50 protein-coding genes, 2 tRNA genes and 1 other RNA gene (2 of these 53 only partly in view) are annotated in these 57,671 nt (G+C 54.8%); 36 read left to right on the top strand and 17 right to left on the bottom strand.

Going from position 1 to position 57,671, the window contains the following annotated elements; all coding sequences use genetic code 11:
- Together MLE19_RS16480 and MLE19_RS16485 are read left to right on the top strand one after the other, a co-directional pair.
- Nucleotides 1-285, top strand: the final stretch of a protein-coding gene (locus tag MLE19_RS16480) for a TAXI family TRAP transporter solute-binding subunit (protein WP_240719225.1). The gene continues 693 nt to the left of window position 1, outside the view; only the last 285 of its 978 coding nucleotides appear in the window; its start codon lies beyond the left edge, outside the window; its stop codon occupies nucleotides 283-285.
- A 91-nt stretch (nucleotides 286-376) separates the two neighbouring features.
- Entirely contained in the window at nucleotides 377-2,176 is a 1,800-nt protein-coding gene (locus MLE19_RS16485) for a TRAP transporter permease (protein ID WP_240719226.1), read from the top strand.
- A 24-nt stretch (nucleotides 2,177-2,200) separates the two neighbouring features.
- Here MLE19_RS16485 and MLE19_RS16490 read toward each other — a convergent pair whose 3' ends face one another.
- Nucleotides 2,201-2,758 (bottom strand): hypothetical protein, encoded by a 558-nt coding sequence (locus tag MLE19_RS16490; RefSeq protein ID WP_240719227.1) that lies wholly within the window; start codon nucleotides 2,756-2,758, stop codon nucleotides 2,201-2,203.
- A 158-nt stretch (nucleotides 2,759-2,916) separates the two neighbouring features.
- Between MLE19_RS16490 and MLE19_RS16495 the strand changes: the two genes are divergently transcribed.
- On the top strand, nucleotides 2,917-4,731 hold the full coding sequence (locus MLE19_RS16495) for a sensor domain-containing diguanylate cyclase (protein ID WP_240719228.1): 1,815 nt from the start codon (nucleotides 2,917-2,919) through the stop codon (nucleotides 4,729-4,731).
- 5 nt (nucleotides 4,732-4,736) lie between these two features.
- On the opposite strand, the gene MLE19_RS16500 is transcribed toward MLE19_RS16495, so the two are convergent.
- Entirely contained in the window at nucleotides 4,737-5,693 is a 957-nt protein-coding gene (locus MLE19_RS16500; RefSeq protein ID WP_240719229.1) for a calcium/sodium antiporter, read from the bottom strand.
- A 368-nt stretch (nucleotides 5,694-6,061) separates the two neighbouring features.
- On the opposite strand from MLE19_RS16500, the gene MLE19_RS16505 reads away from it, so the two are divergent.
- From MLE19_RS16505 to MLE19_RS16515, 3 genes are all read left to right on the top strand, one after another.
- The gene (locus tag MLE19_RS16505; RefSeq protein WP_007111857.1) at nucleotides 6,062-6,268 is read left to right on the top strand and encodes a cold-shock protein; all 207 of its coding nucleotides are present in this window, start codon (nucleotides 6,062-6,064) and stop codon (nucleotides 6,266-6,268) included.
- A gap of 255 nt (nucleotides 6,269-6,523) precedes the next feature.
- Nucleotides 6,524-7,219: a metal-binding protein ZinT gene (locus MLE19_RS16510; protein WP_240719230.1), complete on the top strand. Its 696-nt coding sequence runs from the start codon at nucleotides 6,524-6,526 to the stop codon at nucleotides 7,217-7,219.
- Nucleotides 7,220-7,364: 145 nt separating this feature from the next.
- Nucleotides 7,365-7,763, top strand: coding sequence for a lysozyme inhibitor LprI family protein (locus MLE19_RS16515; protein ID WP_240719231.1), 399 nt, complete (start codon nucleotides 7,365-7,367; stop codon nucleotides 7,761-7,763).
- Between the two features lie 76 nt (nucleotides 7,764-7,839).
- On the opposite strand, the gene MLE19_RS16520 is transcribed toward MLE19_RS16515, so the two are convergent.
- Nucleotides 7,840-8,646 (bottom strand): helix-turn-helix domain-containing protein, encoded by an 807-nt coding sequence (locus tag MLE19_RS16520; RefSeq protein ID WP_240719232.1) that lies wholly within the window; start codon nucleotides 8,644-8,646, stop codon nucleotides 7,840-7,842.
- Between the two features lie 260 nt (nucleotides 8,647-8,906).
- Between MLE19_RS16520 and MLE19_RS16525 the strand changes: the two genes are divergently transcribed.
- Together MLE19_RS16525 and MLE19_RS16530 are read left to right on the top strand one after the other, a co-directional pair.
- A complete protein-coding gene (locus tag MLE19_RS16525; protein WP_240719233.1) occupies nucleotides 8,907-10,283 on the top strand; it encodes an APC family permease in 1,377 nt (458 codons plus the stop codon).
- A gap of 106 nt (nucleotides 10,284-10,389) precedes the next feature.
- Nucleotides 10,390-11,184 carry a carbon-nitrogen hydrolase family protein gene (locus MLE19_RS16530; RefSeq protein WP_240719234.1) on the top strand — a complete coding sequence of 265 codons (795 nt, stop codon included), beginning with the start codon at nucleotides 10,390-10,392 and terminating at the stop codon, nucleotides 11,182-11,184.
- Between the two features lie 203 nt (nucleotides 11,185-11,387).
- On the opposite strand, the gene MLE19_RS16535 is transcribed toward MLE19_RS16530, so the two are convergent.
- The 3 genes from MLE19_RS16535 to smpB form a co-directional block, all read right to left on the bottom strand.
- Entirely contained in the window at nucleotides 11,388-12,095 is a 708-nt protein-coding gene (locus MLE19_RS16535) for a hypothetical protein (protein WP_240719235.1), read from the bottom strand.
- Nucleotides 12,096-12,505: 410 nt separating this feature from the next.
- Nucleotides 12,506-12,886: a transfer-messenger RNA gene (gene ssrA / locus MLE19_RS16540) on the bottom strand.
- A 45-nt stretch (nucleotides 12,887-12,931) separates the two neighbouring features.
- Entirely contained in the window at nucleotides 12,932-13,423 is a 492-nt protein-coding gene (gene smpB, locus MLE19_RS16545) for an SsrA-binding protein SmpB (protein ID WP_240719236.1), read from the bottom strand.
- Between the two features lie 125 nt (nucleotides 13,424-13,548).
- Between smpB and MLE19_RS16550 the strand changes: the two genes are divergently transcribed.
- The gene (locus MLE19_RS16550; protein WP_240719237.1) at nucleotides 13,549-13,983 is read left to right on the top strand and encodes a type II toxin-antitoxin system RatA family toxin; all 435 of its coding nucleotides are present in this window, start codon (nucleotides 13,549-13,551) and stop codon (nucleotides 13,981-13,983) included.
- Nucleotides 13,973-14,290: an RnfH family protein gene (locus MLE19_RS16555; RefSeq protein ID WP_240719238.1), complete on the top strand. Its 318-nt coding sequence runs from the start codon at nucleotides 13,973-13,975 to the stop codon at nucleotides 14,288-14,290. Before MLE19_RS16550 ends, MLE19_RS16555 begins: the two co-directional genes overlap by 11 nt.
- 5 nt (nucleotides 14,291-14,295) lie before the next feature.
- Here the strand turns inward: MLE19_RS16555 and MLE19_RS16560 are convergent, their stop codons facing one another.
- A complete protein-coding gene (locus MLE19_RS16560; protein WP_240719239.1) occupies nucleotides 14,296-14,754 on the bottom strand; it encodes an outer membrane protein assembly factor BamE in 459 nt (152 codons plus the stop codon).
- A gap of 72 nt (nucleotides 14,755-14,826) precedes the next feature.
- Here MLE19_RS16560 and fur point away from each other — a divergent pair, with 72 nt between their 5' ends.
- Entirely contained in the window at nucleotides 14,827-15,279 is a 453-nt protein-coding gene (fur, locus tag MLE19_RS16565; RefSeq protein WP_007111850.1) for a ferric iron uptake transcriptional regulator, read from the top strand.
- A 141-nt stretch (nucleotides 15,280-15,420) separates the two neighbouring features.
- Here the strand turns inward: fur and recN are convergent, their stop codons facing one another.
- A complete protein-coding gene (gene recN / locus MLE19_RS16570) occupies nucleotides 15,421-17,094 on the bottom strand; it encodes a DNA repair protein RecN (protein ID WP_240719240.1) in 1,674 nt (557 codons plus the stop codon).
- 212 nt (nucleotides 17,095-17,306) lie between these two features.
- On the opposite strand from recN, the gene grpE reads away from it, so the two are divergent.
- The 9 genes from grpE to greA all read left to right on the top strand — a co-directional run bounded on the left by grpE (nucleotide 17,307) and on the right by greA (nucleotide 28,981).
- Nucleotides 17,307-17,948, top strand: a complete 642-nt coding sequence (gene grpE, locus MLE19_RS16575; protein ID WP_240719241.1) for a nucleotide exchange factor GrpE — start codon at nucleotides 17,307-17,309, stop codon at nucleotides 17,946-17,948.
- Between the two features lie 158 nt (nucleotides 17,949-18,106).
- Nucleotides 18,107-20,041, top strand: a complete 1,935-nt coding sequence (dnaK, locus tag MLE19_RS16580; RefSeq protein WP_035562671.1) for a molecular chaperone DnaK — start codon at nucleotides 18,107-18,109, stop codon at nucleotides 20,039-20,041.
- Between the two features lie 120 nt (nucleotides 20,042-20,161).
- Nucleotides 20,162-21,307: a molecular chaperone DnaJ gene (gene dnaJ / locus MLE19_RS16585; protein ID WP_240719242.1), complete on the top strand. Its 1,146-nt coding sequence runs from the start codon at nucleotides 20,162-20,164 to the stop codon at nucleotides 21,305-21,307.
- An 88-nt stretch (nucleotides 21,308-21,395) separates the two neighbouring features.
- A complete protein-coding gene (locus MLE19_RS16590) occupies nucleotides 21,396-22,295 on the top strand; it encodes a DMT family transporter (RefSeq protein WP_240719243.1) in 900 nt (299 codons plus the stop codon).
- A gap of 157 nt (nucleotides 22,296-22,452) precedes the next feature.
- Nucleotides 22,453-22,734: a DUF2218 domain-containing protein gene (locus tag MLE19_RS16595; RefSeq protein WP_240719244.1), complete on the top strand. Its 282-nt coding sequence runs from the start codon at nucleotides 22,453-22,455 to the stop codon at nucleotides 22,732-22,734.
- Nucleotides 22,735-22,854: 120 nt separating this feature from the next.
- Nucleotides 22,855-23,661, top strand: a complete 807-nt coding sequence (gene dapB / locus MLE19_RS16600) for a 4-hydroxy-tetrahydrodipicolinate reductase (protein WP_240719245.1) — start codon at nucleotides 22,855-22,857, stop codon at nucleotides 23,659-23,661.
- 401 nt (nucleotides 23,662-24,062) lie between these two features.
- The gene (gene carA, locus MLE19_RS16605) at nucleotides 24,063-25,208 is read left to right on the top strand and encodes a glutamine-hydrolyzing carbamoyl-phosphate synthase small subunit (RefSeq protein ID WP_240719281.1); all 1,146 of its coding nucleotides are present in this window, start codon (nucleotides 24,063-24,065) and stop codon (nucleotides 25,206-25,208) included.
- 69 nt (nucleotides 25,209-25,277) lie between these two features.
- Entirely contained in the window at nucleotides 25,278-28,508 is a 3,231-nt protein-coding gene (gene carB, locus MLE19_RS16610; protein WP_240719246.1) for a carbamoyl-phosphate synthase large subunit, read from the top strand.
- The gene (gene greA / locus MLE19_RS16615; RefSeq protein ID WP_240719247.1) at nucleotides 28,505-28,981 is read left to right on the top strand and encodes a transcription elongation factor GreA; all 477 of its coding nucleotides are present in this window, start codon (nucleotides 28,505-28,507) and stop codon (nucleotides 28,979-28,981) included. The genes carB and greA overlap by 4 nt, the downstream gene beginning before the upstream one ends.
- A 93-nt stretch (nucleotides 28,982-29,074) precedes the next feature.
- Here greA and yhbY read toward each other — a convergent pair whose 3' ends face one another.
- A complete protein-coding gene (gene yhbY, locus MLE19_RS16620) occupies nucleotides 29,075-29,401 on the bottom strand; it encodes a ribosome assembly RNA-binding protein YhbY (protein ID WP_240719248.1) in 327 nt (108 codons plus the stop codon).
- 114 nt (nucleotides 29,402-29,515) lie between these two features.
- Here yhbY and rlmE point away from each other — a divergent pair, with 114 nt between their 5' ends.
- The 16 genes from rlmE (at nucleotide 29,516) to MLE19_RS16700 (ending at nucleotide 46,865) form a co-directional block, all read left to right on the top strand.
- Nucleotides 29,516-30,163, top strand: a complete 648-nt coding sequence (gene rlmE, locus MLE19_RS16625; protein WP_240719249.1) for a 23S rRNA (uridine(2552)-2'-O)-methyltransferase RlmE — start codon at nucleotides 29,516-29,518, stop codon at nucleotides 30,161-30,163.
- A 241-nt stretch (nucleotides 30,164-30,404) separates the two neighbouring features.
- Nucleotides 30,405-32,417, top strand: coding sequence for an ATP-dependent zinc metalloprotease FtsH (ftsH, locus tag MLE19_RS16630; protein WP_240719250.1), 2,013 nt, complete (start codon nucleotides 30,405-30,407; stop codon nucleotides 32,415-32,417).
- Nucleotides 32,418-32,539: 122 nt separating this feature from the next.
- Nucleotides 32,540-33,454 carry a dihydropteroate synthase gene (gene folP / locus MLE19_RS16635; RefSeq protein ID WP_240719251.1) on the top strand — a complete coding sequence of 305 codons (915 nt, stop codon included), beginning with the start codon at nucleotides 32,540-32,542 and terminating at the stop codon, nucleotides 33,452-33,454.
- Entirely contained in the window at nucleotides 33,451-34,800 is a 1,350-nt protein-coding gene (gene glmM / locus MLE19_RS16640; RefSeq protein WP_240719252.1) for a phosphoglucosamine mutase, read from the top strand. Before folP ends, glmM begins: the two co-directional genes overlap by 4 nt.
- 121 nt (nucleotides 34,801-34,921) lie before the next feature.
- On the top strand, nucleotides 34,922-35,671 hold the full coding sequence (gene tpiA / locus MLE19_RS16645) for a triose-phosphate isomerase (RefSeq protein ID WP_240719253.1): 750 nt from the start codon (nucleotides 34,922-34,924) through the stop codon (nucleotides 35,669-35,671).
- A 4-nt stretch (nucleotides 35,672-35,675) separates the two neighbouring features.
- Nucleotides 35,676-36,035: a preprotein translocase subunit SecG gene (gene secG / locus MLE19_RS16650; RefSeq protein ID WP_240719254.1), complete on the top strand. Its 360-nt coding sequence runs from the start codon at nucleotides 35,676-35,678 to the stop codon at nucleotides 36,033-36,035.
- Between the two features lie 29 nt (nucleotides 36,036-36,064).
- A tRNA-Leu gene (locus tag MLE19_RS16655) sits at nucleotides 36,065-36,151 on the top strand.
- A gap of 177 nt (nucleotides 36,152-36,328) precedes the next feature.
- Nucleotides 36,329-36,405 (top strand) — tRNA-Met (locus MLE19_RS16660).
- Nucleotides 36,406-36,726: 321 nt separating this feature from the next.
- The gene (rimP, locus tag MLE19_RS16665) at nucleotides 36,727-37,188 is read left to right on the top strand and encodes a ribosome maturation factor RimP (RefSeq protein WP_008958796.1); all 462 of its coding nucleotides are present in this window, start codon (nucleotides 36,727-36,729) and stop codon (nucleotides 37,186-37,188) included.
- A 72-nt stretch (nucleotides 37,189-37,260) separates the two neighbouring features.
- Complete coding sequence (nusA, locus tag MLE19_RS16670; RefSeq protein WP_240719255.1) at nucleotides 37,261-38,775, top strand: transcription termination factor NusA; 1,515 nt, start codon at nucleotides 37,261-37,263, stop codon at nucleotides 38,773-38,775.
- 27 nt (nucleotides 38,776-38,802) lie between these two features.
- Nucleotides 38,803-41,364, top strand: coding sequence for a translation initiation factor IF-2 (gene infB / locus MLE19_RS16675; RefSeq protein ID WP_240719256.1), 2,562 nt, complete (start codon nucleotides 38,803-38,805; stop codon nucleotides 41,362-41,364).
- Nucleotides 41,365-41,382: 18 nt separating this feature from the next.
- Complete coding sequence (gene rbfA / locus MLE19_RS16680) at nucleotides 41,383-41,829, top strand: 30S ribosome-binding factor RbfA (RefSeq protein ID WP_240719257.1); 447 nt, start codon at nucleotides 41,383-41,385, stop codon at nucleotides 41,827-41,829.
- Nucleotides 41,829-42,749, top strand: a complete 921-nt coding sequence (truB, locus tag MLE19_RS16685) for a tRNA pseudouridine(55) synthase TruB (protein ID WP_240719258.1) — start codon at nucleotides 41,829-41,831, stop codon at nucleotides 42,747-42,749. Before rbfA ends, truB begins: the two co-directional genes overlap by 1 nt.
- A 175-nt stretch (nucleotides 42,750-42,924) precedes the next feature.
- Complete coding sequence (gene rpsO / locus MLE19_RS16690) at nucleotides 42,925-43,194, top strand: 30S ribosomal protein S15 (RefSeq protein WP_007111823.1); 270 nt, start codon at nucleotides 42,925-42,927, stop codon at nucleotides 43,192-43,194.
- 162 nt (nucleotides 43,195-43,356) lie between these two features.
- The gene (gene pnp, locus MLE19_RS16695; RefSeq protein ID WP_240719259.1) at nucleotides 43,357-45,525 is read left to right on the top strand and encodes a polyribonucleotide nucleotidyltransferase; all 2,169 of its coding nucleotides are present in this window, start codon (nucleotides 43,357-43,359) and stop codon (nucleotides 45,523-45,525) included.
- Nucleotides 45,526-45,695: 170 nt separating this feature from the next.
- Entirely contained in the window at nucleotides 45,696-46,865 is a 1,170-nt protein-coding gene (locus MLE19_RS16700) for an MFS transporter (RefSeq protein ID WP_240719260.1), read from the top strand.
- A 69-nt stretch (nucleotides 46,866-46,934) separates the two neighbouring features.
- On the opposite strand, the gene MLE19_RS16705 is transcribed toward MLE19_RS16700, so the two are convergent.
- The 8 genes from MLE19_RS16705 to MLE19_RS16740 form a co-directional block, all read right to left on the bottom strand.
- On the bottom strand, nucleotides 46,935-48,113 hold the full coding sequence (locus MLE19_RS16705; protein ID WP_240719261.1) for an acetyl-CoA C-acetyltransferase: 1,179 nt from the start codon (nucleotides 48,111-48,113) through the stop codon (nucleotides 46,935-46,937).
- Nucleotides 48,114-48,334: 221 nt separating this feature from the next.
- Nucleotides 48,335-48,715 (bottom strand): aspartate 1-decarboxylase, encoded by a 381-nt coding sequence (panD, locus tag MLE19_RS16710; RefSeq protein ID WP_240719262.1) that lies wholly within the window; start codon nucleotides 48,713-48,715, stop codon nucleotides 48,335-48,337.
- 28 nt (nucleotides 48,716-48,743) lie between these two features.
- A complete protein-coding gene (panC, locus tag MLE19_RS16715) occupies nucleotides 48,744-49,598 on the bottom strand; it encodes a pantoate--beta-alanine ligase (protein ID WP_240719263.1) in 855 nt (284 codons plus the stop codon).
- A 77-nt stretch (nucleotides 49,599-49,675) separates the two neighbouring features.
- On the bottom strand, nucleotides 49,676-50,467 hold the full coding sequence (panB, locus tag MLE19_RS16720) for a 3-methyl-2-oxobutanoate hydroxymethyltransferase (protein ID WP_240719264.1): 792 nt from the start codon (nucleotides 50,465-50,467) through the stop codon (nucleotides 49,676-49,678).
- A gap of 158 nt (nucleotides 50,468-50,625) precedes the next feature.
- Nucleotides 50,626-51,120, bottom strand: coding sequence for a 2-amino-4-hydroxy-6-hydroxymethyldihydropteridine diphosphokinase (gene folK / locus MLE19_RS16725; RefSeq protein ID WP_240719265.1), 495 nt, complete (start codon nucleotides 51,118-51,120; stop codon nucleotides 50,626-50,628).
- 11 nt (nucleotides 51,121-51,131) lie between these two features.
- Nucleotides 51,132-52,514, bottom strand: a complete 1,383-nt coding sequence (pcnB, locus tag MLE19_RS16730) for a polynucleotide adenylyltransferase PcnB (protein ID WP_240719266.1) — start codon at nucleotides 52,512-52,514, stop codon at nucleotides 51,132-51,134.
- 889 nt (nucleotides 52,515-53,403) lie between these two features.
- Nucleotides 53,404-54,792 (bottom strand): sigma-54-dependent transcriptional regulator, encoded by a 1,389-nt coding sequence (locus MLE19_RS16735; protein WP_240719267.1) that lies wholly within the window; start codon nucleotides 54,790-54,792, stop codon nucleotides 53,404-53,406.
- Nucleotides 54,770-57,671 carry the 3' portion of an ATP-binding protein gene (locus MLE19_RS16740; RefSeq protein WP_240719282.1) on the bottom strand. Its footprint extends 47 nt past the window's final position, so 2,902 of the gene's 2,949 nt are visible here — the last part of the coding sequence; the start codon falls outside the window, past its right edge — the gene reads right to left on this strand; the stop codon is at nucleotides 54,770-54,772. The genes MLE19_RS16735 and MLE19_RS16740 overlap by 23 nt, the downstream gene beginning before the upstream one ends.

Raw genomic sequence — 57,671 nt, forward strand, 5'->3', positions numbered from 1 at the left:
GCGCCACGGCAAACCATACCTGGCGGCACCTACCCCGGCGTTGATAAAGATGTCGAAACCACCTCGCTGCCGGTAATTGCCTACACCACCACGTATATGGACGATGACACCGCCTACATGCTGACCAAAACGTTCTGGGAGCGTCGCGATGCCATGGCAGCAGAGGCTGCTTGGTGGAGCAGCATTACTCCCGAGATGTTGGAAAACATGACGGGAACGCTCCATCCTGGGGCGCTGCGCTACTACGAAGAAGCGGGTATCGAGGTGCCTGACACACTGCGCTAATTCATCTTTTTCGCTTCACTCTTGCCACTGCCCCGGCGCTTGCGCTGTGGCAGTGCTGTATTGATGCAGTATCGAAAATAGGCAATTTGGCATGCGTGTTTTTTCCTCGTCGCAAGCGACGGCCTCTTCGGATGAAGGCTCAATAGCGCCGGGCTGGGTGGCGCTAGGCGCGGTCAGTGTGGTGTTTCACCTTGGCTTGATTTTTTACGGCTTAACACCGGCGCTTGTTAGCCGACCGCTGCACATGGCGCTATTGCTGCCATGGGTGCTGATCTACATGGCCAACACGCCAGCGCAGCGTATCAGCGGATGGGTGCTGACGGCGTTGGGTGTTGCAGCATGTGGCTATATTGCGGTGAACGAGGCAGCGCTAGCCAACCAGTACGGCTTTATCGATACCCACCTACAGATGGCGATTGGGCTGTTCCTCATTGCCCTGGCACTTGAAGCGGCACGCCGGGCGATTGGCTGGCCACTGCCGCTGGTGGCCCTGCTAGCGTTGATATATGGCGCCTTTGGCCAATACATTCCTGGCGCTTTTGGCCACCCCGGGCTGCCGTTGCCCAGTATGGTGGGAACGTTGACGATTGCCGAAGGCGGCCTGTGGGGCTCGCTAACGGGGGTAAGCGTTAGCGTGGTGGCCATTTTTGTGATTTTTGGCGCAGTGCTGAATGCCGGTGAGGCGGGCCAGGGGTTTATGAACTTGGCTAGTGCCGTGGCCGGTCGACTGACGGGCGGGGCGGCCAAGGTGGCCGTCATCTCTTCAGCGTTAATGGGCTCTATTTCTGGCTCAGCCTCGGCCAACGTGGCATCGACGGGGGCCATTACCATTCCGTCGATGGTGCGTCTGCGTTACCCCCGCTCGCTAGCGGGAGCGGTTGAGGCGGTGGCTTCTTCCGGTGGGCAAATCATGCCGCCGTTAATGGGCGCGGGTGCGTTTGTCATGGTGGAACTGACAGGAACGCCCTACACGCAAATTATGGCCGCCGCGATGCTGCCGGCCGTGCTCTATTTTTTAACCGTATGGGTAGGCATTAACGCCTATGCAACTCGGCATGATTTACAGCCCGTGGCTGAAAGCGAACGGCCCAGCGCAAAAGAGGTGTTGATTACCTCGCTATTTTTCGCCATTCCTTTCGTGCTGCTGTTAGAGCGTATTTTCAACGGTGGCTTTACGCCCCAGTACGCCGCTAGCATCGCCATTTTTGCAGGCATGGCGCTGCTGTTTTTTGATGTCACACTGCGCTTTTCGCTACCGGGTTTTGCTCAGCGTTTAGCCGCTGCTGCGATGACAGCAGGGCGTCAGATTGCGGTCATTGGTGCCATTATTCTGTGTGCCTCGTTGGTGGTTGGCGTACTGTCGTTGACGGGGTTGGGGGTTAAGATTACCTCCGCTATTCTTTCGCTCTCCAATGACATGCTGTGGCCAGCGCTGCTGCTAACGGCGCTCGCCTGTTTGATTCTAGGCATGGAAGTGCCGACCACGGCGGCCTATGTGATCTGTGTTTCTGTTGCCGGACCTGCGCTAACCTCGTTGGGCTTAGAGCCGCTCTTGGCGCATCTATTCGTCTTTTGGTACGCGCTGCTGTCGACTATCACACCGCCGGTGTGTGGCGGTGTGTTTATTGCCGCTGGAATGGTGGGGGAGAATTGGCTAAAAGTCGCGCTCAAGGCCATGGCGTTAGGTATCGGTCTTTATATTATTCCCTTAGCCATGGTGGCCAACCCAGAGATGATCCGATTGGCTTTCAATCCTTCAGGCGCCTTGCTGGATGCGCTAAAGGTGGCGATTGGATTGTCGGCGATCTCGTACGGGGTTATTGCGCGTAAAGCCGTATGGCAGCGCGGTGGGCTAATCGCCGCGGGAATAATACTGATTTTCATGGTTTAGCCTCGCGGGTTTAAACGGCATCGTTTAATGCTCGGCGTCTAGCCTTAATGGTGACGAAGCGGGCAGCGGGGTAGTGGCAAACATCACCCAGGTGTCCAGCGCAGGGCCCAGTGACTGCACCAAACGCAGCTGCTCGGGCGCCTGTTTCAGTATCTCTTCAGCGCATATGCCTGCCTCAAAGCGTCCCTCAAGTAGACCCTCAGCCACCGCGACGGTGGTGGGGGCATCAATAATCTCCGTATAGCTAGATAAATCAGTGTAATACCGTGTTGCTGGCTGCAGTGCCACCTGCTTGGGCTGGGTAATTTTACGCTGTGCGATTAACGCCAGCGGCTTGCTGCCGGCAATAAACGTATCCACAGGGTAGGCGCGGTGCATATAGCGGCCAACGCAAGCGCTATGCGCAAAGTGAGCCGTACACTGCAGCACATGGCTCACGTGGCCATCGAGCAGTGCATGGAAGGCGTTTTCAAACCGGGTGAAGAGCGTCACGCTGCCTTCGCCTGAGCCGCGCACTTTGAGATAGCGTTCAGCAATCAATTCATGGTTATTACCACTGGGTCCTAAGGTAGCGATCAGCACTGGTGGCTCCCGATGGATGGATGAGGGGGCGGAACGTTAAAAACGTTACTGACGTTGATAATGCGTCAAACTTTTCCAAGCCGCAAAATGTTGCTGGTGATACGCTCAGCTTAGTTAATTCGATCGCTATGGAATGCCAACACTAGAGGAGTGCGCTAATGGGCCGCAGTTTTGTGGTCAACATGCTGCTAGGTGCAGCTATCCCTCTATGTATGACGCTGGGGAGCGGAGTGGCACTTTATGTAGCGCTGCAAAGTAGTCTGAACGCCTCGACACAAATTTTGCGGGAGCAGGCAATGATTGCCGCCGCAAACAATCTTAAATTGCGCTTTGTGGACGCTGAAACCGGTCAGCGCGGGTATGTTATTACCGGCAGTGAAGAGTTTTTATTGCCATACGAACAGTCTCGCTCTTCCTTTGTGCTGTTGCACGACCGTGTATTGAGCATGATTGAGGATCAGCCCGCTCAACGTGAGCGTTTGTCGGAAGCGCGTCAACTGTTTGAGCGCTGGCAAGCAGAAGCTGCAACGGTATCTATTGAGCGCCGTAGAGCGGGGCTAGCCACGCCCGATATGGATAACTTTGAGCGCGGTAAACAGCTGGTGGATAGTTTTCGCCTGCTGATGGATGAATTTACCGAAGCGGCCAACCTGCGCTTGCAAGAAGAGCAGCAAGCGAGCATTGCTCTCGGTCACCGTGCCAATTTAATTGCCATTGCGGGGTTTGGTAGTGCCTTACTTGCCGCGTTGGTGCTGTGGCTGCTATTAGCGAACCGTACATCGCTAACGGTAAATGGCATTACTCAAGCCGCAAAGCGGATGACAGAAGGCGATTGGCGCACGCGTGCTCCCGAACTGGGGAGCGACGAGTTGGCAGCAATGGCCCGGGCCTTCAATCTAATGGCAGAACGTTTAGAGACAATGGTGGGCGCCGAAAAAGAGGCACGTCAATCGCTTGCCAAGCACGTTGATGACATGGTCGCGAGTCGTACCAAAGAGATGCTGGCGATGAACCATCTGGTCGAAATGCTGCAGTCTTGCCATCTTCGTGATGAAGCTATTCAGGTTCTGCGCTCAGTGCTTCCCAGCGTATTTACTAATGCCTCGGGGGCGCTGCTTTTACGTGATGAAGAGGGCGAGCGCTACACTATTAGAGTCGCGTGGGGCGAGCAGGCGGGCCAGGTCGAGATAGCGGTAGCCGAGGTTGACTGTTGGTCGTTGCGCCGTGGTAAACCTTATGAAGTCAGCTCCCAGGTTGGCTCGGGCGTAGTGTGTGGTCATATTAAACCCCAAGCAGGCAATCACTACTGCACGCCGCTGACGGCACATGGGAATACGCTTGGCGTATTGCATACATCGCTTCCCGATAATCGTCATACAGAGTGGGAAAGCTGTAAACAGCTGACACAAGCGGTTGCAGAGCAGGTATCGCTAAGCTTGGCCAATATCCAACTACGCGAACGCTTGCAGCAGCAGTCAGTGCGCGATCCGTTAACAGGGCTTTATAACCGCCGCTATCTTGAAGAGAGTATTCAGCGCGAATTGACGCGTGCCAAACGGGAAAGCAGCACGCTATCTGTCATCATGCTCGACCTGGATCATTTCAAACGCATAAACGATGACTACGGGCACTCTGCGGGGGATAAAGTATTGGTGGTCGTTAGCGAGCTATTGAGGAATGCACTGCGCGGAGAAGACTTAGTCTGTCGCTTTGGGGGTGAAGAGTTTACTTTGATCATGCCCGGCGCCACATTAGAGGTCGCTGCTCAGCGAGCTGAACAGCTACGTTGCGCTATTGAAAGGTTAACGGTTGATCTTGGCGATGACACCGCGCTCACGGTCACAAGCTCCCTGGGCATCGCCGCCTATCCTGATCATGGCGACGATGCACAGGCACTGCTGGATCTAGCCGATGACGCACTCTACAAGGCAAAGCACGCAGGGCGTAATCAAGTGGCCATTGCTATGTTGTAGGTCGTTTAGAAAACGCTGAAGCTCAACACTATATACGCGGCATAACCTGCCAGTAATGCGGCACCTTCCCAGCGGGACAAACGCATGCCGGTATACAAAAACAGCACCAGTACGCCAGCGGCTCCCAGCATCACCCACTGGTCAAACATGGCCACTCGGGGCGCAAGAGGCAGCGGCTGTAGAAAGGCGGAGATACCCAGGATGCCTAGCAGGTTAAAGATGTTGCTACCCAGTATATTGCCTACCGCGACATCGGCATGACGCCGCAGCGCCGCAATCACTGAGACGGCCATTTCAGGCAGTGATGTGCCCACCGCGACAATGGTCAGGCCAATGACCGCTTCGGAAATGCCCATCGCCTGGGCTAGCCCAATGGCGCCATACAAGAGTAGCTGTGACCCGCCAATCAGCATGCCCAAGCCAATCACCAGCGCGATGGCGATCATCCAGCCGGTGGTGGGGAGTTTGGTCATCTCCTCAGCTTCTGAAGCGTGCATTTCTGCCGCAGGAATAGGCTGACGGCTTTCGCTTAAGTAGGCCCAAATAAGATAGCCCACGAGAGCCGCTATAAAGATGCCTGCATCAACACGACCAAGCGCCCCGCCGAAGGAGAGGCCAATAAACAGCAGGCTGGCAAGCACCACTACCAATCCATCCCGCCGTAGCGCTAAGGGCTGAACCACCATAGGGCAAATAACGGCACACATGCCCAGAATCAATAAGATATTACCGATATTACTGCCCACTATATTGCCAATAGCAATGTCTGGCTGTTGATTAATGGCGGCATCTATTGAAACGACCAACTCGGGTGCCGATGTACCGAAGCCAACGACCACCAGCCCGGTTAGCAGCGGCGAAACACCCACTCTTCGTGCACCAGCGACAGCGCCACGAATAAGCGACTCCCCTCCAAGGGTGAGTAGTACGATACCCGCCAACAAACTCAGTCCATATAGCATGTTATAACCTCTTCCAGAGTACCCGCCAGGCCGCGATTGATGCGGGGTAATCCTGGTGGGTGAAGCGCGCTAGGCGGTCGAATTATTAGTGCCCAGCTCACTGGCAAGATTACTGCGATTCTTTGCAAGTTGCGCGGTTTTACAGCAGTAATAAGAGGCCAGCCGATAAATTAAAATACACAAAGACTTTGACCTGCTGCTGCCTACGTGGCAGGATGTCCGCAGTTAGTAAGTTAGCAAGCAAGCATGGTTCCAGAAACATTCGAATTCTTTCGGTAGTCTGTAATTGTATTCCTTGTTCTACTCACTATTTATCTGGGTAATACCAGGAATTTTACAATTCGCGATTAGCGAAAAGGATTTATATCATGGCAACTGGCACAGTTAAGTGGTTCAACGATTCTAAAGGTTTTGGCTTCATCGCACCGTCTGACGGCAGCGACGACGTTTTTGCTCATTTTTCTGAAATTCAGTCTGATGGCTTCAAAACTCTGCCTGAAGGCGCTAACGTCTCTTTTGACGTTACCCAAGGTCAGAAAGGCCTTCAAGCATCAAACATTAAGCTTCTTTCTTAATCCTAGTGATTAATTAAGTTCTCGAATCGCTTTAGATTCGATGATCGGGCTCCGCTTAGGCGGGGTCCGATGCGTTTGTGCTTTTAAAAAACACCTATGTCATCATTGATGCGCCTGCTGTAAGGCGCCGCTACCCCATCGGTTACCTCTCTTCCTAGCAATCCCCCTATATTCCCTTATTAATCAGCTTGATTAATTGATATGTTATATTGTATCTTTTTATGGTGCTGTTAATTCAAGAAGGGAGAAAGAAACATGGGAGAGATTAAAATGATGGTATCGCCGCTTAAAGGGGTCAGTGCGTTCGCGTTCAGTGCTTTACTACTGACAGGTGCTCAATACGCCAGTGCTGATGACCATGACCACAGCCATAATCACGATCATGCTCATCACGATCACGATCACGATCACGACAGCGATATCTATTCGGGTTATTTTGAGGATGAGCAGATCGAGGATCGCTCACTTTCAGACTGGGAAGGTGATTGGCAATCCGTCTATCCGTACCTACAAGATGGAACGCTAGATGAAGTGTTTGCTGATAAGGCAGAGAATGGCGATAAAACCGCCGAAGAGTACAAAGCGTATTACGAGATAGGATATGAAACGGATGTAGATCGTATCGTTATCGACGGCAGCAACGTCACTTTCTTTGCGAACGGCGAAGAGATATCAGGTGACTATCAGTACGATGGCTACGAGATTTTAAATTACGAGGCGGGCAACCGGGGTGTTCGCTTTATTTATGAGCTCGAAGGCGAGGGGGCTGACGATCTTCCTCAGTATCTTCAGTTCAGCGATCACAGTATTTACCCAACTGACGCAGACCACTACCACCTTTATTGGGGCAATGATCGTGAAGCGCTGTTAGAAGAAGTGACTAACTGGCCGACCTATTACGCGTCAGAACTAAGTGGCGAAGACATTGCTGAAGAGATGCTGGCCCACTAAACAGTAATAAGCATACTTTAATGATTGAAAAAGCGCTGGCTATCATGCCAGCGTTTTGCTGTTATTGGCACTGTTAAGATGGGGTTTAGAGTAGAGCGGCTGTACTCTTTCCATATTTTTACCAAATCAAATAGGGTCATGCGTTATGCGTTTGTCTTCGATTTTTATGGGTATGGGGTTGTTGGCTTTATGCAGCTTTGCCCAGGCGGGCGATACCTGTGATAGTGCTACGACACAGGCTGAGCTAACCGAATGCTCGGCTCAGGCTTACCAATCGGCTGACGATAAGCTCAATGAGGCTTATCAGGTACTGGTGGATCAATTAAGCAGCAACTCTGCTTCACTGGAAAAGCTTAGAACCGCTCAGCGGGCGTGGATCGGTTTTCGCGATGCCGAGTGTGCGTTCGAAAGTAGCGCTGTTGAAGGCGGCAGTGCGCAGCCAATGATCCGTAACAGCTGCCTTGAAGTACTGACAGAAGCACGAACGGAAACGCTACGTGAGCATGCTGAATGTGAAGAGGACGATCTTAGTTGCCCGCTCTGAAAGTGTTCTTTGACTCGGCGATTAGCGGCTTTAAATCATTAATTTTTAGCTCTTACAAGCCTGCTAAGACGATTCGTCATCTATTCTCGGCCAGCCGAGCAAACAGCGGCATCAGTAGCGCAAAGAGTTCCGCCTGAGACGAAATGCAGCACTTGGCATAGAGCTGGCGACGGAAGACCTTAACCGTCTGGAGGCTGACATCCAGGTGAAGGCTGATGGATAGAGATGAGTGGCCTCTTAAAATAAACAGGGCCACTTCTGCTTGGCGTGGGCTCAGCCGAATACTGTGTTGCTGATTCAATGCTTCTCTAAGGCGTTCCTCTAGAGGCGCTGGCGCCGCTTTACTCACACCTTCAAAGCGGTAATCTTGCCAATGCTTTTTCAGTAGCGAGCTGAGGATGTTTTCGTAGTGATGCAGGTTCTCAAGTTCACGCTTATTGAAAGGCTTGCCACTTGAGCGATCCCTACCAAAACAGGCGGTTATAGTGTCACTCTCGGTGACGTTGGCAAAAACCGCTACCTCGTCGAGTAGTGTGGTCTGCTGGTAGTAATTCTTATAATAATGCGTGCGTCGAAAGTGATCGGGCGCTATGTCCTTCAATCGACGTATACCCTGCACCTCGCCTCTGAGGTGCTCCCGGTAAAACGGATCCAGCAGGTAATCTCCCCCTAGATATTGGCTATCCATCGGTAGGTAGACGACAGGGTCGGTATATTCTCGATAGAGGACCGCTGGTCGGTGTTCGCCGTGATAAGCGATGATTATAAGGTTATCGAAGGCCGCGAGTCGTTTCACCCATCTAGAGAAGTGTTGAGGCAATTCAGGCGTTCCCAAGGCCATGATGGTATCGGCCATCGCCTCGTCATTTTCGCTTTGAGTCACTGCTTACACATCCGCAAGTCCATACCACGCTAGGGTTATATACGATCCGATGAGCTGCCAATACCGTTCTAAAGAGGTCGGCTACTAAACATCTCAGTCTAGCTGGATAGTTGTAACGCCAGCAACGAAGGGTTATTAGCCGATCATTAATGGTAGCAAGCTGGTCTAGCTTCGGTGGCTGGCTTGATCAACCACCTCTTCGTTTTGTGCCGACTAAGCGATTGGTCGCTGTCGGTTCCAACGTTTCCTGGAGATGGATCATGACGGATAACAATATCAAACTGGAAAGAACACTATCCCTAAAAGCCGTGGTGCTGTTTGGCCTAGCCTACATGACGCCATTGATCGTGCTGGGCACCTTCGGGGTAATTGCCAGCACGAGCAATGGCGCCGTGCCCACTGCTTACCTCATCACGACCGTTGCCATGCTATTCACGGCCTACAGCTACGGCATTATGGCGCGCACTTATCCGGTAGCCGGGTCTGCCTATACATACGCACGCAGAGCCATCGATTCGCGCGTTGGCTTTATGGTGGGATGGAGCGTGCTGCTGGATTATTTCTTCCTGCCCATGGTGATTTGGTTAATCGGCGCGGCTTATTTGAACGCGCGCTTTCCTGAAGTACCGAGCTGGATATTCCTGCTCGGCTTCATCGGTATCACCACTTTCTTGAATATCTACGGCATCAAGCTTGCGTCCAAAGTGAACTCGTTGCTGATGGTCTTCCAAATACTGGTGATCGCGTTCTTCGTACTGCTTTCAATTCGTCACGTATTTGCGACCGGTGGCACCGATTCGCTTTTTAGCCTGGGACCGTTCTTGGGTGAAGAGGCTGGTTTCACCGCGATTGCTGCGGGGGCAGCGGTGGCCGCTTACTCTTTCCTTGGCTTTGATGCCGTCACCACACTAACCGAAGAAACCATCGACCCAAAGCGTAATATTCCCAAGGCCATTATGTTCACTGCGCTGATCGGCGGCGGTATTTACGTACTAGTGGGCTACACGACCCAGCTGGTTCACCCGGGCAGCAGTTTCGTAAACTCTGACTCCGCTGCCTTTGAGATTGCCACCACCATCGGTGCGAATCTCTTCGGCGCTATCTTTCTGGCCGGTATGGTGCTCGCCCAGTTCACCTCTGGCCTGGCCGCCCAAGCAAGTGCCTCTCGGTTGCTGTTTGCAATGGGGCGGGACGCGGTGCTGCCACCTAAGCTGTTCGGTGCGCTGCACTCGCGCTTCCATACGCCGGTGTTCAACATCGTATTAACGGGCGCTATAGGCATTATCGCTTTGTTTCTTGATGTGTTATCAGCCGCCTCGTTCATCAACTTCGGTGCCTTCATCGCCTTCACGATGGTTAACCTGTCAGTGATCTTTCTGGTGAGCAAAGACGCCGACGCAAAGCGCCAGTATGGTGTGATTAGAGGGATGGTGGTGCCGCTTATCGGTGCTCTGGTTAACCTTTGGCTGATGAGTAAGCTGGATATCAACGCCTTTATTCTTGGGCTGATCTGGCTGTCCATCGGTCTCGCGCAGCTGGCCTACCTGACCCGATTCTTCCGTCGCGAGCCGCCGGAAGTGGCCTTTGATGAATCAGACCCCGAGTCAGCGCCCGCCTCGGTAAAAGCGACCCTTTAAACGGAGATTCACTATGTCCAGAAATTTGCCTCTCCTTGTGGTGCAGGAAGCCTCGCGGCCGCACGGCATTGACTCCGAACTGCTGGACTTCGAGGCCGCGCTGGCGGTGCACCTGAGCGACTTCGGTGCCGATTTTGAACAGCCAAGGATGGTGGTTTATCCGGAGCTCCATCTATGTGGTGCCACGGGTACGCCGGAGCAGCGAAAAGAGCAACTGGAAGCCGCGGCTGAGCCGATCGATGGCACCCGTCACCAGCACTTGTCACGTGTCGCCCGCAACCTGGGAGTATGGCTGCTGCCCGGCACGGTATGCGAACGGGGTGAGGACGGGCATCTGTACAACACCGCGCCGGTGTATTCGCCCGAAGGTGAGCGCGTAGCCGCCTACCGGAAGTGTTTCCCCTGGCGGCCTTACGAGCCGTATCAGCCGGGAGATCGCTTTGAAGTGTTCGAGGTGCCAGGCATAGGCCGGGTCGGCCTGGCAATCTGCTACGACATCTGGTTTCCTGAGATGGTGCGTCAGCTAGCGTGGCTGGGGGCAGAGGTGATCATCAACCAAGTGGCCACCACCACCTGCGATCGCGCCCAGGAGCAGATCCTTGTGCAGGCCAATGCGATTTTCAACCAGGTGTATATGGTCAGCGCCAACGCGGCCACGCCTTCTGGGGAAGGACAGAGCCTGATCGTTGACCCCGAAGGCCGCATCCGCGCGCGAATGCCTGGCGCCACCTCGGGCATCCTGACTGATGTGCTCAACCTGGATGAGGTCGAGCGGGTGCGTACCTTCGGCACTGCGGGTTTGAACCGGATGTGGTCTCAGTTTCGGGCTGACGACCCTGTGCTGGAACTACCGATGTATGAAGGCCACATTGACCCGCGAAAGTGGAGGGAAAGGCGTTAAGCTGCCTCCACTCTCTCCAACCCCGCGTCATTCCCATACTGTGCAAATATGCCATCAACCAGGTGGATGGCTATTGCCTGCGATAAGTTAATTGTTCCGATAGCTGATCAGTTAATCCAACCAGCGGTAAAAGTTGATTCTTCCCAAGCTTGCATCGGGGTCGGCTGTTGAGCATAAGGGTGCTAGTCGCGTGGGTAGGGAGGCTATTCTTTGCTTTCTGCTTGAGCCCCTTCTTGTTGCTGTCGAAAGAGTTCTGGTTGTTCGATGTACGTAAGTGGCACGCCAAACCATGCTGCCGTCGTTGCCCGCCAAAAGAATAGAATTAGTAGAAGACCTATTGCTATATAGACTTCGAGACCCATAAACGCCATTACTTCTTGTAGCAAAGTAGACGTCGTTTCAATACCGATAATGTTCGGAAAAGAGTTGAACAGAATGATTAAGGCAGTACCGAACAGGATATTGCCCGACCGTCTTTGCTCTGCCTCTGAATCGCGCGCCCGTTTTTGGCGCATTAGATAGTAGTCAATCATGTGTGGATCATTCCGCTTATAGGCAATTTTTCCATAATAAGCAATATGCACATAACCCTTTGGCTGCTCTTGGCTTGCAGAGGGGGTCAAGCGAAAGAGGCCCGGTACCTCAAGAATGAAAGCCCTAAAAACTATGCTTGCCATAGGCGTTAAGAACGCTGCCCAGACCGTGAATGAAGCGAGCACGATGACCACAAAGTTTAAATTACTGAGGATGGGTGTGTTTCTACTATCCCATTCTGCTAGCCCCATGAGACCAGCAAAAATCATTGCCAGATCCAGATAGAGAACGAACTGAACCATTTGAGCAGCTCGCTTACCTTCCCAGGCTTTGTCCAGGATGCTGACAAATTCTTTTAACGTCGTTTTTACACTCATGGTGCTCAACTGCCCATTGCTATGTTCATTGGCTTTAAGCGTAAGACGCTTTTAGCCTAATTTGAAGAAAGCAGTGGCTTCAGCGCGTTTCCTGGGCTATTCCCAGTAGTTCAGCTCCCAAATTGTCATAAGGATAACGATACCCAGCTGGTGCCTTGATGCGTCCGAGTGGCTGGTATTAAGAGGCTGCTGATGTGTTGGAATGGCGGGCTGATGGGGTGCTTTTGGTGTGCTGGTTTACTCCTTAGCCATGGCTTTGGACTCAAGATGCTGAAAAAGTATTGATTATTGAAAAAAAACTAGTCATTCATCTCCCATCATAACAATATCAAGCGATTTTTAGCTTGAGTAGGTATTTAGGATCAGAAAACAAAAAAAGCACCTGTAGGTGCTTGATTTGTATAGTAAGGTGGTGGAGGCGGCGGGAATTGAACCCGCGTCCGCCAGCACGCGCCTATTGGCTCTACATGCTTAGATTCCGTCATTTAGTTTAGCGCGACTGACTCCGACGGTCAGGATTCAGCTACGCGAGCCTTCTAAAGTTTAACGGTTGGCGAGAAGACACCACCAACCGCGGTCCTATCAGCTTTAGCTCATATCCCCGCAGTGATGAATAGGCACATCACCTTGGGGCCAGACAAGAAGCTAACAGTGTTTAAGCTGCTAGCGCGCCTTGAGCGTAGTTTTCGTCATTTGCGACTATTTTTTCGTGATGTGGGATTTACGAGATACATCACGCTCTCGGCATGCACCGCAAGGATTGTCACCGGCGTCGAAACCATGTCGCCCCCTTATTACAGGTGAGTATTCTAACGTGCTCACCGCCAATTGACCAGTTAAGCCTTGGTATGTTCCCGCATGATTCGACCTTTTTGACGGTTCCAATCGCGATCTTTTTCCGTGGCGCGTTTGTCATGCAGCTGTTTACCGGTCACTAGCGCTAGCTCACACTTCACTTTATTGCGTTTCCAATAAAGTTTCAGGGGCACACAGGTGTGGCCTTTGTCCTGAGTGATCGAAAAGATTTTGGCGATCTCTTTACGATGAAGCAGCAGTTTACGAGTGCGCGTAGGGTCGGCAATCTCATGGGTGCTCGCTGTATTAAGCGGCATGACATGGCTGCCCAGCAGAAACGCTTCGCCGTTGCGCACTAAAATATAGGTGTCGGTGAGCTGGGCTTTACCGGCGCGCATGCTCTTCACTTCCCAGCCAGCAAGCGATAGCCCCGCCTCGAAGGTTTCGTCGATATGGTACTCAAAACGTGCCTTCTTATTCTGGGCAATGACGCTGCTACCTGGGCCCTTGCTGTTACCTTTCTTAGTGGCCATGAAACCTCATAATTAATCTGTCAGTGGCATCCCCTTCGTTATTTGGGGAGGCGTGATACCATTTAGAGTATGAAAAATATTCCCCATGATACGCTTTGGGCACTGTGAAGTCAGCGGAGAGGTCAATGCCAACCGTCAATCGTTCCGCCTTGGTGCGGCACACCCCCCAGAAAATGTTCGATTTGGTTAACGACTTCGAACGCTACCCGGAGTTTTTGCCAGGTTGCCGTCATGCGCGCTTGATTGAGCATGATGAGGTGCATCTCATTGGTGAAATGACCCTTGGCCGCGCCGGCGTCGAGCAAACCATTACCACACGCAACGACCTGTTTGCGCCTGAGCGTATAGAGCTATCGCTCGTAAAAGGCCCCTTCAAACGCCTTAAAGGTCGCTGGCTGTTTACCCCCATGGGGGAGGGGGCCTGTAAGGTCAGTTTAGAAATGGAGTTCGAGTTCGCTAATCGGCTGCTTGGAATGGCTTTCGGCAAGATTTTTCAGCAAATAGCCGGGCAGCTGGTTGATGCCTTCACAAAACGCGCAAATGAGCTGTATGGCCGCTGAGCCGCTAGCAGTTGAAGTGGCCTATGCGTTGCCCTCTAAACAGCGCATAGTAGCTCTAAGCGTGCCTGAGGGCACCACTGCGCGCCAGGCCGTTGCCTTGGCAGATTTGCCGTCACTATTCCCTGAACTACCTGAGGAGACATTTACTCAGGCAACGCTGGGGATTTTTGGTAAAGCATTACGCGACCCCGACACGCAGCCGTTGCGCGAAGGGGATCGGGTAGAAGTTTACCGGCCGTTGGCAATTGACCCGAAAGTCGCTCGCTTAGAGCGCGCTAAGCGCCAAGCGAGCGAACCAGGAAGGTAAGTTGCTTAAGGCTGTGAAACGGGCTGTGTGCGTGACGGTGCCTGTAGCTGCATGTTTTCGTCTGTTAACGAATCCATTGGGTTTGTGCCCTCTGTCGCAGGCCCCATGCCGTCATCGCTTTCGAACGGCAGGTCAGAAGATAGATCTCCCTGCTGTTCAATATTTGCCAAGCGACCCTGGGGGTCGAAAGTGAGCGTAACGCGGCGCTGTTCAACATCGCCGTACGCCTTGTCTAAACGAAACACATAGTCCCACTGGCTTGCATCAAAGGGCGCCTCTAACAGCGGCCTACCCATCACATAAGTGACTTGCTCCTTAGACATGCCGGGTTGAAGTTGGCTAACCATCTCCTGATTGACCAGGTTGCCTTGGGGGATATCGCGCTTGTACACGCCAACGTAGCTGCAGCCACTAACAACGGTAAGGGCAACGGAAAGCGTGATGATTCGAGTCAATTTTTGCATTTGGGCCTATTCTTCACTATCGTGGTTTCGGTTGATCATACCCGACCTAACCTGTTACTGCGAAGAGCGACCATGGCCGATCAGAACCATGAATTGCGCAAAGCCGGTCTAAAAGTGACCCTGCCGCGCGTCAAGATACTTCAAATTCTCGAAAATGTTTCGGGTCAGCACCACCTTAGCGCGGAAGAAGTGTACAAAACACTGATTGATGCGGGCGAAGATGTTGGCCTAGCGACTGTGTACCGCGTGCTAACTCAATTTGAGTCGGCGGGCTTGGTTATTCGTCATAACTTTGACGGTGGCCACGCAGTATTTGAGATGACCCAAGAGGATCACCATGATCATATGGTGTGCCTGGAAAGCGGTGAGATCATTGAGTTCGTTGATGAAATCATTGAGCGACGTCAGCAAGAAATTGCTGAAGAGCATGGCTATGAGTTAGTGGATCATGCGCTAGTGCTTTATGTCCGTCCGCGTGGTTCCGATGTCACGCGTCAAGACAGCGGGCCAACGAATAAGAAATAACCTACGTGAATAGACAATATTCGCGGCTTGGGAAGATGAACGCCCTTGATGTACTTGGCATAATTCGAGATAAAGCGAATTTGCCAAGTCATCAAGGGCGTTTTGTTTTACTGCGCAAAGCGTCTTAAAGCTTCCCCCGGCTCAGTGCGGCGGGCGCTGGCTTGCATGCAGCATTTCCCGGGCATGGGCGAGGGTTTGGTCGGAAAGCGTCACGCCGCCCAGCATACGTGCCAGTTCGCTGATGCGGCCCTGCTCGTCGAGCAGCGCCATCTGAGTCAGCGTGGTGTCGCGCTTCGCCTGTTTCTCGATATGCAGGTGCTGGTGCGCCTGGGCCGCCACTTGCGGTAGGTGAGTCACCGTCATTACCTGGCCATTTTCACCTAGCTTGCGCAGCAGTTGGCCAACGATCTCTGCGGTGGCGCCCGAGATACCTACGTCCACTTCATCAAACACTAGGCTAGGCACCGTTGAGTGCGTCGCCGCGACCACTTGAATCGCCAAGCTAATCCGCGATAGTTCGCCGCCGGAGGCTACTTTGGTCAATGGCCGCGCGGGCTGGCCGGGGTTGGCGCTGATCAAAAATTGCACGCGATCCAAGCCTTCCGGAGAGGGAGTTTCTTTCGCAGTGACTTCCACTTCAAAGCGGGCTTTGCCCATGGCCAAAAAGCCCAGCTGTTGCTGCACTTCTTTGCCCAAACGAAGCGCGGCTTTTTGACGGCTTTCGCTGAGTTTTTTCGCTTCTTGGCGGTAGCTTTCGCGTAGTTCAACGACCCGCGCACTGAGCGCCTCCAGGTCATTGCCACCCTCTTCTAATTGCGCGACTTCCCGCTGAAGATCGGCATGCAAGGCGCATAGTTCTTCAGGGGCAACATGATGCTTACGCGCAATCCGATGAACATCGGTCATGCGCTCTTCCACCCAGGCAAGACGCTCAGGGTCTAATTCAGTGGTGCTGGCGAGTCGGTTGAGCTCGCTGGAGGCCTCTTCCACTTGAATGCGCGCATCGCTCAACATGGACAGCGTGTTCGCCAGCATGCCTTTATCGCTACCTGGCAAGGCGCTTAGATGGGCGAAGGCCTGGTTGAGTAATGAGAGCGCGCCGCCTTCATCGCTGGCGCAGCAGTCTGCGGCAAACTGCGTTTCGCGCAGTGTCTCTTCCGCATGGGCGAGGGTATGCTGCTCCTCTTCTAGCGTGGCTAATTCGCCCTCCGCTAACGCAAGTTGATCCAGCTCTTCAACCTGATAACGCAGTAACTGCCGTTTAGCCTCTACTTCACTGCCTTCTTCACTTAGCCTCTTCAATTGGCGGCGCGCAGTGCGCCACTCACGGAAGGTTTCGGCTAATTGAGTGGTGGCGTTACTTAATCCTGCGTAATCATCTAGCAGCGCTAGATGTGTCTCTTCACGCATTAAGGCGTGATGCGCATGCTGACCATGAATTTGAATCAACTGCTCGCCGAGGGATTTGAGGTCTGAAATAGTCGCGGGGTGGCCGTTGATCCACGCTTTGGAGCGGCCATTAGCGGTGACCACTCGGCGCAGCAAGCACTCCTCGGTCGGCAGCTCCCGGGCCGTTAGCCACTTAATGGCGGCAGGCAGATGCTGAATATCGAATCGTGCGGAGAGATCCGTGCGCTCGCGGCCGTGGCGCACGCTACCGGCGTCGGCACGCTCACCAAGGCAGAGCCCAAGAGCGCCTAACAGAATCGATTTGCCCGCGCCGGTCTCCCCGGTAATCGCAGTCATACCGCCGGTTAGGTCGAGTTCCAAGTGGTCGACAATGGCGAAATCTTGAATAGCTAGCTGAGTAAGCATGGCGCCTCCTGAGGCGGTACAGCACTGAAGCTGGATACTTATCCAATAGTTGTTGATTTATACAGTAGTTAATAACTCACTTCAATGCACCTCTTGAGATGGCATTTATGGCCCCCATATAGCCAACATCGTTAGTTAAAGCGAAGGATTTAAAGGCTTACTTCTTTGCGCGTCGCCCCAGGTGGCAGCGCCCTACTTTTTAGGAGCACAACATGGCGAAAGAACCGCAAACACCAATGGATGATGAGCTGGCCCGCCACGAGCAAGAAGCGGATGGCGCCGAGCAGGCGGCGGAGCAAGCCGCTGAAGAGCGCTTGATGGAAGGCGAGCTGGAAGGGTTGATCAATGACGAAGAGCCGTTAGAAGGCAGCGTCGATAACCCCGAAGCGGAAATGCTCGCAGCCCAAGTGGGCGAGTTAGAGCAGAGCTTGGCCGACGCTAAAGATCAAGCCCTGCGCGCCGCCGCAGAAGCACAAAATGTGCGCCGTCGTGCAGAGCAGGAAGCCGAAAAAGCGCGCAAGTTTGCGCTTGAAAAGTTTGTTAAGGAGCTGCTGCCGGTCGTTGATAGCCTGGAAAAAGCGCTAGAGACCATGGAAGAGGGTGCCTCGGACGTTCATCGTGAAGGCGTTTCCATGACCTTGAAGATGCAGCTGGATGTGCTCAATAAATTCGGGGTAGAAAGCATTGAGCCACATGGCGAGCCCTTCGACCCTCAAGTTCACGAAGCCATGACCATGGTGCCTAACCCGGATCTTGATCCCAACACCGTGATGGACGTTATGCAGAAAGGCTATTTGCTCAACGGACGTTTAGTGCGCCCGGCCATGGTCGTCGTCAGTAAAAAAGCCGATTAAGCCACTGGCAGCACAGAGTTTGAAAAAAGTGTGTGAAAAAAAGCCCTTGAAATGTCAGCTGCGGCCCCCAAATAAAGGGCAACCCCGCGGGGAAACCCGCAGACAAGCTTAAAAAGCTAAATTTTCAGTTTTGTAACAACCGAATTCGAGGTATCGCTATGGGACGTATAATTGGTATCGACCTGGGCACCACTAACTCTTGTGTGGCCGTGCTTGATGGTGACAGCGCTAAAGTCATTGAAAACGCCGAAGGCGGCCGTACGACGCCTTCTATCATCGCTTATACCGATGATGGCGAAACGCTGGTCGGCCAGGCGGCTAAACGCCAAGCGGTTACGAACCCAGAAAACACCCTGTACGCCATCAAGCGTCTGATTGGCCGTCGTTTTAAAGATGACGTTGTTCAGAAAGACATCAAGATGGTGCCGTACAAAATCACCGAAGCCGACAATGGCGACGCTTGGGTTGAAGTAAAAGGCAAAAAAATGGCACCGCCGCAGGTAAGCGCGGAAGTGCTGAAGAAAATGAAGAAAACCGCCGAAGACTATTTGGGCGAGACGGTCACTGAAGCCGTTATCACCGTGCCGGCCTACTTCAACGACAGCCAGCGTCAGGCCACGAAAGATGCCGGTCGCATCGCAGGTCTAGACGTTAAGCGCATCATCAACGAGCCAACCGCTGCCGCACTGGCCTACGGTATGGACAAATCGCGCGGCGACAAGACCATCGCGGTATATGACCTGGGTGGCGGTACCTTCGATATCTCAATTATCGAAATTGCTGACGTTGACGGCGAAACTCAGTTTGAAGTGTTGGCCACTAACGGCGACACCTTCCTGGGCGGCGAAGATTTCGATTTGGCGCTGATCAACTACCTGGTAGACCAGTTCAAGTCTGATAGTGGTATTGATCTGTCTGGCGACAACCTCGCTATGCAGCGTCTGAAAGAAGCCGCTGAAAAAGCCAAAATTGAGCTCTCTAGCGCCCAGCAGACCGATGTGAACCTGCCTTACATCACTGCCGACAACACTGGCCCGAAGCACCTTAACGTTAAGGTGACACGCGCCAAGCTGGAATCGCTGGTAGAAGAGCTGGTTCAGCGCTCGCTCGAGCCGTGCAAAATGGCCCTGAAAGATGCAGGCCTATCTGCTTCTGAAATCGACGAAGTGATCCTGGTCGGTGGCCAGACACGTATGCCGATGGTTCAGAAGAAAGCGGCTGACTTCTTCGGTAAAGAAGCACGTAAAGACGTTAACCCGGACGAAGCGGTTGCCGTTGGTGCAGCGATTCAGGGCGGCGTACTGGGCGGCGACGTTAAGGACGTTCTGCTGCTCGACGTTACTCCGCTAACCCTGGGTATCGAAACCTTGGGTGGCGTGATGACGCCGCTGATCGACAAGAACACCACCATCCCGACCAAGAAGACACAAACCTTCTCAACGGCGGATGACAACCAGACGGCCGTGACCATTCACGCCGTTCAGGGCGAGCGTAAGCAAGTGTCGCAGAATAAGTCGCTGGGTCGTTTTGATCTTGCTGACATTCCGCCTGCACCGCGCGGCGTGCCGCAGATCGAAGTCGCCTTCGACCTGGATGCCAACGGTATTCTGAACGTATCGGCGAAAGACAAGGCCACTGGCAAAGAGCAGTCGATTGTCATCAAGGCGTCTAGCGGCCTGTCCGAGGAAGAAGTCGAGCAGATGGTGCGCGATGCCGAAGCTCACGCCGAAGAAGATAAGAAGTTCGAAGAGCTGGTGCAGCTGCGCAACCAAGCTGACGGCATGATTCACGCCACGCGCAAAACGGTGGAAGAGGCTGGTGACAAAGCCACTGACGACGAGAAGCAGGCGATTGAGACGGCTATCAGCGAGCTGGAAGAAGCAGTTAAGGGTGATGACGTCGATAACATTCAGAAGAAACTGGATGCATTGACCGAAGCCTCTGGCCAGCTAGCCCAGAAGATGTACGCCGAGCAGGCAGAAGCGGCTCAGCAAGAGGGCGGCGAAGGTGCCGAAAGCACAGGTTCCAAGCCGGAAGATGACGTGGTTGACGCCGAGTACGAAGAAGTCAACGACGATCAGAAAAAGCAGTAATAACCTCTTTCTGCCAAGGAAAGCGGTGACGCGGGAGCTTACTCCCGCGTTGCTGTTTCCGCAGCCAAGACGCACGAGAGTTTCTGTTAAGTGCGTAGCTAACCAGGAGGCGTAGGGCCTATGTCCAAACGCGATTATTACGAAGTCCTGGGTGTCGAAAAAGGGGCCGATCAGAAAGAGATCAAGAAGGCCTATCGCCGTCTGGCGCAAAAATTCCACCCTGATCGAAACCCGGACGATAACACCTCAGCGGAAAAATTCCGCGAAGTGTCCGAAGCCTATGAAGTGCTTAGCGACGGCGAAAAGCGCGCAGCTTATGACCAGTTCGGCCATGCAGGCGTTGATGGCCAAGGCGGCGGTGGTTTCGGCGGCGGCGCAGGCGCTGGCGATTTCAGCGATATTTTCGGTGATGTGTTTGGCGATATTTTTGGCGGAGGCGGTGGTCGGCGTCGTGGGCCTAACGCCCCGGCACGTGGCTCCGACCTGCGCTATAACCTAGAGCTGGATCTGGAAAACGCCGTTTCAGGCACCACAGTCGATATCCGCGTACCTCGGCATATCGAGTGTGACCGCTGCGATGGCGGTGGGGCCGAGCCAGGTTCTTCTAAAGAGACCTGCCCGACCTGTCACGGTCACGGTCAAGTGCGCATGCAGCAAGGCTTTTTCGCCGTGCAGCAAACGTGCCCCACCTGTCATGGCTCTGGTCAGCACATCAAAGTGCCGTGCCATAAATGTAATGGTGAAGGTCGCGTACGCGAGACACGCACGCTTTCCGTCAAGATCCCGCCCGGCGTGGATACCGGCGACCGCATTCGCTTGAATGGCGAAGGCGAAAGCGGCGTGAACGGTGGCCCGCCTGGGGATCTGTACGTACAGGTAGCCATCAAGCCGCACCATATCTTCCAGCGTGATGGTAAGCACCTGCAGTGTGAAGTGCCGATCAACTTTGTTGACGCAGCCCTAGGTGGTGAGCTTGAAGTGCCCACGTTAGATGGCCGCGTGAAGCTGAAGATTCCGCCGGAAACCCAAACCGGCAGGCTGTTCCGCCTACGCGGTAAAGGCGTGAAACCCGTACGTGGCGGCATGCCAGGCGACTTGCTATGCAAGGTAGTGGTCGAGACACCCGTCAAGCTTAACGACGAGCAGCGCGACCTACTGCGCAAGCTGCAAGAGAGCTTCGACGGCAGCAACAGCCACAGCCACTCGCCGAAGAAAACCGGTTTCTTCGACAGCGTGAAAAGCTTCTTTGAAGATATGAAGCCGTAAAACTGCAATAATGGTAAGCAATTAGTTGTTTGGTTCAAAAACCCTCGGTTCGCCGGGGGTTTTTGCTGTTTAGGAAATGCTGCGCTTAATGGATAACCTTCAGGAAAGGCCTGCAAAGGGCATCTTGCTCCGGATACTATCAGGCGCCCTGTTTACTGGCATGCTGGTGTGCATTAAAGCAGTCAGTGACGACGTGCCGGTGGGACAGTCGGTGTTTTATCGCTCGCTATTTGCGCTGCTGCCTATCGTCGTTTTTTTGCTGCTGCGGCGGGAGTTTCCACAGGGGCTGGCTACGCGACGCCCGTTGGGTCATGCGCTGCGTTCTGGTTTGGGGGCGGCGGCCATGTTTGCCTCTTTTGCGGCGGTGGCGCTGCTGCCAGTGGCAGAAGCGACCCTATTAGCCCAGCTAACGCCGGTCTTTATGGCAATAGGCGGCATACTGTTGTTGGGGGAGCGCTTCTCGTTTTATCGCGCGGGCGGCATAGTGTTGGCGATAGCCGGGGTAGCAGTGCTGATCTTGCCTGGGCTCAATGCCAGCTCCAGTAATGGCCAAGTGACCGGGTACGCATTAGGGGCGCTGGGGGCGCTATTAACGGCGGGCGCACTGCTGACCGTGAGGCGTATTTCGCGCACCGAGAGTGCCGCCTCAATTGCTTTCTACTTTATCGTAGTGGCGTCGCTGGCAGGGCTGGCGACGCTTCCGCTGGGGTGGGCGGCGCTTACCAGGGTCGAGTTTGTGCTTTTAGTGCTCTCGGGTCTGTTTGGCGGCGCTGCACATATTGCGATGACATTAGCCCTGCGCTATGCGGAAGCATCGCGATTGGCCCCTTTCGAGTATATTGCCTTGGTGTGGCCCGTGCTCGCCGACTGGATGCTGTTTGGCATACCAGTCTCCAGCGGCTTCTTGCTAGCGCTACCGCTAATGTTAACCGGAGTAGCGCTAGCGGCCATGGAGGGTAGGCGGCTTAAGTGGCTGCTTCGACGATAGGTAGTGAGAGCGCCGGCATGGAACGGGTGGCGCCAACAAGCGTTTTCAATGAGCAGGAACATGCCGTTCCAAAGGGTTTCCATTCGCTGCTTGGCGCTAAACGCCGTGCGCATTACGCTGGTAGTTAAAAAGTTGCTTCCTTAATGGAGAAATCACCATGCCTTTATCTCGTGTAGAAATCGCCACGCCTTCTGCTGAGCGTTTGATCAATCGTCTGTGTAAACACTGGGCGCACAAGCTTGAGGTGGAGCAAACCGATCAGCAGGGAAAAATCACCTTTGCCACCGGCACCTGCTTGATGTTGGCTGAGCCCGATAAATTAGTGGTGGCTATTGAGACGCTCGAAGAAGAGCATTTGGATGAGCTTGAGGGTGTGGTTGAGCGTCATCTGATCCGGATGGCAGGAGATGAGGAGTTGGCGATTGTGTGGGAAAACTGAGTAGTCCTTTGCTAAGCGAAAAGCAGGGCGTCGAATGCGCGGGGGCGTCTGCTATAATCGCGGCAAATTTTAACCTCTCTTTTTCTACACAGAATTGACACCTAGAGCGCAGGAGTTCGCATGACCCGAATTGCCATTGTAGGCGTGGCTGGCCGTATGGGCCGTACCTTGGTAAATGCTATCGAGCAGGAGACTCAAGCAACACTGGCTGGCGGAATCCTGGAGCCGGGTAGTTCTTTGGTGGGGGCTGATATTGGTGAGTTGGCCGGTGTAGGCAAGCGCGGCATCGTCGCTGTAGATTCACTGGAAGCGATTGTCGATGATTTTGATGTGCTGATCGACTTCACGGCCCCGCAGGTCACGCTTGGTAATCTGGCGTTTTGTGCCGAGCACGGCAAACGGATCGTGATTGGCACCACCGGCATGAGCGATGATGAATTGGCTCAGCTCGATAGCTACCGGGACAAAGTAGCCATGGTGTTCGCGCCCAATATGAGTGTCGGCGTTAATTTGACCCTCAAACTGCTCGAAACCGCCGCCAAAGCGCTGGGCGATGAAGGCTACGATATTGAAGTCATTGAGTCCCATCACCGCCATAAAGTTGATGCACCTTCCGGTACCGCGATCAAAATGGGCGAAGTGATTGCCGACAGCCTAGGGCGCAACCTAAAAGAGCATGGCGTGTTCGAGCGGGTAGGGCAGTGCGGCCCCCGCACGGATAAAGAGATCGGCTTTGCCACCGTTCGCGCAGGCGATATCGTCGGCGAGCACACGGTGATGTTTGCCACCGAAGGCGAGCGCATCGAAATCACCCATAAAGCCTCCAGCCGGATGACCTTTGCTAAAGGCGCGGTGCGTGCGGCACGCTGGGTCGCGGATAAAGAGAGCGGCCGTTACGATATGCAGGATGTGTTGGGTTTGGATTAAGGCTTACTAACACTTAAGCTGAGAGCTAGTGCTAGTTTCGCTCTATCATCAAGGGGTAGTCTTCGGTCAAAAATTCCTGTAACATTTCAAAAATTTTGGCCGGGTGGCTTAGAAAACTCAAACGGCGCGCTTGTTGCGTTGGCCAGCCCAAAGCCTGCCCCAAGTCCGCAGCATATTTGATGTTTAGCGAGCGGCTCTGAAGGGCATCGAACAACAAGCGGGATGAAACCGATTCTTTTTATCGGCTTCGTCCCGCTTTTTTACGGCCCTCGTTTTAATGACAAACGCTTTAATGGCGAACGTTTTGATAACGAGGGGCGTGGATTAATCAAGAAATTGCTGAGCCTGCGCCCCACAGGCTCCCACCAGCATGGGAGGATCTTGTTTTGAATAACCCCGCATTGAGCAAACCCGCGATATTGGCCCTGGAAGATGGCAGCGTGTTCCACGGCATTGCCATTGGCGCGGACGGATTAACAAGCGGTGAGGTGGTGTTCAATACGGCCATGACCGGTTATCAAGAAATCCTCACTGACCCCTCTTACACCCGCCAGATCGTTACCCTCACCTATCCCCATATCGGCAATACCGGCATTAACGCTGAAGACATTGAGTCTACCTCTATCGCTGCGGCGGGCTTGGTCATTCGCGATTTGCCATTGATGGCCAGCAGCTTCCGCTCTGAGCAGTCGCTCTCGGACTACCTGAAAAGCCAGAACGTACTGGGCATTGCCGATATTGATACCCGCCGCCTGACGCGTATTTTGCGCGACAAGGGCGCACAGAACGGCGCGATTCTGGCGGGTGTTGATGCTGAGGGCGACGATGCGGTAGCACGAGCGCTGGAAGCCGCCAAAGCATTCCCAGGATTGAAGGGGATGGATCTGGCTAAAGAGGTGTCGTGTAAAGAAGCCTACGAATGGTCGGAAGGTGAGTGGACACTGGGTGAAGGCTACGCTGATGCCTCGCAAAGCGAGCGTCCCTACCATGTGGTGGCGTTTGATTACGGCGTGAAGTTTAACATTCTGCGCATGTTGGCCGCCCGCGGCTGCCGCCTGACGGTGGTGCCTGCGCAAACGCCTGCCGCAGACGTGCTGGCGATGAACCCGGATGGCGTGTTTTTAGCCAACGGCCCCGGTGACCCAGAGCCCTGCGATTACGCGATTAAAGCCATTCAGGAAGTGCTGGAAACCGACCTTCCGGTGTTTGGTATCTGCCTGGGGCACCAGTTGCTGGCGCTCGCGGCCGGGGCGAAAACGGTCAAAATGAGCCACGGCCACCACGGTGCCAACCACCCGGTACAGGATCTGGATACTGGCACGGTGATGATCACCAGCCAGAACCACGGCTTTGCGGCGGATGAAGCAACGCTGCCTGCCAACGTTCGCGCAACGCATCGGTCGCTGTTCGATGGCACCTTGCAAGGGATTGAGCTCACCGACCGACCGGCGTTCAGCTTTCAAGGCCACCCGGAAGCGAGCCCCGGCCCGCGGGATGTGGCGCCGCTGTTCGATCGCTTCGTTGCAATGATGCAGGCGCGTCGCTAGCGCGGCCTATCGCCTCACTGTATCGCCGCCTTTTGTCGCTCATCGTCACCTTTTTTTGCGGGAACCGTTATGCCTAAGCGTACCGACATCAACACTATTTTGATCATTGGCGCTGGCCCGATCGTCATCGGCCAGGCCTGCGAATTCGACTACTCTGGCGCCCAGGCGTGTAAAGCGCTGCGCGAAGAGGGTTATCGGGTTGTGTTAGTCAACTCCAACCCCGCCACCATCATGACCGATCCGGCCATGGCCGATGCCACTTACATCGAGCCGATTACCTGGCAGACGGTCGAGAAAATCATTGAGGCGGAGCGCCCCGACGCAATTCTACCGACCATGGGTGGCCAGACAGCGCTGAACTGCGCGCTCGAGCTTGAAAAGCACGGCGTGCTGGAGAAGTACGGCGTCGAAATGATCGGTGCCAATGCCGATGCGATTAACATGGCCGAAGATCGCGATCTGTTTGATCAGGCCATGAAGCGTATTGGTTTAGAGTGCCCTAAGGCGAAAGTCGCCCACAGCATGGATGAAGCCTGGGAAATTCAGGCGGAATTGGGTTTCCCAACGATTATTCGCCCTTCCTATACCATGGGCGGCTCCGGCGGCGGCGTGGCGTATAACAAGGAAGAGTTCGAAGAGATCTGTACGCGTGGTTTTGAGCTTTCCAACAACCACGAGCTGCTCATCGATGAGTCGCTGCTGGGCTGGAAAGAGTACGAGATGGAAGTTGTCCGCGATAAAAACGACAACTGTATCATCGTCTGCGCGATTGAAAACTTCGACCCTATGGGCGTGCATACCGGTGACTCCATCACCGTGGCCCCGGCGCAAACGCTGACGGATAAAGAGTATCAGATCATGCGTGACGCCAGCCTCGCGGTGCTGCGCGAGATTGGTGTGGAGACCGGCGGCTCCAACGTCCAGTTTGGTATGGATCCCAAAACCGGGCGCCTAGTGGTGATTGAGATGAACCCGCGGGTGTCGCGCTCTTCGGCTTTGGCCTCCAAGGCGACCGGTTTTCCGATTGCTAAAATCGCCGCCAAACTGGCGGTGGGTTATACCCTGGATGAACTGCAGAACGATATCACCGGTGGGCGCACCCCAGCATCGTTTGAGCCGTCCATCGACTACGTGGTTACCAAGATTCCGCGCTTCACCTTCGAGAAATTCCCCCAGGCTAATGATCGTTTGACGACGCAGATGAAGTCGGTGGGTGAGGTGATGGCGATTGGCCGTACCTTCCAAGAGTCGCTGCAGAAAGCGCTGCGCGGACTGGAAACCGGCAACGATGGTCTTGATCCGATCATTACTGATTTCACGCCGGACAACATGGCGATCATCCAGGGTGAGCTCCAGGCCGCCGGTGCCGAGCGTATTTTCTATATCGCAGACGCCATGCGTTCCGGTATGAGTGTCGATGAGGTCTTCGCGCTAACCAATATCGACCCTTGGTTCCTGGTGCAGCTTGAAGATTTAGTGCTGACGGAAAACGCCGTTGCCAAGCGTTCTTTGTCCGACTTCTCTGCCCGTGAGATCTATCAGCTCAAGCGTAAAGGCTTTGGCGATGCGCGTTTAGCCAAATTGCTGAGCGTCAGTGAAAAAGAGTTCCGTCAAACGCGTCATGCTGCTGGTATTCGTCCGGTCTATAAGCGCGTCGATACCTGCGCCGCCGAGTTTGCCTCTGACACCGCCTATATGTACTCCACCTATGAAGAGGAGTGCGAGGCGGATGTCTCTGACCGTCAGAAAATTATGGTACTGGGCGGTGGCCCTAACCGGATCGGTCAGGGTATCGAGTTTGACTACTGTTGTGTTCACGCCGCCTTCGCCATGCGCGACGACGGTTATGAAACCATCATGGTCAACTGCAATCCGGAAACCGTTTCTACCGATTACGACACCTCTGATCGCCTCTACTTTGAGCCGGTGACGTTGGAAGATGTGCTCGAAATCGCTGACAAAGAGAAGCCGGTAGGCGTGATCGTGCAGTTCGGTGGACAAACACCGCTGAAGCTGGCCCGCGAGCTAGAGGCCGCCGGTGTACCCATTATTGGCACCACGCCGGATGCCATCGACCGCGCCGAAGATCGTGAGCGCTTCCAGGTGATGATCGATAAGCTGGGCCTGAAGCAGCCGCCCAATGCTACGGCGCGCAGCTTTGCGGAAGCCTTCGATAAAGCCGAGGCGATTGGCTATCCGCTGGTGGTTCGCCCCAGTTACGTGCTGGGTGGCCGGGCGATGGAGATCGTCTACGACGCCTCTGAGCTTGAAAACTACATGACCCACGCGGTGAAAGTCTCCAACGACTCGCCGGTGCTGCTTGATCACTTCCTAAGTGCTGCAGTAGAAGTGGATATCGACGCGGTATCCGACGGCCAGCAGGTGGTGATCGGCGGCATCATGCAGCACGTAGAGCAAGCGGGCGTTCACTCCGGTGACTCCGCCTGCGCGCTGCCGCCATACTCGCTGCCCGCCGATGTGCAGGACGAAATGCGCGAGCAGGTGAAGCAGATGGCCGTTGAGCTGGGCGTGAAAGGCTTAATGAACGTGCAGCTCGCCTGGCAGGATGGCGAAATCTACGTGATTGAGGTTAACCCGCGCGCCTCGCGTACCGTACCGTTTGTGTCTAAGTGCATTGGTACTTCCTTGGCGCAGATTGCCGCACGCTGCATGGCCGGTAAAACCCTGGCTGAGCAGGGCTTCGAAAAAGAAATCGTGCCGCACTTCTATAGCGTTAAAGAGGCGGTGTTCCCGTTCAATAAATTCCAGGGTGTCGACCCGATTCTCTCGCCGGAAATGAAATCGACCGGCGAAGTGATGGGCTCTGGTGACACCTTTGCTGAGGCCTTCTTCAAAGCCCAGTTGGGTGCGGGTGAGGCAATTCCAGCGCTGACCGGCGAGCGTAAAGCGTTTCTCTCTGTGCGCGAACCTGACAAGGCGGGGATTATCGAAGTGGGGCGTTCTCTGTTAGCATTAGGCTTCACGCTATGTGCAACACGGGGAACAGCGGCTGCTTTGGAAGCTGCCGGGCTTGCCGTGGAACACGTCAATAAAGTCTACGAAGGTCGTCCCCATATCGTCGATCTGCTTAAGAACGACGAAATCGCCTACATTGTGAACACTACCGAAGGTCGTCAGGCTATTAATGACTCTTCGGTCATTCGCCGTACTGCTCTCTCGCGCAAGGTGCCCTATGCGACCACCTTGGCGGGCGCTAATGCTGTTTGCATGGCGCTTGAGTACGGTAGGGAGATTACGGTGCGGCGCCTTCAGGATCTGCATGCAGGAGCAAGTCAATGAACAAGGTCCCGATGACAGTTGCGGGAGAAAGAAGTCTTCGTGAAGAGCTCGACCACCTTAAAAGCGAAGCTCGTCCGCAGGTGATCGCGGCCATCGCCGAAGCGCGGGAGCACGGCGATCTTAAAGAGAATGCCGAGTATCACGCTGCTCGCGAGCAGCAAGGGTTTATCGAAGGGCGTATTCAGGAGATCGAAAGTAAGCTCTCCGTTGCGCAAGTAATCGATGTCACCAAACTGCCAAAAACCGGCAAAGTGATTTTCGGCGTAACCGTGACGCTAATGAATCTGGATACCGATGCGGAAGTCACTTATCGTATCGTCGGCGAAGATGAGGCGGATATTAAGTCTGGCCGTATCTCGGTCACCTCTCCCATCGCCCGTGCTTTAATCGGCAAGGAGGAGGGTGATGTCGTGGTGGTGAAAACCCCCGGCGGCGACGTTGAGTACGAAATAGGTAGCGTCGAGTACATTTAATAAAAAACGCCCCTTCAATTGACCTCGGTTAGGTCGGTTGAAGGGGCGTTTTAGTGCAGCGGCACTCGTTTTAGAGTGAGCACAATCTAACGGTTAATGCCGACCGTGGTGGTTCTCAAAGCGGGTAACGTTAGAGAGCTTTGGGTTCACCTGTGGGTTTCTGCGGTAGAGCAGCGCCATTTTGCCAATGGTTTGCACAAGGTCGGCACGGCTGTTGGCGATCAGTTCGGTGATCATGGCAGCACGATCATCACGCTCAGGAAGGGCGAGTTTCACTTTGATCAGTTCGTGATCGGTGAGTGCGCGGTTAAGTTCTGCAAGCAAATTTTCGGAGACGCCGTTCTCAGAAACGGTGACCACTGGGTTAAGATGGTGGCCAATGCTACGAAATGCTTTCTTTTGTGCCTGTGACAAGCTCATGGTATCTTGCGGTATCCCGGTTAGCGCTTAACGCTCCATCTTACGGTGAAACGTCACCGAGTGAAAGCGATCGCGTGAATGCGCCCATCTCTTATTCCAGTGTTAGATTCCCACATGCAGCAAAAGCCCCCGAACCGTAAACATTCCGTCAGCAAAACCAGCAATAACTGGAAGAAGGAGCATTTTGACGACCAGTACGTGAAGCAGAGCTGGCAAGATGGCTATCGCTCCCGTGCCAGCTATAAGCTGATCGAGCTGGATGAAAAAGATAAACTGCTGCGACCCGGTATGACGGTGATTGATTTAGGGGCGGCGCCTGGTGGGTGGAGCCAGATTGCCGCTGAGAAGGTGGGGCCTGAAGGTGTGGTCATTGCCTCTGATATTCTAGAGATGGATGCACTGGCCGGTGTGGATTTTATCCAGGGCGATTTCACTGAAGACGCGGTGCTAGAGGCGATACTAAAACGTCTGGATAATCGCCGTGTAGACCTTGTGATGTCGGATATGGCCCCCAATATGAGTGGTATGGCGGCGATTGATCAACCCCAGGCGATGTACTTAGTGGAGCTAGCGTTAGAACTCGCGCGCGAAACGTTGTCACCCGGCGGTCGATTTTTAGCTAAAGTATTCCAGGGGGAAGGGTTTGACGCCTACTTGAAAGAGTTGCGCGGCAGCTTTAGCAAAGTAGTGACTCGTAAGCCGGATGCCTCGCGGGCACGCTCCCGGGAAGTATATTTTCTGGCCGAAGGGTTTCGCGGGTAACTGATTAGGTTTAGCAGTTGCTCGTATGGTTCATAGCCAAGATTTATCAGCGCGATTGCCAGACAGGCAAGCGCAACGTGTGTCACATTAGTCGCATAGTGCGCGTGACACAGATGGCCCGAGGCATAATATAAGACGCTTTGGCAATGGTTGAACGCTTGATGCTGATGTAATGTCCTATTAACAGGCTTCATTTTGCATCAGGGTTTAACTGACGGATTCTTGTAATGAGGGTAGCCCCTTGAACGATATGGCGAAGAACCTGATTCTGTGGTTGGTCATCGCGGCCGTCCTACTGACAGTGTTCAATAATTTCAGTACGGAAAGCGCACCGCAAAACACGAACTACTCACAGTTCGTGCAGCAGGTGCAAAATCAGCAGGTACGTAGCGTCACGATTGATGGTTACACCATCAGTGGTGAGCGTACGGACGGCTCTCAGTTTCAGACGATCCGCCCTGCGGCGGAAGATCCGAAGCTGATGGATGATCTGTTGAGCAATAATGTGACGGTCGTCGGCAAAGAGCCAGAACAGCAAAGTATCTGGACGCGCCTGCTTATCGCTAGTTTCCCGATTCTGCTGATTTTGGGCATCTTTATGTTCTTTATGCGCCAGATGCAGGGTGGAGCCGGCGGCGGTAAAGGCGGCCCCATGAGCTTTGGTAAGTCGAAGGCCAAGCTGCTCTCTCAAGACCAAATCAAAACCACGTTTGCTGACGTAGCAGGGTGCGATGAGGCGAAAGAGGAAGTCGAAGAGTTGGTCGACTTCCTGCGTGACCCCACCAAATTTCAGCGCTTGGGCGGCATGATCCCCCGCGGTGTATTGATGGTCGGGCCTCCAGGTACAGGTAAAACGTTGCTGGCCAAATCGATTGCTGGCGAAGCCAAAGTGCCGTTCTTCTCCATTTCGGGTTCTGACTTCGTTGAGATGTTCGTGGGTGTGGGCGCATCGCGTGTGCGTGACATGTTCGAACAGGCCAAGAAGCAGGCGCCGTGCATTATCTTTATTGATGAGATCGACGCCGTAGGCCGCTCACGTGGCACCGGTATGGGCGGTGGTAACGACGAGCGTGAACAGACGTTGAACCAGCTGCTGGTTGAGATGGATGGCTTTGAAGCTAACGAAGGCATCATCGTCATCGCCGCGACCAACCGCCCTGACGTACTCGACCCTGCGCTAATGCGCCCAGGTCGTTTTGACCGCCAGGTCACCGTTGGTTTACCCGATATTCGCGGTCGTGAGCACATTTTGGGCGTTCACCTGCGTAAAGTGCCGCTAGCGGACGACGTTAAGCCACAGCTGATTGCGCGTGGTACGCCAGGCTTCTCCGGCGCTGACTTAGCCAACTTGGTGAACGAATCTGCCCTGTTTGCGGCGCGTCGCAACAAGCGTCTGGTAAGCATGGAAGAGCTTGAACTGGCGAAGGACAAGATCATGATGGGCGCTGAGCGCAAATCAATGGTCATGACCGATAAAGAGAAGCTCAACACGGCCTATCACGAATCAGGTCACGCAATTATCGGCTTGGTTGTACCTTCTCATGACCCCGTCTACAAAGTGACGATTATCCCGCGCGGCCGTGCGCTGGGTGTCACCATGTTCTTGCCGGAAGAGGATCGCTATAGTCTTTCGCGTCAACAGATTCTGGGCCAGATTTGCTCGCTGTTTGGTGGTCGTATCGCCGAAGAGATGACGCTAGGTCCGAACGGTGTGACGACGGGTGCCTCCAACGACATTAAGCGTGCCACCGAGCTTGCTCACAACATGGTTGCTAAGTGGGGCTTGTCGGATGAAATGGGCCCGATCATGTATGACGAGGATGAGTCGCATCAGTTCCTCGGTGGCCCAGGCCAGGGCGGTAGTAAGATGAAGTCGGGTGACACCACGACTCGCCTTGATAAAGAAGTCCGCAAGATCATTGATGATTGCTATGAGCAGGCGCGCCAAATCCTGACGGATAATCGCGATAAGCTTGATGCCATGGCAGAAGCGTTAATGAAGTACGAGACCATTGATGCCACTCAGTTGAAAGACATCATGGAGGGGCGCGACCCCCGTCCGCCGGAAGGCTGGGACGACGGTGATTCATCCGGTGGCGGTACGCCTGTCAACGATGACAAGCCTCAGGCGAAGGCCGAAGACGATGCGCCCAACGCTTCTGGAAACGATGCCTCTGGAAACGATGGCGAAGAGGATGATGATGAGCCACGCCGTCGGCCCTCAGACCCTCTTGGCGGCCCTGCGGGTCCCTAACTAGGTAGTTGACTAGATAGTTCACCCCTCGTTTCAGCCAAAGGCGCCCCGTCATGGGGCGCCTTTTTTGTTATGCTGTAGGCATACCACTGCATTGTTTCTTTTCTTGACCAGGCTGCAGCATGAAATCAATTATGGACTCGTCCTCAACGCAAACTTCAGAAAATGCTTTCCAACTGCGTTGTGGGCGCCATTTGCTGGATCTCTCCTTTCCTCGCGTGATGGGTATCCTTAACGTCACCCCCGACTCCTTTTCCGATGGCGGGCAGCATGTAGCGCTTGATGATGCATTGCGCCATGGCGAGCGGATGCTGGCAGAAGGGGCGGCGATGATTGATGTCGGTGGCGAGTCGACCCGGCCAGGCGCAACGCCTGTGAGCGCTCAAGAAGAGCTGGATCGTGTCGCGCCGGTAGTAGAAGTGCTGGTACGCGAGCTGGATGCGTTGGTGTCGGTAGATACCAGTTGCCCGGCGGTGATACGCGAGGCGAGTGAGTTAGGCGCTGGGATGATTAACGACGTGCGCGCGTTAGAGCGCGAAGGCGCGCTGCTTGCTGCAGTGGGGAGCGGCCTGCCTGTTTGCTTGATGCATCGCCAGGGCGAGCCGCAGGATATGCAGCAGGCGCCCGCTTATCATCGGCCCATTGAGGAGGAGGTGGCAGATTATTTAGCGCGCCGAGTCGCCGAGTGTGAGGCCGCTGGACTGCGTCGAAATCGGCTTTTAATCGACCCGGGATTTGGCTTCGGCAAAACCGTCGAACACAATCTACGCTTACTCAAATATATGCAGACTCTGCAATCTCTGGAGCTTCCACTGCTGGTAGGTATGTCGCGCAAGAGTATGATTGGTAAAGTGTTAGGCCGCCCGGTGGAGGAGCGTCTCTCGGGTGGTTTAGCGCTCGCTGCTATGGCGGTTGAGCGTGGGGCGAATATTCTGCGCGTACATGATGTCGCTGCAACGGTAGATGCAGTCAATATGGCGTGGGCGGTACTACAAGAGGGCTGCGAGCCGCCGCTGAACAAGGAGTTTGACGCATGACAAGGCGCTATTTTGGGACAGATGGTATTCGTGGCACGGTGGGTAAATCACCCATTACGGCGGATTTCATGCTCAAGCTAGGCTGGGCAGCGGGGCAGGTGCTGCGACGTGATAAAGGCCGAACGCGGGTGCTGATCGGTAAAGATACGCGGATCTCTGGCTATATGTTCGAATCCGCTTTAGAGGCGGGGCTTTCTGCCGCCGGTGTTGATGTCTCTCTCCTTGGCCCAATGCCCACACCCGGTATCGCCTACTTAACACGGACATTCCGTGCTGATGCAGGCATCGTCATCTCGGCATCGCACAACCCGTTTGATGATAACGGCATTAAGTTCTTCTCCGCGGAAGGTAAGAAGCTCCCTGATGACACGGAAGACCGTATCGAGGCGATGCTCGCAGCGCCATTGACCACGGCGGAAGCGGCGCAGTTGGGTAAAGCAACCCGCATCGACGATGCCGCAGGCCGTTATATTGAGTTCTGCAAATCAACCCTGCCTGATCGACTTAGCCTGCACGGCCTTAAAGTCGTATTGGATTGCGCCCATGGCGCCACTTATCATATCGCGCCGAATGTGTTTCGCGAGCTAGGTGCATACGTCACCACTATTGGTTCTGCGCCCGACGGGTTAAATATTAACCAGCAGGTAGGTTCCACGCATCCCGCTGCGCTGCGTGCTGCGGTAATTCAGCAAAACGCTGACTTGGGGATAGCCTTTGATGGTGACGGTGATCGCGTGTTGCTGGTGGATGGCGATGGCCGTGAAGTCGATGGCGACGATATTCTCTATTTGATTGCTCGCGATCGTCATGAGCGTGGTTTGCTCCAAGGTGGCGTAGTGGGGACGTTGATGTCCAATTTTGGCCTCGCTATGGCACTTGATAAGCTGGGCATCCCCTTTGAGCGGGCCAACGTTGGCGACCGCTTTGTGATGGAGCGCATGGCCGCCAATGGTTGGGAATTAGGCGGTGAATCCTCGGGGCATATTGTCTGTGGTCATGTGCAGACCACCGGTGATGGGATCGTATCGACCCTACAGGTGTTGGCGTTGATGATGCGTGAGCAGAAGAGCCTGCCGACACTCTTAAAAGAGTTAGAAAAAGTGCCGCAGGCGCTGATCAATGTCCGTTTGCCCGCCGACGCAAGTGCTAAAGAGGTGATGGCCTCTGCGCCGTTAAAGCAGGCAGTTGCCGCCCTGGAGCATGAGTTGGGCGATGAAGGCCGTGTGCTGTTGCGTGCTTCAGGCACTGAGCCATTGATTCGAGTAATGGTGGAGGGGCGCGCACATTTAGATGTCGATCAATTGGCACGTGGCTTGGCAGATCAAGTCCAGGCGCTGATGAAATAAGCGCACTTAACTCACCGGCACCATAAACCGGTTCAGTAAACCAGACGTGTGCTTGTAACAGCGGTTGTCTTGACAAGGCCGCTCCTATACCATTTCGCTCCACCTTGAGTGAGGAGAGTCGATGCGTACGCCTTTAATTGCCGGTAACTGGAAAATGAACGGTTCCGTGGCGTTGATCAATGAGTTCGGCCAGGCCTTCTCTGCCGCCGAGTCGCCAAAGAACGTGGATGTGGTTATCATTCCGCCGTTCCCTTATTTGGATGCGGCACGCCAAGCGTTTGAAGGTACGGTGCTGTCATTAGGCGCACAAACATTGAATCCTATCCACTCCGGGGCGCACACCGGTGAAGTGAGCGGCCGCATGCTTAAAGAGTTTGCAGTCTCTTACGTGCTGGTCGGACACTCAGAGCGGCGTCAGCTCTATAAAGAGAGCGATGAACAAGTCTTCGCGCGTCTATTGTCAGCTCTAAATGTCGAGCTCAAGCCGATCCTGTGTGTGGGGGAGTCTTTAGAGGAGCGCGACGCGGGCCGGACGATGGACGTTGTGCTGCGCCAAGTGGGGCACGTGATGTCTCGTCTAGAGCCAGATCAGCGCAAGCAAGTAGTGATTGCCTATGAGCCCGTTTGGGCAATAGGGACGGGACGTACGGCGTCTCCCGAGCAAGCCCAAGAGGTCATGGCAGGTATTCGTGCTTACCAGGCGGGGTTTGATAAGGAGTTAGCAGAACAGCTGCGTTTGCTATACGGCGGCAGTATGAACGCAAGTAATGCGGCTGAGCTGCTCGCTCAGCCGGATATCGACGGCGGTCTGGTGGGCGGAGCCTCACTCAAGATCGATGATTTTTATGCCATTTGTCAGTCAGCAGGATAACGCCATGCAAGTTGCAATTCTTATGATCCATGTGGTGATTGCGATCGCCCTGGTGGTACTCATTCTGCTTCAGCAGGGTAAAGGCGCTGAAGCCGGTGCTGCGTTTGGGGGCGGTGCTTCACAAACAGTGTTTGGTTCGCGGGGCAGCGGTAACTTTTTATCACGCACCACGGCTATTTTAGCAGCGGGTTTCTTCGTTACCTCAATGGCGCTGGCTTACTTCGCCACCCAAGCCGGCCAGGCACCCGAAGCAGGTATCCCGGATTCGCGTTTGATCGAGCAGCAGCAAAGCGTTCCGACGCTTGACGACAGGCCTGCGGACGTGGATAATGCCGCGCCAGTGCTAGAGGAAAGCAGCGAGTAAGCAGCTGCTGTTTTTTAGCCTCCCCTGATGCCGAAGTGGTGGAATTGGTAGACACGCTATCTTGAGGGGGTAGTGACCGTATGGTCGTGCGGGTTCAAGTCCCGCCTTCGGCACCATCTGTTTTGCTGGCTAGCCAGCTTCCCAGAATGTTCTTTTGTTACCAGTAGGCCAGCGTTGGCAACTGAGGCAAAAAAACAGCTTTAAGTAGGTGGCTTTTTTCAGTAAGTCGTTCTTGAAGCAAGTAGTTCTTGACGTAAGTGGCTTTAGTGTCTATTATCGTCGACCTAGATTGATGCGGGGTGGAGCAGTCTGGTAGCTCGTCGGGCTCATAACCCGAAGGTCATCGGTTCAAATCCGGTCCCCGCTACCATTTCCTAGTTGCATGTAGATAGCTTGTTCTCTTTGTATTACTCTTTTGTACTACTCTGAAAACACTCACTCTCTACCGGGCGAAGCCTGTTACATGTTTCTAAGATGGTACTCAAGGTTTCTTTCAAAAAGCCCCTTCCAGTGAAGGGGCTTTTTGTTAGCAGCTTTTGGATAACGAGCGCTTTTGTAAATAAGAGCGCCTTAAGAGCGGATGTCTTCCGGTTTGCCGGAGACACATTTCCGAGTAACGCCAATCAGCCACCTAGCTTTTCTACTAACTCCTGGCCAGGTGCCTGATGCAACGGCTATAGGAGCTTTGTCTGTGGCCACTAAACACGCTGCGCTACACGCGCTGATCGAACCTGTTGTTGCCGCCATGGGCTTTGAGCTATGGGGCATCGACCATCTTTCCCAGGGCAAAAATTCGCGGCTGGTGATCTATATCGAGCGCGAGAGTGGTGTCAGCGTTGAAGATTGCGCAGATATTAGCCGCCAAGTCAGTGCTGTTATGGATGTGGAAGACCCCATTGCCGGTGAGTATCGGTTGGAAGTCTCCTCGCCAGGCATGGCACGTCCCTTGTATTCCCTGGACCAGTTTACCCGCTTTCAAGGTCATCACGTCGCGCTCAAGCTGCGCACTGCCTTTGACGGGCGGCGCAAGTATCAAGGGCTTTTGGTCGGTGTTGAAGGGGATGAAGTACTTATACAGCTGGATGGCGAAGAGTATTGCTTTCCTATTGAGAGTATTGATTCTGCTCACATTGTACCGCAGTTCGACGATTGACCGGGTGGCGGCGCTGCCGGCAGGCTGCCGGGGTGATGCACATAAGGATAGGTTTTCTGGCGAGGCATACGCATGAGTAAAGAAATTTTAATGGTCGTTGACGCGATCTCCAATGAGAAGGGCGTCCCGCGTGATGTCATCTTCGAGGCGGTAGAAGCCGCTCTTGCGAGCGCGTCACGTAAGCGTTTTGACAAAGAAGAAGCCAATGTGCGCGTGCATATCGACCGCCGCACCGGTGAATACGAAACCTTCCGCTTCTGGACGGTCGTGGAAGACGACGAATTCGAAACGCCAGATTATGAAATTAAAGAGACCATCGCCGAGCAGCGCGATCCGCCGCTGAAATTGGGTGATGTGGTCGAGAAAAGTATTGAAAATGCGGCGTTTGGTCGTATTGCCGCGCAAACCGCCAAGCAGGTTATCGTACAGAAAGTACGCGAAGCTGAGCGGGCTGAAGTTGTGCGTCAATACGCAGATCGTGAAGGCGAGCTGGTCGCAGGTATTGTTAAAAAGACCACTCGTGACGGACTGATCATTGATTTGGGCGAAAATGCTGAAGCGTTTTTACCGCGTAATGAAATGATCCACGGTGAGCGTTACCGCATGAATGAACGGGTACGCGCCTTGTTGGTCAAGGTAGACCCAGACGCTCGTGGTGCTCAGCTCCAGCTTTCGCGGACCTGCCCCGAGCTGATCATCGAGCTGTTCAAAATTGAAGTACCTGAAATAGCTGAGCAGTTGATTGAAATTAAAGGCGCGGCTCGTGATCCCGGATCGCGCGCCAAAATCGCCGTTAAAACCAATGATCGTCGCATTGATCCTGTCGGTGCGTGTGTTGGTATGCGCGGTTCGCGCGTTCAAGCGGTCTCATCAGAGCTGCAAAACGAACGCGTTGATATCGTGCTGTGGGACGACAATCCCGCCCAGTTGGTTATCAATGCCATGGCGCCCGCCGATGTTGGGTCTATTCTTGTTGACGAAGACGCCCACGCGATGGATGTGGCCGTGGCACAAGATAACCTTGCTCAGGCCATTGGCCGGAGCGGTCAGAACGTACGTTTAGCCTCTGAACTCACCGGCTGGCGTATTAATGTCATGACCGAAGAGGAAGCCGAGTCTAAGCGCGACCAAGAGATTGATAGCCTGGTTGACTCCTTTGTCCAGCACCTTGAAGTGGATGAGGATGTCGCCCGCCTGTTAGTGGAAGAAGGGTTCACAACCCTGGAAGAAGTCGCCTACGTGCCGCTTGAAGAGATGCTCGAAATCGAAGAGTTCGATGAAGATTTAGTCGAAGAGCTTCGTGCACGTGCGAAAGACGAGCTGCTGACGATGGCAATTGCCTCGGAAGAAGCGCTAGACGGTGCCCAACCAGCAGCAGATCTGCTGGAGATGGATGGCATGGAGCGCCACCTGGCCTTCATTCTGGCCAGTCGCGGCATTGTCACCATGGAAGATCTCGCCGAGCAGTCTGTCGACGATCTGGTCGATATCGAGGAGTTGGACGAAGCGCGCGCAGCGGCACTGATCATGACTGCCCGTGCGCCCTGGTTTGAAGTCGATGACGCATCGGATTCGAACACACAGTAAACAGGTCACGGGCTGAGGAGGGTCAATATGTCAGATATGACAGTTAAAGATTTCGCAGTAAAGGTGGGCCGTGATGTGCCTCGCCTACTAGAGCAAATGAAAGAAGCTGGTTTAAAGCACGCTTCTGAAAGCGATGCCGTGTCAGAAGAAGATAAGCAGAAGCTGCTGAGTTTCTTGAAGAAGAGCCACGGCGGCAGCGACACCCCTGAAGCGGGCAAAAATCGCATTACGCTGACGCGTAAAACCCGCAGCCGGATCAATACTGGCGAGCGCGGCAAAACCATCGAAGTGCAGGTACGTAAGAAGAAAACGTACGTTAAAAGCGCTGAAGATGAGAAGCCGAAAGCCGCAGAGCCAAGCTACACTGGCCCACGCCAGTTAGTTGGCGATATGGCCGAAGCGGAAGCCGAGCGCAAAGTAACGGATGCGCGGGAAGCTGAAGAGAAAGTGGCAGCGCAAAAAGCTCAGGCAGCCAAAGCGGCCGAAGAAGCAGCCAGCAAAAAAGCGGCTGAAGCCAAGCCGAAAGCTGAAAAAGCGCCAGCAACGCCCGATCTTGAAGTGCCCAATCTTGAGCTTGATGACACCCCGTCGGGTGACGATATGCCGCCAGCGCCGCCGAAAGAGGGCCGCACTGACCGTCGTACCGCACCGCCTAAGAAGGCTGCGGCGAAGGCCAAGGGCCGTCGTGACGATGAAGATCGTGGTGATCGCGAAGAGCGCAAACGCGGTGGCGGCGGTAAGAAGGTAAAACGTGCCGAGCAACGTCGTGGTGGTCGCCGTGGTGGCAACCAAACCGGCAATGGCAAGCACGCTTTCCAGAAGCCGACCCAGCCGATCGTGCGTGAAGTATCGATCCCTGAGTCTATCAGCGTGGCGGAATTGGCCGACAAGATGTCGATCAAGGCCAATGAAGTGATCAAGGCCATGTTTAACATGGGCGCGGCAGTCACCATCAACCAAACCATCGATCAGGATACCGCTGCGATCGTGGTGGAAGAGATGGGTCACACGCCGAAGCTGGTGAAAGATGACGCGCTGGAAACGGAAATGCTCGAAGGCATCTCCTATGAAGGCGAAGAGATCACCCGCTCGCCCGTTGTTACCGTTATGGGTCACGTTGACCACGGTAAAACATCGCTGCTCGATTACATCCGTAAAGCGAAAGTGGCGACCGGTGAAGCGGGTGGTATTACCCAGCATATCGGCGCTTACCACGTGGAAGATAACCACGGTGGCGTTACCTTCCTGGATACCCCTGGCCACGCAGCGTTTACCGCTATGCGTGCCCGTGGTGCCAAGGCAACTGACGTCGTGATTCTGGTTGTCGCCGCGGATGACGGCGTGATGCCGCAGACGATTGAAGCGATTGAGCACTCTAAAGCCGCTGAAGTACCCATGGTGGTGGCGGTGAACAAGATCGATAAGCAGGGCATCGATCTGGATCGCATCAAGAATGAGCTGTCGCAGCACGGCGTTATCTCCGAAGAGTGGGGCGGTGATACCCAGTTTGTGCATGTATCTGCTAAGACCGGTGAAGGTATGGAAGAGCTGCTGGAAGCGATCCAGCTAGCCTCTGAAGTACTGGAACTTAAGGCTGTGCCTTCCGCGCCCGGTAAAGGTGTTGTGGTTGAGTCCCGCCTTGATAAAGGTCGTGGTCCGGTCGCTACCGTACTGGTTCAGAACGGCACGCTGAGAAAGGGCGATATCGTCCTGGCAGGCCTGCACTACGGCCGCGTACGTGCGCTGACCAACGAACTTGCCCAGCAGGTTGATTCGGTTGGCCCAGCCATGCCGGTCGAGATTCAAGGCTTGGGCGGTACGCCGGATGCCGGTGATGACTTTATGGTCGTTGCTGACGAGAAGAAAGCCCGCGAAGTAGCTAACTTCCGTCAAGGCAAGTACCGCGAAGTGCGCCTGGCGCGTCAGCAGAAGGCCAAGCTGGAGAACATGTTCAGCCAGATGGGCCAAGACGAAGTGGCCAAGGTCAATATCGTCCTCAAAGCCGACGTTCAAGGCTCGCTGGAAGCGATCAAAGGCGCCCTGGAAGAACTCTCCACGGGTGAAGTTGAAGTCGCCGTGGTCTCTTCTGGTGTGGGTGGTATCACCGGTACCGATGCCAACTTAGCGCTAGCGTCTGAAGCCATTGTGGTCGGCTTTAACGTGCGTGCTGACGCCGCTGCCCGTGAGATCGTTGAGCGCGAAGGCCTGGATCTACGCTACTACAGCGTCATCTACCAGCTGATCGACGAGGTCAAACAGGCGATGAGCGGTATGCTCGCACCTGAATGGAAAGAAGAGATCGTCGGTATTGCTGAAGTGCGTGACGTGTTCCGTGCGCCGAAGATTGGTGCCATCGCCGGTTGTATGGTGGTTGAAGGCAACGTGCATCGTAATAAGAAGATCCGCGTACTGCGTGATGACGTGGTGATCTACGAAGGTGAGCTCGAATCGCTGCGCCGCTTCAAAGACGATGTGCAGGAAGTGCGCAACGGCATGGAGTGTGGCATCGGCGTGAAGAACTACAACGATGTCCAAGTCGGCGATAAGATCGAAGTCTTCGACCAAGTGAAGGTCGAGCGTAGCCTGTAAGGCTGCGAGGAGCTAAACATGCGCGAATTTAAGCGTACCGACCGGGTAGCCGACCAGCTCCAAAAGGAGCTGGCGGTACTTATTCAACGCGAAGTGAAAGACCCGCGTTTAGGCATGGTCACGGTCAGCGGTGTCACCGTTAGCCGTGATCTTGGCTACTCCGATGTCTATGTCACGCTGTTGGGTGAGCAAGAGCCGGAGCGTATTAAAGAGAACCTGCAGGTGCTTAAGCGCGCTGCCGGTTTTCTAAGAAGCCAGATTGCTAAGCGCATCAAGCTGCGCCACGTGCCAGAACTACGCTTTCATTTCGATGAAAGCGTGGTACGCGGTCAGCAACTCTCTTCATTGATCGATGAAGCGGTGACGACGGATCGCGCACGCTATCAAAACGATGACGATTATCAAGGCACTGGCCAAGACGGTGACCAAGACGCTGACGCCCAGCAAAGTGAGGAGACTCGCTAGTGGCGCGTCAACGTCGCGGCTTGCCGGTCAATGGCGTGCTACTGCTGGATAAGCCTAAGGGGCTTTCCAGCAACCATGCACTGCAGCGTGTTCGCCGGCTGTTTCAGGCTCAAAAAGCCGGGCACACCGGTACGCTGGACCCGATGGCAACCGGCTTATTGCCGATTTGTCTGGGCGAAGCGACCAAGTTTTCGTCGCACTTGCTCGAAGCCGATAAGGTGTATCGCACCCGGGTAGAACTCGGGGTGATCACCGATACCGGCGATGCGGAAGGCAATGTTATTGAGCAGCATGAGATTCCCAGCCTAAGCGTCGATGACGTGGAAGCTGTGCTCACCCGTTTTCGCGGTGAGATTGATCAAGTGCCACCCATGTATTCGGCGCTAAAGCATCAAGGCAAAAAACTCTACGAGTTGGCCCGTGAAGGCAAACACGTAGAGCGTGCAGCACGGCGGATAAGCGTGTATGATGCGCGCCTGCTTTCATTTGATGGCACAGCTTTCGAGCTGGAGGTAAGTTGCAGTAAAGGCACTTACATTCGCACGTTAGCCGAAGATATTGGTCAAGCGCTTGGCTGTGGTGCCCACATCAGTCAATTAAGAAGGCTCAAGACAGGCCCTTTTTTAGCCGATGAGATGTGGACATTAGACGCGCTCGAAGCGTTGGCTGATCAAGCTGCGCTGGAAGCTGAACTGATGCCTGTGGATGTGCTGGTAGATCATTTACCCTCGTTGACGGTAGACGATACTGCCCACGCCCGTTTGGCCCATGGTCAGCCTGCCACGTTAACCACCGGCACGCTTGCGCTGGATGAGTTAGCCCGACTTTATTACGCCGAGACGTTTATCGGCCTTGGCGTAGTGAAAGGTGCCCAGGAAGTGGCGCCGAAGCGACTGTTAAGTACTGTCGCTATCTCGTAAGGCCAGTTGCAAGGACGCCGCAGCCTACGGGAACATGGTAAGACAGCGTACGTAAGAGAGTACGTAAAGCGAAGTTGCAACTCGCAAATTGTAAGTCGCAAATAGCAGCTTGAGACTGCAAATATGCGTGGTCTCACCCATTCATTTTTAGGCATATTGCTTACTGGAGATACAGATGGCTTTAACCGCTGAGAAGAAGGCCGAGATCGTCACCGAATACGGCCGCGGCGACAACGATACCGGTTCCCCTGAAGTGCAGGTTGCACTGCTGAGCGCCAACATCAATGGCCTGCAGGATCACTTCAAAACCAACAAGCAGGATCACCACTCACGTCGTGGTCTGATCCGCATGGTTAACCAGCGTCGTAAACTGCTGGATTACCTAAAGCGTAAAGATTTCGAACGCTATCAGTCTTTGATTCAGCGTTTAGGTCTACGCCGCTAAGCTTAACGGCAACGATCAGAAACGGGCAGCTCCTTGTGAGCTGCCCGTTTTTTTATGTTTAGTGTTTACGGTGGAAGGGAACAGGTAGCCCTATCGCGCTCCAGCGCCTAGAATGGTAACGAGTCAAAACGACCTAAACGAATAGACAAGTAGATATTGATAATGCTGAAGGAAGTCGCTGTGAATCCGGTAAAGAAAACGTTCCAGTACGGTCGTAGCACCGTAACGCTCGAAACCGGGCGGATTGCTCGCCAGGCCACCGGCGCTGTCATGGTAACAATGGATGACACCGTCGTGCTGTGTACCGTGGTTGCTCGTAAAGAGGCTAACCCGAGCCAACCCTTTTTCCCCCTCTCGGTACACTACCAAGAGAAAACCTACGCAGTGGGCAAGATTCCTGGCGGCTTCTTTAAGCGCGAAGGGCGACCCACTGAGAAAGAGACGCTGACCTCGCGTCTGATCGATCGCCCCATTCGTCCGTTATTCCCTAAAGGCTTTATGAACGAAGTACAGGTCGTCTGTACCGTTCTCTCTACCGACCGTAACCACGATCCGGATATTGCCGCTTTGCTTGGCACCTCCGCTGCGCTAAGCATCTCTGGCGTGCCGTTTAGCGGCCCGATTGGTGCCGCTCGCGTTGGTTTTAACGAAGAGCAAGGCTACTTCCTCAACCCAACGGTTGAAGAGCTGGCCACTTCTGAGCTCGACATGGTCGTCGCCGGTACTGAAAAAGCCGTACTGATGGTTGAGTCTGAAGCGAAAGAGCTGCTCGAAGACGAAATGCTGGGTGCCGTGCTGTTCGGTCACCAGGAGATGCAGGTTGCGATTAGCGCGATCAACGAGCTGGTCGCCGAAGCGGGCAAGCCGCGTTGGGAGTGGCAGGCCGCCGAAGAGAACCAAGCGCTTAAAACGGCGATGGCCGATGCCTTTGAAGCTAAAGTGGGCGATGCCTATCGCATTACCGATAAAATGCAGCGCCAGGATGCGCTGGCTGAACTGAAAGGTCAGGCGGTTGACCAGCTGGCTGCCGATGAAGGCGAACCGGTTAACGATAAGTTCAGTAAAGATGACGTGAAAGGTGCCTTCGCAGCCCTGGAAAAACGCGTTGTCCGTTCACGCGTTGTAAAAGGCGAGCCGCGTATTGACGGTCGTGATAACCAAACCGTGCGCCCCTTGGCCATCGAAGTCGGTGTGCTGCCCAAAGCGCACGGCTCTGCTGTTTTCACTCGCGGTGAGACCCAGGCGATTGCAGTGGCAACGCTTGGCACGCTGCGTGATTCACAGCTGATCGAATCGCTAGAAGGCGAGCGTAAAGACCGCTTTATGCTGCACTACAACTTCCCTCCCTATTCGGTAGGTGAGGCTGGTTTTATGGGCGGCCCCAAGCGTCGCGAAATCGGCCATGGCCGCTTGGCTCGTCGTGGTGTGCAGGCAATGCTGCCGTCCGAAGATGTGTTCCCCTACACCATTCGGGTCGTCTCTGAAATTACTGAGTCTAACGGCTCAAGCTCGATGGCCTCTGTGTGTGGCTCTTCGCTGGCCCTGATGGACGCGGGCGTACCGCTAAAAGCACCGGTCGCCGGTATTGCCATGGGCCTAGTGAAAGACGCCGATGGTTTTGCGGTATTGACCGATATCCTGGGCGATGAAGATCACCTTGGCGATATGGACTTTAAAGTGGCCGGTTCTGAAGAGGGCATCACCGCCCTGCAGATGGACATCAAGATCGAAGGCATCAACGAAGAGATTATGGAACTCGCGCTGCAGCAAGCCCTGACCGCGCGTCTGAGTATTCTTGAGCAGATGAATGTCGTGATCAGCCAGAGCCGTAGCGATGTCTCCGACAACGCGCCGTCCATGGCGACGATTAAAATCGATCCGGACAAGATCCGTGACGTCATCGGTAAAGGTGGCGCGACCATTCGCAAAATTTGCGAAGACACCGGCGCCTCAATCGACCTTGACGATGATGGCACCGTGCGGATTTACGCGGAAGACAAAGCTGCCGCCAAGCGTGCGATTGATACCGTACTGGCGATTACCGCCGAAGCGGAAATCGGCAAGCTGTACAACGGCAAGGTTGTGCGTATTGCCGACTTCGGTGCGTTTGTTAACATCATGCCGGGAACCGATGGTCTGGTTCACATCTCGCAGATCGTAGCCGAGCGCGTTAACAACGTGCGCGACTTCTTGAACGAAGGCGATGACGTGATCGTGAAGGTGCTCGATATCGACAACCGCAACCGCGTGAAGCTGTCGATGAAAGAGATTACCGAAGAAGAGAAAACCGCTTTTGCAGCAGAAGTGACGGAAACCGAAACGACGCTTTAAATCGCTAGTTAGGTTTCTGATACCGCCCTCGTAGCCTCTGGCTGCGGGGGCGGTTCTGTTTGTTGAGGCCGGTTTTCTTAGCTGTCAGTTTGTTGATGCTAAGTTTTTTAATGTCAGCTTTGTTAATGTCAGTTTTGTTAATGATTGGTTGGGTCGCTAGGGAGCAGTAGATGGAGCAGGAGCAAGCACCGCGCTGGTGGGCGGTAGTGGCCGTGATGATCGGCATTTTTTTACTGGTGACCGCTGAACAGCTACCGATTGGGTTGCTCTCTCAAGTGGCATCGAGCATGGGCGTTACCCCTGGTATGGCAGGTTTAATGGTCACGGTGCCTGGCGTGGTGGCGGCCTTTTCTGCGCCGTTGCTGCCGGTTGCCGTGGGGCGTTTGGATAGACGTATTATGCTCACGCTACTGATGGTTGTGATGGTGGTAGGAAGTGTGCTTTCGGCAATAGCGAGCAGCTTCGTGCTGCTGCTCGCCGCCCGCGTGCTGGTGGGGTTGAGTATCGGTGGTTTTTGGGCGGTGGCGGGCAGCATTGCCCCGCGTTTAGTGCCTGAGGCCCAAGTGCCTAAAGCGATGACAATGATTTTTGGTGGCGTAGCCGCCGCGTCAGTGCTGGGCGTACCATTGGGCACGCTGCTGGGGGATCTAAGTAACTGGCGAGTTGCCTTTGGATCTCTGGGTGGTTTAAGCCTATTAACGGCTGTTGCGCTGTGGTTTTGGCTACCGCCGCTACCACCAAGAGAGCCGGTGCGGCTCCGCGTGCTCGCCCAACAGTTTAGAAATCGCGGTGTGCGGGTGGCGGTGCTCACGACGGCTTTTGTGGTCGTTGGGCACTTCGCTGCCTACACCTTTATTAGTCCCATCCTGCAAGAGATCAGCGGTATTTCCCAACGCCATGTAAGCAGCCTGCTGCTGCTTTACGGGGCGGCGGGCATTCTGGGTAATATCGCAGCCGGCATATTTGCCGGGCGTCACCCTTACCGTGCGGTGCTGGCGATTCCGAGCCTACTGCTTATCGTTGTCGCTCTATTTCCGCTGCTGGGGATTCAGCCGAGCAGCGGTGTGATGCTGCTTATGGTGTGGGGGGCGGTGTTTGGCAGCGTGTCGGTCAGCATTCAAACCTGGATTATACGCACAGCACCCAACACCGAAGCCGCCACGGCCTTGATGGCATTTACCTTCAACATGTCGATTGGTTTGGGGGCTATGCTAGGGGGCCGGTTGGTAGATGGCACTAGCCTGCCTATTGCCATGTGGGCCGCCTCGGGGCTATTCCTGCTAGGGGCGCTACTGGTGCTAAGTACGCCAGCCAAGGTCGTGGGTCAGAAGAGACGTTGAGCCAAAAGCGTAAAAAAATGCCCCCGTGAGTAGCGGGGGCATTGGTTAGGCGTTCACCTCAGTCACTCATCAAGGACGCTCAATCGCCAATGCTACGCCCTGGCCACCGCCGATACACAGTGTGGCTAAGCCTTTCTTCGAATCGCGGGCGATCATTTCGTGGAGCAGCGTGACCAGTACGCGGCAGCCGGAGGCACCGATCGGGTGGCCTAGGGCAATCGCGCCGCCGTTGACGTTCACTTTAGATGTATCCCAGCCTAGCTCTTTGTTGACGGATAGCGCCTGGGCGGCAAATGCCTCGTTGGCTTCGACTAAGTCCAGATCATCCAGACTCCAGCCAGCTTTCTCCAGACAGCGGCGGGTTGCCGGCGCGGGGCCGATGCCCATGATGGCTGGGTCAACGCCTGCGTTAGAGTAAGCCACAATACGTGCCAGCGGTTCTAGCCCCAGCTGCTTGGCTTTTTCGGCGGAGCAGAGCATCACCACCGCCGCGCCGTCGTTAAGTGCCGAGGCGTTACCAGCGGTAACGGTGCCATCTTTCTTAAATGCCGGGCGCATGCCGCCAAGTTTTTCAGCGGTCACTTCGCGTGGGTTTTCATCGGTATCAAATACCACCGGGTCGCCTTTGCGCTGAGGGATTTCCACCGGCACGATCTGGCCTTTGAACTTGCCCTCTTTAATGGCGGCAGCAGCTTTCTGCTGGGACGCAGCGGCGAACTCATCCATCGCTTCGCGGGTAATGCCGTACTTCTCAGCTAAGTTCTCGGCGGTAATGCCCATGTGGTAGTTGTTGAACGCATCCCACAGGCCGTCGTGCACCATGGAATCAATCGCCTTCCAATCACCCATGCGCTGGCCATTGCGTGAATTGGGCAGCACATGAGGCGAGGCGGACATGTTCTCCTGGCCACCGGCTAGAATCAGCTCGGCATCGCCGCAGCGAATAGCCTGAGTCGCTAGATGTAGTGCTTTAAGGCCCGAGCCGCACACTTTGTTAATGGTCATGGCCGGTACCGAATCCGGCAGGCCGCCTTTAATAGCCGCTTGGCGTGCAGGATTTTGACCTACGCCTGCAGTGAGCACCTGGCCTAGCAGTACTTCATCAACTTGATCAGGAGAAACGCCGGTCGAGGCGAGGATATCCTTGATTACCAGGGCGCCAAGGTCGCTCGCTGGAATGCCCGCAAGGGAGCCCCCGAAAGCGCCTACGGCGGTGCGGCGTGCCGCAACAATGACTACTTCTTGCATAACATGACTCCTGGAGTAAATAGCAGACACTCTGAAACCAGATGCCCGATAGGCGTACCCTTTCAGCCGAACTTTGTTCAGCCGTACTCTTTTATGCGTGCTTTGTCAGCCGTCTCTTCAGCATAGGGGAAGGGGGGGCGTTGCGGCAATACGCTTTTATAGGCAAATAAAAACGGGCCAAATAATGGCCCGTTTAAAGAAACAGTGGCGGCAGCGTAATGCTAGGCCAGTTGCACCGGCATAATATTGCTGGTGTGACTGACCTGATTGCCTTCTTGAAGGTAGACCAGTGCAGGCTGATGCTTTTCAAGCTCAGCGTCAGAATAGTGGGCGTAGCTGCAGATAATAATGCGGTGGCCGGGGGCGGCAAGATGGGCTGCCGCGCCATTGATCGAGATTAGCTTTGAGCCCTCCTCACCGCGAATAGCGTAAGTAGTGAAGCGTTCGCCGTTCTCAACGTTGTAAATCTGGATCTGCTCATTTTCGCGAATGCCCGCCATATCCAACAGGTCGCCGTCGATGGCACAGGAGCCTTCGTAGTTGAGTACCGCGTGCGTGACGCGTGCCATGTGAAGCTTGGCTTTGAGCATAATGGTATGCATGTGAGTTCCTATATTCCCCGTTGTTTATTTATTCGCTGGCTGGCAGTTGCACAGTGATATTATCGATTAACCGGGCCGGGCCTAGCTTGGCCGCAGCCAGTATTACTGCATGGCGGGTGGCTGGGCTAACCGATGCGAGCGATGCGTCACGCAACTCCAGGTAGTCCGGTGTAAAACCCGCTTCACTTAGCGCAGCTTTACCCTGATCAAGTGACTCATCAATAGCGGCTCCGCGCTCAAGAGCATCGCGCAGCATACATAACGTGCGGTAGAGCGCAGGGGCGGTTGCACGCTCCTCCACACTTAAATAGCCATTGCGGGATGAGAGCGCCAAGCCGTCCGTTGCGCGCACGATTGGCACACCGATGATCTCAATGGGCATGTGCAGGTCGCGTACCAGCTTACGAATCACCGCGAGCTGTTGGTAATCCTTCTCCCCAAAGCAAGCAACGTCTGGCTGTACCAAGTTAAACAGCATACTGACCACCGTGGAAACGCCATCAAAATGTCCAGGGCGCGAACCACCGCAAAGCCCTTTCCCCACCACGGGCACATGCACACGGGTCTGGGCGTCTAATCCATTGGGATAAAGTGCGCTGACGGCAGGGGCGAACAGAACATCGCAGCCTGCCTCGGTTAGTTGCGACTGGTCGGCGCTAAACGTTCTTGGATAGCCGTCAAGATCCTCGCCTGGCCCAAACTGCATCGGGTTTACAAACAGGCTGGAGACCACGATGTCAGCGTGCTGGCGGGCGCAGGCAACCAGCGCTAAGTGCCCAGCGTGCAGATTGCCCATGGTTGGTACCAGGGCAATGCGCTGGCCGCGTTGACGGTGTTCCCGCAGCGTGCTGCGTAGCTGATCAATGTCTCGCAAAGTGCGCATAATCGTTTCGCGTTAGTAGCAAAAATAAGGCTGGTAGCCGCGCTATTTTCAAAAGCGATCGTATTACAAGCGTTCGTTTAAAAACAGTGCTCTTGAGCCGGGAACGTGCGGGCTTTGACCGCCTCGTGGTAGTGCTGGAAAGCAGCTTGAATACTATCCGCATCAACCATGAAATTTTTCACGAAGCGCGGTGTGCGGCCATGGGTAACACCGAGTACGTCGTGCATCACCAAAATCTGACCATCGGTGTCAGGACCCGCACCAATGCCGATGACCGGCACATTTAGTGCTTCGGTGACCGCTTTGCCCAGGCTGGCGGGAACGCACTCCAGCAGAATCACCGAGGCGCCTGCCTCCACAAGCACTTTTGCATCATTAATGATGCGTTCCGCTTGCGCGGCGTCGCGGCCCTGAACCTTATAGCCGCCAAGCTGGTGCACGGTTTGCGGGGTTAAACCGAGGTGCGCACATACCGGCACACCGCGGCGAGTCAGTTCACGAATGCCCTCTGCCATCCACGCTTCGCCTTCCAGTTTGACCAGCTCTGCACCTGCTCGCATCACGGCAGCGGCATCTTCGAGCAGACGCTCGGTGGTGGCATTGCTCATAAACGGCAGATCCACCATCAGCAGGCTATGGCCTTTACCGCGCGCAGCACAGCGGGTGTGGTAGACGATGTCTTCAATAGTGACGGGCAGGGTGCTGTTGTGGCCTTGTAGCACCATGCCCAGCGAATCGCCCACCAGCAGAACATCAATGCCTGCTTGGCTTGCCGCGTTGGCAAAGGAGGCATCGTAAGCGGTTAGGCAACTAAACGTCTCGCCAGCCTGCTTGTAGGCCTGCAGTGTGCTTAGAGTGACGGTTTTCATGGCGTGCTCTCATGTTCTACGTGAGGCCGATGCGACATAGGCAGCCGGCCATTATTAACGCTGCATCCCTGCCTGCGTGAAGTGGCGTAACCGGCAATTGTTACCTGAATGGCGTGTCGGTGTCGAGATTTGTGTCAGATGGTAGCGTTAGCCGCACTCTAGGCGTCGGCTAAGCGTTCCAACTCCTGGTCTTCAACGCGTTTAAGCCAAGCTATTAGCGGCTGTTGGAGAAGGTTGAGTGAAGGCGCGATCTCTGCGAGCGGTAACAGTACAAAGGCGCGGGTGGTCATGTGCGGGTGGGGAACTCGTAGGCGGGGGTTGTCGATAGTGTTGTTGGCGTAGAGCAGCAGGTCAAGATCGAGCGTACGGGGCCCCCAATGCCGCTGTCGGCGGCGGCGATGCTGCTGCTCTAACGCCTGAAGCTGGTCGAGTAGCGCCAGCGGCGAGAGGCGTGTATCAAGGGCCACCACGGCGTTGATAAAATCTGGCTGATCCTGAGGCCCGACAGGACGGCTGGCATAGAGTGAGGACGCTGCCGCCAAACGGCTCAGCGGCAGCGTTGCAAGTTCATGAAGTGCTTCGCGAACCTGCTCGACGGGCGACTCAAGATTGCTGCCGAGGCCAATATAAACGAGTTGAGGAGATGTGCCCACGCGCCGGCTTGCTACTCTTTTGCACGCGGCTTACGCCGCCGTTTGCGCCGACCATCACCCTGACTAGCCGGATCGCCGCCAACTTTTTGCAGTAAGCGCCGCTGTTCATGCTCATCGCCGCGTTGAAACGCGGTCCACCACTCGCCTAAACCACGTGGTATCTCGCCCGCCTGCTCGCGCAGCAGGAGTAAATCGTAGCCTGCTCGGAAGCGCGGATGCTCGCGGGTTTGGAAGGCTTTTTTGCCACGCCGCTGGGGCAAACGCTGCTGCAACTCCCAGATTTCACGCATGGGAATGCCAAAGCGTTTGGGAATCGAGGTGAACTCTAACTGACGAGAAACGACCTGCTGAGCAGCGGCTTGCAAGGCGGGAATCGCTGGCATGCCCTCTTGCTCAAGCTCTTCCTGGCGCTGCTTGACCGGCGCCCACAGGAACGCTGCGAGTAGAAAAGCGGGGGTGACCGGGCGCTCTTCGGCAATTCGCTTGTCGGTATTGGTCAGCGCTTGTTCAATCAGCTCTTCCGCCCAAGCGGCATCGGCCATGGCCTCTTCAGCTTCGGGGAATAGCATGCCGAACAGGCCATAGTGGCTGAGTAGGCGGAACGTGACCAAACCGTGGCCCGACATAAACAACTTGAGCACTTCATCGAATAGCCGCGCTGGGGGAATTTGCAGCAGCAACGGCGCCTGGTCGTACATGGGCGCTTCGGTGGCCGGGTCTAGCGTGAAGTCGAGCTTGGCCGCAAAGCGCACTGCCCGCAGCATGCGTACCGGGTCTTCGCGGTAACGCGTTGCCGGGTCGCCAATTAGCCGCAACGTCCGTGTTTGGATATCGCTGGCGCCGTTGGCAAAATCAGTAATACTGAAATCAGCAATATTGTAGTAGAGCGCATTAACGGTGAAGTCGCGACGCAGCGCATCCTCTTCGATATTGCCCCACACATTGTCACGCAGCAATAACCCTTCATCGGATTGATGGGCAATATGATCGCCATGCTCGTCTTGGGGTTTGCCACGGAAGGTGGTGACCTCAATGACCTCTCGGCCAAAGCGCACATGGACAATCCGAAAACGGCGGCCGATCAGGCGTGAATTACGGAACAGGTCACGAACCTGCTCGGGCGTCGCATTGGTGGCGACATCAAAATCCTTAGGCATCTTCCCAAGCAGTGCATCGCGAATGCAGCCGCCCACCAAATAGGCGTCGTAACCGGCACCGCTAAGGCGATAAAGCACTTTTAAAGCGGCATCACTAATATGCTGGCGAGAAACAGGGTGCTCGGACCGAGGTATGTTACGCGGAGAGAGGGCCGTGGTGGTGCTCTCTTGGGGATCGAGCAAGGTTTTCAATTGCTCCCCCGGGCTGTGTAGGAAACGGGTAAATCCTTTAAGCATGCGATAATTTCAACTCGCAGGGTACGAAAAAGTAGTCATTAGTAAGCACTTCAAACGAGTACTGAACATAAACAGTTAGTGGCTGAGTGTAGCCGACCCTTGATGGCTTGCAAAGAGTGGCTTGCAAAGAGCGGCTTGCGAAGCACTTTACGTTGACGTGTGAAAACCCAAGTGCCAAACACGGAAAGGGGAGGCTAAGAGAGCCTCCCCTATTAAGCAATTAATCAGCGTCCATGCTGCTGTTTTTCTTCATGATGGCACATCGCCCTGAATACGCACCGCAGTCGGTAGGCGTAAGGATCACGATGGTTCCGACCGCCTCGTATTCAAAACAATAATCCAACCGCGAACTTTTCTCCCCCCGAGGAATTATTATTGGCGCCGGGGTGTACACATTGACTGCTATTGTTGTTGTTAGGATGCAAGTTGTGGTGTACGTCGCGTCCTTATCGGGCTACTTACTCTCTTGTTATTGTTCTCAGCGCCTGTGCTGCTTGCGCCTGCAAGTAATGAGATTCAAGCCTATTGTTCTTGTTAGTACCTTTATCTCTACCTGGCCCTGTTGTTTTTGTTGTGGCTCAGGTGGGGGCGAGGTCATGTTGTTTTTGTTAGCGACCTACCGCTATGCCCAGTTTGTTTTTCTTACCCAGTAATACTGCAGGCGGTGTGCCACCTATTTGATAAATTATAAATTTCAAAAGGTTGGCGTTTTTTGAAACAGAGAGGAACTTTGCGGTGCTAGAAGTGTTACCCCTTTCGCGTCCGTTTGTGCGTGATATTGTGTGGGAAGGTAACAGTGTCAGACAGCGATGAATTTGATGTTTGTTATTTAAAATCAGTGTATTAGACAATGGTCGTAGGCGCCACTGTGTAACCGTTACCGAGTGCTTCAATCTGGGCGCCGGGCGGTTTTTTTACGCGGTATACCCAGCCGTTGGCGCCGCTCCCAAAGGTTTTTACGGCTAATGCCAAGTTTTTGCGCCAACTCCGTTTCGCTCATTTGGTCTTGGTGCTCGAGCACAAAGTGCTGAAAGTAATCCTCTAGCGAGAGGTCGTCTTCATTCTCTTCGGCAATTTTATCCGTGCTGACAGCGGCAACTGAATTGTTATTGGTTGGTGCATGAGAGCGAGCAGTGATGGGCGCCAGACCTAAATCATCCGGGTGTATGAGGTGTCCCTCAGCGAGAATGACGCCGCGCTCAAGAGCGTTTTCCAGTTCACGAACATTGCCGGGCCATGGGTAGTCGCGTAAATCCTGGCGGGCCGCACGGGATAGGCGAAGCCCCGTGCGCTCATGTCGTTTACATGCTTTATCGAGCAGAATGTCGGCGATTTCGAGCACATCGTCTTCGCGTTCGCGCAGCGGCGGCAGCTCGATCTGCATGACGTTCAGTCGGTAATAAAGATCGAGGCGGAACTCGCCGGTTTTTGACAGCGCCCGCAGGTCACGGTGGGTGGCGGCAATCAGGCGAACGTTAACGTGGCGGGTTTCTACCGAGCCAATTTTACGAATTTCGCCCTCTTGAAGAACGCGCAACAGCCGCGCCTGGGCATCCAGGGGCAGCTCGCCAATTTCGTCCAAAAATAGCGTGCCGCCATCGGCAGCTTCGACCAAGCCGGTGCGCGCAGCGCTGGCGCCGGTAAAGGCGCCTTTTTCATGACCGAACAGTTCAGACTCAATCAGCGTTTCTGGAATCGCCGCGCAGTTAACGCTGATTAGCGGCGCTTTAGCGCGTTTGCTCTGCTGGTGTATGGCCCGTGCGACAAGCTCTTTCCCCGTACCCGACTCGCCCAGAATCAGTACGGTCACATCCGCTGGCGCTGTTTTGCGAATACGGGTGTAAACAAGCTGCATGGCCTCGCAGTTGCCGATCATGGTTTGTCGGCTGCCGCCGGCATCGGTGATATCCGGTGGAGGACTCTGCTGCATCGACTGCTTGTGGAGGATGCGCTCGACGGTTTCCAGTAGCTCTGCGTGGTCAAACGGCTTGGCAACGTAGTCCACAGCGCCCTGTTTGAGCGCTTCCACCGCAGAACGCATGCTGGCGTAGCTGGTCATGATCAGTACCGGCACTGGCGCTGCAGCAGCGATCAAGGAGGTGCCTGGTTCACCCGGCAAGCGAAGGTCACTGATGATGAGATCAAACCCTTTGGGTTCAAGCTGGCAGGCTTCTTCAGCGCTACCTGCTTCGCTGACCGTGTAGTCATGGCGTTCCAGCAGTCGCTTCAGCGCACTGCGAATAATCGCTTCATCTTCAACAATCAGAATCCTGGGCATGGGTTGGCTGATCATCCTGTTGGTAAAGCGGCAGCCATAATGTAATGGCGGTACCGCGAGGCTGTCCGGGCGGTGGCGAGGCCACGTCTATTTTACCCTGGTGCTCATTGATAATCTGATAAGCCAGTGAAAGACCCAGACCGGTGCCTTCGCCTGCTGGCTTGGTGGTGGTAAAGGGCTCAAATAAGTGGTCGCGCACCCGTGGATCGATACCCTGACCGTTGTCTGTCACCCGCCACCAGGCAAGCTGTTCATCGCGTCCTGCATCAATATTCACCAGCCCGCCTTGGCCGCAGGCATCTCGGGCATTGCTGAGTAGATTGACCATTACCTGGGTTAACCGCTGAGCATCACCGCGGACCACCAAATCGTTGGGCGTCTCATTGGTTAAGGTAACATCCTCTCCCGAGCGGGCGAGGTGGATCAAGTGCAACGCATCTTCGCTAATCGATGATAGTGCCACGGGAGAGGCTGGGAGTGGCACTGCTTGCCGCCCACCATGAGCAAAGCCGACCAATGAGTTGACGATTTTCGTCACTCGTTGGGTTAACTGTTGGATCTGATCGGCTGTTTCCAACAGGGCAGGGTCATCGGTGTCGTAGCGTAGGTTCTGAGCCAAGGACGAGATGCCGGTAATGGGGTTGCCAATTTCATGGGCGACCCCGGCAGCCAACTGGCCAATGGAGGCGAGGCGCGCCGCATGCACCAGCTCATCTTCCAGCCACTTCATTTCGGTATGGTCTTCAATCAAAATGACGCTGCCACCACGGCTGTCATGGCCGCTGAGAATAGCTTTATGCAGGGTCAGAAAGTAATCCTTGCCGTGCAGCGTCACCGCTTGTTTGTAGAGTGGGCCTGGGGTCGCATCTAGGACGCTGCCCAAAAGCCGGGGCCAGGGAGCGGGCAGGCTATCCCGGCGCGAGCCGATCACGCTTTCACCGCTAATCCCCGAGAGCTGCGAGAGCGCCTGATTCCACATTAGTAGTTCATCGTCATCGCCTAGCACGCACAGCCCGACGGGCAGATAGGCCAGGGTTTGGCGGTGGTGGCGGCGCAAGCCGTCGAGTTCCCGGGCTAACCCCGTTAGCCGTGAGCGGTAGGCTTCTAAACGGCTCTCGACAAAGTGAATATCGTCGGTTTCCGGGGCGTCATCGTGGCGATAGGGCAGGTAGCGGTCGACAATATCCCGGGCTACCGACGGGCCCATTAAACCTGACAAGTTCGCCTGAATGCGGTCACGTAAGCGGCGCAGTGCGTAGGGTCGGCGCTCCTGGGGCGTTAAGTTGAGTGCTTTCAAGGCACGGGCAACTTCTCGGCTGGCCGCTTCATCGCCGAGTGCCTGGGCTAAGTGCGCGGAAAAGTCGCTAGCGGTGGCGGCTTCTAAGGGGAAACGTTTGGAGCGGATAACCGCATCTACGGAGCACGCCTCTGCGGCGGACTGCTCACCTTCTGAAATACTCGTGAACAGCGATATCACGATCATCAGCAGAATATTGACCGCTAATGACAACAGCGTGACGTTGTACCACAGTGGCGCATCGGCGGCGGTGAACGGCGTAAAGGGTAGCACTGGCGCAGGCAGGGAGAGCATAAGCGGCAGCCATAAGCCCCATAGCCAGACGCTGACGCCTGCGACCAAGCCAACAATCATGCCTTTACGGTTAGCGCCCGGCCAATAGAGCAGTGCCAGCATGCCGGGCAGGCACTGAGCCATGCCCACAAACGCAGCTAACCCAAGGCCGATTAAGCCGTGGTGGCGGCCTACCCACTGGTAAAACAGCCAGCCACCGATAATCACCGCAACGACTAAGCCGCGGCGTAGCCATAGCAGCCAGCCGTAAAGGTCACTGCGCGCTTCCGGGGGCCTGGCTACCAGCACAATATGGTTGAGCACCATGCCGGAGAGCGCTAATGCAATCATTATCATGGTGCCGCTGGCAGCCGCTAGGCCGCCGATAAAGGCCAGCGCCCCCACCCACCAATGCTCGGTCATCATGTACGCCGCATAGGCGGCAATAGGTATATCGGGATTAACCGATTGAGCCGCCCACCAGATCAGTGGCACTGGCAGTGCCATGAGGAGTAGAAAAAGCGGCAGCGCCCAGCTCGCCTGTAGAAGGGTGTGCCGCGAAAGACTCTCCGCGAAGCTGATATGAAACAGATGCGGCATCATAAACGCCGCGGCAAAAAACAGCAGTAGCAAAGTCCGCCACTGGGCAGGGTCAAACTTGGGCGTCTGTTGCTGAAGTAACGCACCTGGCCCCTCAAGCCATTGCTGAAGATCGCCGGGTCCGTCAAACACCATCCACAGTGCCACCGCACCAAGCCCTAGCATGGCCAGCAGTTTAACGATGGACTCAAAGGCGATAGCGCTGAGTAGGGTGTCGTGTCGGCCGTGCGACTGGCTGTGACGAGCGCCGAAAACCACCGCGAAGGCGGCTATGACCACACAGAAAAGCAGCGCAACGCTGCCCCCTGCTTGGCTTGCGGTCATGATATTGATGGCATGACTCAGAGTTTGGACCTGAATGCCCAATAGCGGCAGCACTGCCAGCAGGCTGACTAACGTGACCAGCGTGCCTGCCCAGCGGGAACGAAAACGAAAGGCAAACAGATCCGCCAGCGAAGATAGCTGATAGGTGCGGGTAATGCGCTGGATGGGCACCAGCAGCACAGGAGCAAGTAAGAAAGCGCCCGCCGCACCAAGGTAGTAGGCAAGGTAGCCAAACCCTGCATTAGCGGCCATTTCCACACTGCCGTAGATTGCCCAGGCGCTGGCGTAAACGCCGAGAGCAAGGGTGTAAACAATCGGGTGGCGGGTAATATGCACCGGCACCCAGCCTCGCTCTACCGCAAAACCGCAGCCAAACAGCAGCGCT

The sequence above is a fragment of the Vreelandella neptunia genome, assembly GCF_022489065.1.
GTDB lineage: Bacteria > Pseudomonadota > Gammaproteobacteria > Pseudomonadales > Halomonadaceae > Vreelandella > Vreelandella neptunia_A.

Bases quoted from the DNA above. Each gene is read 5' to 3' on its own strand.
- MLE19_RS16485 (WP_240719226.1), top strand. From the start codon at position 377: ATGCGTGTTTTTTCCTCGTCGCAAGCGACGGCCTCTTCGGATGAAGGC.
- MLE19_RS16495 (WP_240719228.1), top strand. From the start codon at position 2,917: ATGGGCCGCAGTTTTGTGGTCAACATGCTGCTAGGTGCAGCTATCCCT.
- MLE19_RS16500 (WP_240719229.1), bottom strand. From the start codon at position 5,693: ATGCTATATGGACTGAGTTTGTTGGCGGGTATCGTACTACTCACCCTT.
- MLE19_RS16505 (WP_007111857.1), top strand. From the start codon at position 6,062: ATGGCAACTGGCACAGTTAAGTGGTTCAACGATTCTAAAGGTTTTGGC.
- MLE19_RS16510 (WP_240719230.1), top strand. From the start codon at position 6,524: ATGGGAGAGATTAAAATGATGGTATCGCCGCTTAAAGGGGTCAGTGCG.
- MLE19_RS16515 (WP_240719231.1), top strand. From the start codon at position 7,365: ATGCGTTTGTCTTCGATTTTTATGGGTATGGGGTTGTTGGCTTTATGC.
- MLE19_RS16525 (WP_240719233.1), top strand. From the start codon at position 8,907: ATGACGGATAACAATATCAAACTGGAAAGAACACTATCCCTAAAAGCC.
- MLE19_RS16535 (WP_240719235.1), bottom strand. From the start codon at position 12,095: ATGAGTGTAAAAACGACGTTAAAAGAATTTGTCAGCATCCTGGACAAA.
- smpB (WP_240719236.1), bottom strand. From the start codon at position 13,423: ATGGCCACTAAGAAAGGTAACAGCAAGGGCCCAGGTAGCAGCGTCATT.
- MLE19_RS16550 (WP_240719237.1), top strand. From the start codon at position 13,549: ATGCCAACCGTCAATCGTTCCGCCTTGGTGCGGCACACCCCCCAGAAA.
- MLE19_RS16555 (WP_240719238.1), top strand. From the start codon at position 13,973: ATGGCCGCTGAGCCGCTAGCAGTTGAAGTGGCCTATGCGTTGCCCTCT.
- MLE19_RS16560 (WP_240719239.1), bottom strand. From the start codon at position 14,754: ATGCAAAAATTGACTCGAATCATCACGCTTTCCGTTGCCCTTACCGTT.
- fur (WP_007111850.1), top strand. From the start codon at position 14,827: ATGGCCGATCAGAACCATGAATTGCGCAAAGCCGGTCTAAAAGTGACC.
- recN (WP_240719240.1), bottom strand. From the start codon at position 17,094: ATGCTTACTCAGCTAGCTATTCAAGATTTCGCCATTGTCGACCACTTG.
- grpE (WP_240719241.1), top strand. From the start codon at position 17,307: ATGGCGAAAGAACCGCAAACACCAATGGATGATGAGCTGGCCCGCCAC.
- dnaK (WP_035562671.1), top strand. From the start codon at position 18,107: ATGGGACGTATAATTGGTATCGACCTGGGCACCACTAACTCTTGTGTG.
- dnaJ (WP_240719242.1), top strand. From the start codon at position 20,162: ATGTCCAAACGCGATTATTACGAAGTCCTGGGTGTCGAAAAAGGGGCC.
- MLE19_RS16590 (WP_240719243.1), top strand. From the start codon at position 21,396: ATGGATAACCTTCAGGAAAGGCCTGCAAAGGGCATCTTGCTCCGGATA.
- MLE19_RS16595 (WP_240719244.1), top strand. From the start codon at position 22,453: ATGCCTTTATCTCGTGTAGAAATCGCCACGCCTTCTGCTGAGCGTTTG.
- dapB (WP_240719245.1), top strand. From the start codon at position 22,855: ATGACCCGAATTGCCATTGTAGGCGTGGCTGGCCGTATGGGCCGTACC.
- carB (WP_240719246.1), top strand. From the start codon at position 25,278: ATGCCTAAGCGTACCGACATCAACACTATTTTGATCATTGGCGCTGGC.
- greA (WP_240719247.1), top strand. From the start codon at position 28,505: ATGAACAAGGTCCCGATGACAGTTGCGGGAGAAAGAAGTCTTCGTGAA.
- yhbY (WP_240719248.1), bottom strand. From the start codon at position 29,401: ATGAGCTTGTCACAGGCACAAAAGAAAGCATTTCGTAGCATTGGCCAC.
- rlmE (WP_240719249.1), top strand. From the start codon at position 29,516: ATGCAGCAAAAGCCCCCGAACCGTAAACATTCCGTCAGCAAAACCAGC.
- folP (WP_240719251.1), top strand. From the start codon at position 32,540: ATGAAATCAATTATGGACTCGTCCTCAACGCAAACTTCAGAAAATGCT.
- glmM (WP_240719252.1), top strand. From the start codon at position 33,451: ATGACAAGGCGCTATTTTGGGACAGATGGTATTCGTGGCACGGTGGGT.
- tpiA (WP_240719253.1), top strand. From the start codon at position 34,922: ATGCGTACGCCTTTAATTGCCGGTAACTGGAAAATGAACGGTTCCGTG.
- secG (WP_240719254.1), top strand. From the start codon at position 35,676: ATGCAAGTTGCAATTCTTATGATCCATGTGGTGATTGCGATCGCCCTG.
- nusA (WP_240719255.1), top strand. From the start codon at position 37,261: ATGAGTAAAGAAATTTTAATGGTCGTTGACGCGATCTCCAATGAGAAG.
- infB (WP_240719256.1), top strand. From the start codon at position 38,803: ATGTCAGATATGACAGTTAAAGATTTCGCAGTAAAGGTGGGCCGTGAT.
- rbfA (WP_240719257.1), top strand. From the start codon at position 41,383: ATGCGCGAATTTAAGCGTACCGACCGGGTAGCCGACCAGCTCCAAAAG.
- rpsO (WP_007111823.1), top strand. From the start codon at position 42,925: ATGGCTTTAACCGCTGAGAAGAAGGCCGAGATCGTCACCGAATACGGC.
- pnp (WP_240719259.1), top strand. From the start codon at position 43,357: ATGCTGAAGGAAGTCGCTGTGAATCCGGTAAAGAAAACGTTCCAGTAC.
- MLE19_RS16700 (WP_240719260.1), top strand. From the start codon at position 45,696: ATGGAGCAGGAGCAAGCACCGCGCTGGTGGGCGGTAGTGGCCGTGATG.
- MLE19_RS16705 (WP_240719261.1), bottom strand. From the start codon at position 48,113: ATGCAAGAAGTAGTCATTGTTGCGGCACGCCGCACCGCCGTAGGCGCT.
- panD (WP_240719262.1), bottom strand. From the start codon at position 48,715: ATGCATACCATTATGCTCAAAGCCAAGCTTCACATGGCACGCGTCACG.
- panC (WP_240719263.1), bottom strand. From the start codon at position 49,598: ATGCGCACTTTGCGAGACATTGATCAGCTACGCAGCACGCTGCGGGAA.
- panB (WP_240719264.1), bottom strand. From the start codon at position 50,467: ATGAAAACCGTCACTCTAAGCACACTGCAGGCCTACAAGCAGGCTGGC.
- pcnB (WP_240719266.1), bottom strand. From the start codon at position 52,514: ATGCTTAAAGGATTTACCCGTTTCCTACACAGCCCGGGGGAGCAATTG.
- MLE19_RS16735 (WP_240719267.1), bottom strand. From the start codon at position 54,792: ATGCCCAGGATTCTGATTGTTGAAGATGAAGCGATTATTCGCAGTGCG.